The organism is Halomonas sp. HL-93 (genome assembly GCF_900086985.1).
Classification (GTDB): domain Bacteria; phylum Pseudomonadota; class Gammaproteobacteria; order Pseudomonadales; family Halomonadaceae; genus Vreelandella.
On sequence record NZ_LT593974.1, the window covers coordinates 2,458,108 to 2,515,778 of the forward strand.

At 55.9% G+C, this 57,671-nt stretch carries 52 protein-coding genes (2 of these 52 only partly in view); 18 read left to right on the forward strand and 34 right to left on the reverse strand.

What is annotated here, in order from left to right:
* The 6 genes in view from GA0071314_RS11450 to GA0071314_RS11475 are tightly spaced (at most 54 nt apart) and all read right to left on the reverse strand, a layout consistent with a single transcriptional unit that may run on beyond the window.
* A protein-coding gene (locus GA0071314_RS11450; protein ID WP_074396764.1) for a YhdP family phospholipid transporter crosses the window boundary here: on the reverse strand, nt 1-1,444 show its beginning. The gene continues 2,432 nt to the left of window position 1, outside the view; only the first 1,444 of its 3,876 coding nucleotides appear in the window; it begins with the start codon at nt 1,442-1,444; the stop codon falls past the left edge of the window.
* Nucleotides 1,445-1,447: 3 nt separating this feature from the next.
* Nucleotides 1,448-2,911, reverse strand: a complete 1,464-nt coding sequence (gene rng / locus GA0071314_RS11455; protein ID WP_074396765.1) for a ribonuclease G — start codon at nt 2,909-2,911, stop codon at nt 1,448-1,450.
* A gap of 18 nt (nt 2,912-2,929) precedes the next feature.
* Nucleotides 2,930-3,529 carry a Maf family protein gene (locus GA0071314_RS11460; RefSeq protein WP_074396766.1) on the reverse strand — a complete coding sequence of 200 codons (600 nt, stop codon included), beginning with the start codon at nt 3,527-3,529 and terminating at the stop codon, nt 2,930-2,932.
* Between the two features lie 54 nt (nt 3,530-3,583).
* Nucleotides 3,584-4,072, reverse strand: coding sequence for a rod shape-determining protein MreD (gene mreD, locus GA0071314_RS11465; RefSeq protein ID WP_074396767.1), 489 nt, complete (start codon nt 4,070-4,072; stop codon nt 3,584-3,586).
* Nucleotides 4,072-5,016 (reverse strand): rod shape-determining protein MreC, encoded by a 945-nt coding sequence (gene mreC / locus GA0071314_RS11470; RefSeq protein WP_074396768.1) that lies wholly within the window; start codon nt 5,014-5,016, stop codon nt 4,072-4,074. Before mreC ends, mreD begins: the two co-directional genes overlap by 1 nt.
* A 24-nt stretch (nt 5,017-5,040) precedes the next feature.
* Nucleotides 5,041-6,078 (reverse strand): rod shape-determining protein, encoded by a 1,038-nt coding sequence (locus tag GA0071314_RS11475; RefSeq protein ID WP_074396769.1) that lies wholly within the window; start codon nt 6,076-6,078, stop codon nt 5,041-5,043.
* A 229-nt stretch (nt 6,079-6,307) separates the two neighbouring features.
* Between GA0071314_RS11475 and gatC the strand changes: the two genes are divergently transcribed.
* From gatC to gatB, 3 genes are all read left to right on the forward strand, one after another.
* Nucleotides 6,308-6,595, forward strand: a complete 288-nt coding sequence (gene gatC / locus GA0071314_RS11480; protein WP_074396770.1) for an Asp-tRNA(Asn)/Glu-tRNA(Gln) amidotransferase subunit GatC — start codon at nt 6,308-6,310, stop codon at nt 6,593-6,595.
* Between the two features lie 67 nt (nt 6,596-6,662).
* Nucleotides 6,663-8,123 carry an Asp-tRNA(Asn)/Glu-tRNA(Gln) amidotransferase subunit GatA gene (gatA, locus tag GA0071314_RS11485; RefSeq protein WP_074396771.1) on the forward strand — a complete coding sequence of 487 codons (1,461 nt, stop codon included), beginning with the start codon at nt 6,663-6,665 and terminating at the stop codon, nt 8,121-8,123.
* Entirely contained in the window at nt 8,123-9,577 is a 1,455-nt protein-coding gene (gene gatB / locus GA0071314_RS11490) for an Asp-tRNA(Asn)/Glu-tRNA(Gln) amidotransferase subunit GatB (RefSeq protein ID WP_074396772.1), read from the forward strand. Before gatA ends, gatB begins: the two co-directional genes overlap by 1 nt.
* Nucleotides 9,578-9,627: 50 nt before the next feature.
* Here gatB and sixA read toward each other — a convergent pair whose 3' ends face one another.
* From sixA to GA0071314_RS11510, 4 genes are all read right to left on the reverse strand, one after another.
* A complete protein-coding gene (gene sixA, locus GA0071314_RS11495; protein ID WP_074396773.1) occupies nt 9,628-10,122 on the reverse strand; it encodes a phosphohistidine phosphatase SixA in 495 nt (164 codons plus the stop codon).
* Nucleotides 10,115-11,182 (reverse strand): NAD(P)H-dependent glycerol-3-phosphate dehydrogenase, encoded by a 1,068-nt coding sequence (locus GA0071314_RS11500; RefSeq protein ID WP_074396774.1) that lies wholly within the window; start codon nt 11,180-11,182, stop codon nt 10,115-10,117. The genes sixA and GA0071314_RS11500 overlap by 8 nt, the downstream gene beginning before the upstream one ends.
* Nucleotides 11,183-11,286: 104 nt before the next feature.
* On the reverse strand, nt 11,287-13,191 hold the full coding sequence (gene htpG, locus GA0071314_RS11505; protein ID WP_074396775.1) for a molecular chaperone HtpG: 1,905 nt from the start codon (nt 13,189-13,191) through the stop codon (nt 11,287-11,289).
* 99 nt (nt 13,192-13,290) lie between these two features.
* On the reverse strand, nt 13,291-13,638 hold the full coding sequence (locus GA0071314_RS11510; RefSeq protein ID WP_074396776.1) for a YkvA family protein: 348 nt from the start codon (nt 13,636-13,638) through the stop codon (nt 13,291-13,293).
* Nucleotides 13,639-13,735: 97 nt separating this feature from the next.
* On the opposite strand from GA0071314_RS11510, the gene GA0071314_RS11515 reads away from it, so the two are divergent.
* On the forward strand, nt 13,736-15,670 hold the full coding sequence (locus GA0071314_RS11515; RefSeq protein WP_074396777.1) for a transglycosylase SLT domain-containing protein: 1,935 nt from the start codon (nt 13,736-13,738) through the stop codon (nt 15,668-15,670).
* A gap of 57 nt (nt 15,671-15,727) precedes the next feature.
* Here GA0071314_RS11515 and GA0071314_RS11520 read toward each other — a convergent pair whose 3' ends face one another.
* On the reverse strand, nt 15,728-16,384 hold the full coding sequence (locus GA0071314_RS11520; protein ID WP_074396778.1) for a LysE family translocator: 657 nt from the start codon (nt 16,382-16,384) through the stop codon (nt 15,728-15,730).
* Between the two features lie 133 nt (nt 16,385-16,517).
* On the opposite strand from GA0071314_RS11520, the gene GA0071314_RS11525 reads away from it, so the two are divergent.
* Nucleotides 16,518-16,721 (forward strand): cold-shock protein, encoded by a 204-nt coding sequence (locus tag GA0071314_RS11525; protein WP_027335354.1) that lies wholly within the window; start codon nt 16,518-16,520, stop codon nt 16,719-16,721.
* Between the two features lie 71 nt (nt 16,722-16,792).
* Here GA0071314_RS11525 and GA0071314_RS11530 read toward each other — a convergent pair whose 3' ends face one another.
* From GA0071314_RS11530 to GA0071314_RS11545, 4 genes are all read right to left on the reverse strand, one after another.
* Nucleotides 16,793-17,509 (reverse strand): hypothetical protein, encoded by a 717-nt coding sequence (locus GA0071314_RS11530; protein WP_074396779.1) that lies wholly within the window; start codon nt 17,507-17,509, stop codon nt 16,793-16,795.
* Between the two features lie 70 nt (nt 17,510-17,579).
* Nucleotides 17,580-18,539, reverse strand: a complete 960-nt coding sequence (gene yegS / locus GA0071314_RS11535; protein WP_074396780.1) for a lipid kinase YegS — start codon at nt 18,537-18,539, stop codon at nt 17,580-17,582.
* 35 nt (nt 18,540-18,574) lie between these two features.
* Nucleotides 18,575-21,205, reverse strand: coding sequence for an aminopeptidase N (gene pepN, locus GA0071314_RS11540; protein WP_074396781.1), 2,631 nt, complete (start codon nt 21,203-21,205; stop codon nt 18,575-18,577).
* Between the two features lie 65 nt (nt 21,206-21,270).
* Nucleotides 21,271-21,756 (reverse strand): YajQ family cyclic di-GMP-binding protein, encoded by a 486-nt coding sequence (locus GA0071314_RS11545; protein WP_074396782.1) that lies wholly within the window; start codon nt 21,754-21,756, stop codon nt 21,271-21,273.
* A 202-nt stretch (nt 21,757-21,958) separates the two neighbouring features.
* Here GA0071314_RS11545 and cobO point away from each other — a divergent pair, with 202 nt between their 5' ends.
* Nucleotides 21,959-22,558: a cob(I)yrinic acid a,c-diamide adenosyltransferase gene (gene cobO / locus GA0071314_RS11550; protein WP_074396783.1), complete on the forward strand. Its 600-nt coding sequence runs from the start codon at nt 21,959-21,961 to the stop codon at nt 22,556-22,558.
* A gap of 82 nt (nt 22,559-22,640) precedes the next feature.
* On the opposite strand, the gene GA0071314_RS11555 is transcribed toward cobO, so the two are convergent.
* The 11 genes from GA0071314_RS11555 to GA0071314_RS11605 form a co-directional block, all read right to left on the reverse strand.
* On the reverse strand, nt 22,641-23,936 hold the full coding sequence (locus tag GA0071314_RS11555; RefSeq protein WP_074396784.1) for an adenylosuccinate synthase: 1,296 nt from the start codon (nt 23,934-23,936) through the stop codon (nt 22,641-22,643).
* Nucleotides 23,936-25,129 carry an ATP phosphoribosyltransferase regulatory subunit gene (locus GA0071314_RS11560; protein ID WP_074396785.1) on the reverse strand — a complete coding sequence of 398 codons (1,194 nt, stop codon included), beginning with the start codon at nt 25,127-25,129 and terminating at the stop codon, nt 23,936-23,938. The genes GA0071314_RS11555 and GA0071314_RS11560 overlap by 1 nt, the downstream gene beginning before the upstream one ends.
* A gap of 143 nt (nt 25,130-25,272) precedes the next feature.
* Complete coding sequence (gene hflC, locus GA0071314_RS11565) at nt 25,273-26,157, reverse strand: protease modulator HflC (RefSeq protein ID WP_074396786.1); 885 nt, start codon at nt 26,155-26,157, stop codon at nt 25,273-25,275.
* The gene (hflK, locus tag GA0071314_RS11570; RefSeq protein ID WP_074396787.1) at nt 26,158-27,411 is read right to left on the reverse strand and encodes an FtsH protease activity modulator HflK; all 1,254 of its coding nucleotides are present in this window, start codon (nt 27,409-27,411) and stop codon (nt 26,158-26,160) included.
* 137 nt (nt 27,412-27,548) lie between these two features.
* Entirely contained in the window at nt 27,549-28,859 is a 1,311-nt protein-coding gene (gene hflX, locus GA0071314_RS11575; RefSeq protein WP_074396788.1) for a ribosome rescue GTPase HflX, read from the reverse strand.
* A gap of 37 nt (nt 28,860-28,896) precedes the next feature.
* Nucleotides 28,897-29,145 carry an RNA chaperone Hfq gene (gene hfq, locus GA0071314_RS11580; RefSeq protein ID WP_074396789.1) on the reverse strand — a complete coding sequence of 83 codons (249 nt, stop codon included), beginning with the start codon at nt 29,143-29,145 and terminating at the stop codon, nt 28,897-28,899.
* 136 nt (nt 29,146-29,281) lie between these two features.
* Nucleotides 29,282-30,220, reverse strand: coding sequence for a tRNA (adenosine(37)-N6)-dimethylallyltransferase MiaA (miaA, locus tag GA0071314_RS11585; protein ID WP_074396790.1), 939 nt, complete (start codon nt 30,218-30,220; stop codon nt 29,282-29,284).
* Nucleotides 30,221-30,282: 62 nt separating this feature from the next.
* Nucleotides 30,283-32,169, reverse strand: coding sequence for a DNA mismatch repair endonuclease MutL (mutL, locus tag GA0071314_RS11590; protein WP_074396791.1), 1,887 nt, complete (start codon nt 32,167-32,169; stop codon nt 30,283-30,285).
* Nucleotides 32,170-32,199: 30 nt separating this feature from the next.
* Nucleotides 32,200-33,675, reverse strand: a complete 1,476-nt coding sequence (locus GA0071314_RS11595; protein WP_082934326.1) for an N-acetylmuramoyl-L-alanine amidase — start codon at nt 33,673-33,675, stop codon at nt 32,200-32,202.
* Nucleotides 33,676-33,698: 23 nt separating this feature from the next.
* Nucleotides 33,699-34,196, reverse strand: coding sequence for a tRNA (adenosine(37)-N6)-threonylcarbamoyltransferase complex ATPase subunit type 1 TsaE (gene tsaE / locus GA0071314_RS11600; RefSeq protein ID WP_074396792.1), 498 nt, complete (start codon nt 34,194-34,196; stop codon nt 33,699-33,701).
* Nucleotides 34,197-34,207: 11 nt separating this feature from the next.
* Complete coding sequence (locus GA0071314_RS11605; protein WP_074396793.1) at nt 34,208-35,701, reverse strand: bifunctional ADP-dependent NAD(P)H-hydrate dehydratase/NAD(P)H-hydrate epimerase; 1,494 nt, start codon at nt 35,699-35,701, stop codon at nt 34,208-34,210.
* 127 nt (nt 35,702-35,828) lie between these two features.
* Between GA0071314_RS11605 and queG the strand changes: the two genes are divergently transcribed.
* Nucleotides 35,829-36,920, forward strand: a complete 1,092-nt coding sequence (queG, locus tag GA0071314_RS11610) for a tRNA epoxyqueuosine(34) reductase QueG (RefSeq protein WP_074396794.1) — start codon at nt 35,829-35,831, stop codon at nt 36,918-36,920.
* Nucleotides 36,921-36,933: 13 nt separating this feature from the next.
* Here the strand turns inward: queG and orn are convergent, their stop codons facing one another.
* Complete coding sequence (gene orn, locus GA0071314_RS11615; RefSeq protein ID WP_074396795.1) at nt 36,934-37,515, reverse strand: oligoribonuclease; 582 nt, start codon at nt 37,513-37,515, stop codon at nt 36,934-36,936.
* A gap of 88 nt (nt 37,516-37,603) precedes the next feature.
* Between orn and rsgA the strand changes: the two genes are divergently transcribed.
* The 3 genes from rsgA to asd are packed head-to-tail and all read left to right on the forward strand — an operon-like array spanning nt 37,604 to nt 40,327.
* Nucleotides 37,604-38,644 (forward strand): small ribosomal subunit biogenesis GTPase RsgA, encoded by a 1,041-nt coding sequence (gene rsgA, locus GA0071314_RS11620; RefSeq protein WP_074396796.1) that lies wholly within the window; start codon nt 37,604-37,606, stop codon nt 38,642-38,644.
* Nucleotides 38,641-39,483 carry a sulfurtransferase gene (locus tag GA0071314_RS11625; protein ID WP_074396797.1) on the forward strand — a complete coding sequence of 281 codons (843 nt, stop codon included), beginning with the start codon at nt 38,641-38,643 and terminating at the stop codon, nt 39,481-39,483. The genes rsgA and GA0071314_RS11625 overlap by 4 nt, the downstream gene beginning before the upstream one ends.
* Nucleotides 39,484-39,493: 10 nt before the next feature.
* On the forward strand, nt 39,494-40,327 hold the full coding sequence (asd, locus tag GA0071314_RS11630) for an archaetidylserine decarboxylase (RefSeq protein WP_074396798.1): 834 nt from the start codon (nt 39,494-39,496) through the stop codon (nt 40,325-40,327).
* Nucleotides 40,328-40,330: 3 nt separating this feature from the next.
* On the opposite strand, the gene epmA is transcribed toward asd, so the two are convergent.
* Nucleotides 40,331-41,311: an EF-P lysine aminoacylase EpmA gene (epmA, locus tag GA0071314_RS11635; protein WP_074396799.1), complete on the reverse strand. Its 981-nt coding sequence runs from the start codon at nt 41,309-41,311 to the stop codon at nt 40,331-40,333.
* Nucleotides 41,312-41,382: 71 nt separating this feature from the next.
* Entirely contained in the window at nt 41,383-41,949 is a 567-nt protein-coding gene (gene efp / locus GA0071314_RS11640; protein WP_027335332.1) for an elongation factor P, read from the reverse strand.
* Nucleotides 41,950-42,056: 107 nt separating this feature from the next.
* Between efp and epmB the strand changes: the two genes are divergently transcribed.
* Nucleotides 42,057-43,076, forward strand: coding sequence for an EF-P beta-lysylation protein EpmB (gene epmB / locus GA0071314_RS11645; RefSeq protein WP_074398515.1), 1,020 nt, complete (start codon nt 42,057-42,059; stop codon nt 43,074-43,076).
* A 310-nt stretch (nt 43,077-43,386) separates the two neighbouring features.
* On the opposite strand, the gene GA0071314_RS11655 is transcribed toward epmB, so the two are convergent.
* The 3 genes from GA0071314_RS11655 to GA0071314_RS11665 form a co-directional block, all read right to left on the reverse strand.
* Nucleotides 43,387-44,514, reverse strand: coding sequence for a hypothetical protein (locus tag GA0071314_RS11655; RefSeq protein ID WP_231896446.1), 1,128 nt, complete (start codon nt 44,512-44,514; stop codon nt 43,387-43,389).
* A gap of 31 nt (nt 44,515-44,545) precedes the next feature.
* Entirely contained in the window at nt 44,546-46,252 is a 1,707-nt protein-coding gene (gene leuA / locus GA0071314_RS11660; RefSeq protein WP_074396800.1) for a 2-isopropylmalate synthase, read from the reverse strand.
* A 320-nt stretch (nt 46,253-46,572) separates the two neighbouring features.
* Complete coding sequence (locus GA0071314_RS11665) at nt 46,573-47,442, reverse strand: ion transporter (protein WP_074396801.1); 870 nt, start codon at nt 47,440-47,442, stop codon at nt 46,573-46,575.
* A 167-nt stretch (nt 47,443-47,609) separates the two neighbouring features.
* Here GA0071314_RS11665 and GA0071314_RS11670 point away from each other — a divergent pair, with 167 nt between their 5' ends.
* Genes GA0071314_RS11670 through GA0071314_RS11700 form a run of 7 tightly spaced genes read left to right on the forward strand, consistent with a single transcriptional unit; the run spans nt 47,610 to nt 54,323 of the window.
* On the forward strand, nt 47,610-50,447 hold the full coding sequence (locus tag GA0071314_RS11670) for a monovalent cation/H+ antiporter subunit A (protein ID WP_074396802.1): 2,838 nt from the start codon (nt 47,610-47,612) through the stop codon (nt 50,445-50,447).
* Complete coding sequence (locus GA0071314_RS11675; RefSeq protein WP_074396803.1) at nt 50,447-50,779, forward strand: Na+/H+ antiporter subunit C; 333 nt, start codon at nt 50,447-50,449, stop codon at nt 50,777-50,779. Before GA0071314_RS11670 ends, GA0071314_RS11675 begins: the two co-directional genes overlap by 1 nt.
* Nucleotides 50,776-52,287, forward strand: a complete 1,512-nt coding sequence (locus tag GA0071314_RS11680; protein ID WP_074396804.1) for a monovalent cation/H+ antiporter subunit D — start codon at nt 50,776-50,778, stop codon at nt 52,285-52,287. The genes GA0071314_RS11675 and GA0071314_RS11680 overlap by 4 nt, the downstream gene beginning before the upstream one ends.
* Nucleotides 52,284-52,781 carry a Na+/H+ antiporter subunit E gene (locus GA0071314_RS11685; RefSeq protein WP_074396805.1) on the forward strand — a complete coding sequence of 166 codons (498 nt, stop codon included), beginning with the start codon at nt 52,284-52,286 and terminating at the stop codon, nt 52,779-52,781. Before GA0071314_RS11680 ends, GA0071314_RS11685 begins: the two co-directional genes overlap by 4 nt.
* The gene (locus GA0071314_RS11690) at nt 52,775-53,044 is read left to right on the forward strand and encodes a K+/H+ antiporter subunit F (protein ID WP_074396806.1); all 270 of its coding nucleotides are present in this window, start codon (nt 52,775-52,777) and stop codon (nt 53,042-53,044) included. The genes GA0071314_RS11685 and GA0071314_RS11690 overlap by 7 nt, the downstream gene beginning before the upstream one ends.
* Nucleotides 53,045-53,081: 37 nt before the next feature.
* Nucleotides 53,082-53,468: a Na+/H+ antiporter subunit G gene (locus tag GA0071314_RS11695; RefSeq protein WP_074396807.1), complete on the forward strand. Its 387-nt coding sequence runs from the start codon at nt 53,082-53,084 to the stop codon at nt 53,466-53,468.
* A gap of 21 nt (nt 53,469-53,489) precedes the next feature.
* Nucleotides 53,490-54,323 carry a DUF6694 family lipoprotein gene (locus GA0071314_RS11700; protein WP_231896447.1) on the forward strand — a complete coding sequence of 278 codons (834 nt, stop codon included), beginning with the start codon at nt 53,490-53,492 and terminating at the stop codon, nt 54,321-54,323.
* A 26-nt stretch (nt 54,324-54,349) separates the two neighbouring features.
* On the opposite strand, the gene serB is transcribed toward GA0071314_RS11700, so the two are convergent.
* Nucleotides 54,350-55,555, reverse strand: a complete 1,206-nt coding sequence (serB, locus tag GA0071314_RS11705) for a phosphoserine phosphatase SerB (RefSeq protein WP_074396808.1) — start codon at nt 55,553-55,555, stop codon at nt 54,350-54,352.
* Nucleotides 55,556-55,558: 3 nt separating this feature from the next.
* Nucleotides 55,559-57,671, reverse strand: the 3' portion of a protein-coding gene (parC, locus tag GA0071314_RS11710) for a DNA topoisomerase IV subunit A (RefSeq protein ID WP_074396809.1). 134 nt of this gene lie beyond the right edge of the window; the window shows 2,113 of its 2,247 coding nt (coding positions 135-2,247); the start codon falls outside the window, past its right edge; its stop codon occupies nt 55,559-55,561.

Here is a 57,671-nt window from a genome sequence, read left to right on the forward strand (position 1 = left end):
CTAATGCCCGAGGGCCATCGTAAACCCACTCGACCTGTCCGGTGGCATGCTGCAATTGCATGGGGGCATCAAATAATTCAGGAAAGTAAAGCGTGCTTTCACGCTGGTTAGCAAACTGTACCCGCCCCCTGAAATCACGCGCCTGCACCCAGGCGTCCAACGGACCACCTCCCGGGGCCTGCTCCCAAGGCAATGCTTCGAGGTTACTGATAGCCGCATCAATGCCCCACTCTCCTTCACGCTGACCAAGGCTCAGACCTTCTACTTGCCCCCGCGGGGCGAGCGTTTGCAACACGCGAGTGACTGACTCGGGCAACAAGATGTAGTCTCGCCAAGCGGCAAGCGACGCCAGCTCAAAGGCGCTAGTACGCAACTGCCAATCGTCCGGCTGGTGGGTCAAATACCAATGCCGGGGGAGCGCAGGACCTTCACTGACGCCCGTCGGCTCCGCCCACTCAACGTTTACTGCATTGCCTGTTAACCAGGCTTCTCCTCCATCACCGTCACGCTGCCACTGCCCTAGGGCTTCTACATCTTTCAACATGGCTCGCTGTACATCATGGCGTAGCGTTAACTGCGGTATATCTACCCCCACCCGGGCCTGATCTAATTGCCCCTTGTACCACTGCCCCCAAAGCTTCGCATCGCCCCCCGCCTGGGTTATTTGCGGTATATACCCGGGGCGTAGCACATCCGCCAGCAGCGCCAGATGGTCGAGTTGAATTTCCACATTCAGTGCAGCGGAAAAGTCTCGATAGCCTTCCTCACCTGGCTCAACTTCCGCCTGCATGTGCGCCATGGGCAACGGTCTGGAGGGCGTATCTTGCGTCTGATCAATGATATTAATACTGCCTTCAAGCAGAGTGCGTTGGTCGTCTCCCCCCAGCAGCAGCGTTGGCGCATGTAAGTCGACGGTATTGCGCTCACCGTGTAGTACGACACGGGTGTCTTCTACGCTCAACCGCTGGCGGAGAAGAATCCCTGTCCAGCGGTCCAGCGCGGCTAAATTGATGGCTGGCCGATCTTCCATTACAGGCAGTTTGGCCGGTGCTGGCCACCGCCATTCTTCACCAAACAGTCGGTAAAGATGAAACTCAGTACCACGGATATCGGCGTCGTTGAAAATAGGCGTGAGCGCTTTGAGCGATGCCCAGACATCGAGTCGTAATTTGGCGTGGTCCAGCTTGAAAAGCGGGTAGCCATTGGGAGTTTGCGCGCTGACATCGCCCACCATGAGTTGGATATCATTGCGCTCAAAGGCTAGCGTCAGCCGTTCGATGTTGACCGGCACGCCTACCCTGGCTTCTAGCAATGCCTCAATACGCGGCGTCAGCGCATCCGCCTGGCTCATCGCCAAACGCAGCAGCAGCAGCACAATTGCCAGTGCCCCTAGCCACCACGCTGTCAACCTCAATGCAGTACGCACCACCGGGTGAATCGTCATGGATTACATCAACACAATGTCATACTGCTCTTGAGAGTAGTGCTGCTCCACTTGAAAGCGTATCGTCTTATTAATGAAGGTTTCCAAATCGGCCACGGCGGCCGACTCTTCATCTAATAAGCGGTCAACGACCGACTGGGAAGCCAACACCATATACGTTTCGGCACTGTAGGCCCGTTCTTCGCGCAGAATCTCACGGAAGATTTCATAGCACACCGTTTCAGGCGTTTTGAGCGTTCCCCGACCGCTACAGGTAGGACACGCCTCACATAGCGTTTGCTCAAGGCTTTCCCGTGTACGCTTACGGGTGAGTTGCACCAAGCCAAGCTCTGTGACCCCGGTACATTTCGTCTTGGCGTGATCGCGCTCCAGGGCCTTTTCAAGTACACGCAATACTTGCCGCTGGTGCTCGACATCTTCCATATCGATAAAGTCGATAATAATGATGCCGCCTAGATTACGCAGCCGCAGTTGTCGCGCTATGGCCGTTGCCGCTTCCAGGTTGGTCTTAAATATAGTTTCTTCCAGGTTGCGATGCCCGACATAGCCCCCGGTGTTGACGTCGATGGTGGTCATCGCCTCCGTGGGGTCAATCACCAAGTAACCACCCGACTTCAACTGTACTTTTCGTCCCAGCGCCTTTTGTATTTCATCTTCGACGCTGTACAGGTCAAATATAGGCCTTTCGCCGGGATAATACTCGATGCGATCCACCGCGTCGGGCATAAACTCCTCTGCAAACTCCACCAACTTGACGAAATTCTCACGGGAATCGATGCGGATTTTTTCGATATCATCGCGCATCACATCCCTTAACGTTCGCATAAATAACGGCAAATCGTCGTAAATGACCGTCGAGGGGGCCGCGGTAATTTTTCGCTCACTAACTTTGCGCCATAGCCGCAGCAAAAAATGCATATCACCGATGAGTTCCTCATCGCCGACACCTTCAGCCGCGGTGCGGACGATAAAACCGCCGACAACGTCTAAGGTTTGTTCGCCAATGCTGCTATCCAGTAATGCTTTCAGCCGCTCGCGCTCACGCTCATCTTCGATTCGCTGTGAAACGCCATGGTGAGGGGAATCGGGCATATAGACGAGATAGCGCGACGGAACTGAGAGATGAGTCGTCAGCCGGGCGCCCTTACTGCCAATGGGGTCTTTGGTGACCTGCACGACCAGCGCCTGACCTTCGTGAAGCAGTTGCCCGATCGTTTGCTGCTCTTCGACCGGCGTGCCGGGCGGCATCACTTCGTGGGCGTGGATAAAGGCAGCACGCTCGAGGCCAATATCAACAAAGGCAGCCTGCATTCCAGGCAGCACACGGACAATTTTGCCTTTGTAGATATTGCCGACAATGCCACGCCGACGAGAGCGCTCGATTAACGCCTCTTGAAGAACGCCATTTTCGACCAGGGCTACGCGGGTCTCCATCGGCGTTAAATTAATCAGAACCTCACCGCTCATGCAAAAATCCTTGTGGGTTTACGCGGGTAAATATCCATCCCATAACGGTACCCCCTGTCGACGCAGCAAGCACGCTGTTTCAAATAATGGCAGCCCCACCACTGCCGAATAGCTGCCTTCAATTCCTGCCACAAACACCGCTGCCATGCCTTGGATGGCATAGCCGCCCGCTTTGCCCTGAGGCTCAGAGGTACGCCAGTAAGCGGCTATCTCAGCGTCACTGATGTTACGCAGTGTCACACGCGTCTCCACACAGCACGTCAAAACGCCCTCTGGCCCTATCACTGCAACACCGGTCAACACCTCGTGTTGTCGTCCTGAAAGCCGCCGCAACATAGCCGCGGCGTGCTGTTCATCCGCGGGTTTGCCTAAAATCTGCCCATCAATGACTACTGCCGTGTCTGAGCCTAATGTAGGCAGAGATGTCATGGGCGTTGCGGCTTGCGCTTTGGCCTCTGCCAAACGCCTCACATAGCGCTCAGCAGGCTCATTCGTTAATGGGGTTTCATCAATATCGCAGGACTGTATCTGTACCGATACGCCTATCGATGCGAGCAAAGACCGCCGCCGCGGCGACGCTGACGCTAGGCATAAAACCGGCGCTGACTCCAACGACATACATGCTCCAACTTGATCACTCAAAAGCACCCTTACAGCTCATCTTGAGACGTATCAAGAACTGGCAAAACGACGCTGTAACGCAGCAAACATGGTCGCAAGCCAAGGCCATAAAACCGCGCTAACCAACGACGAGGTTAAAAATGCCAAATGAATGGAAAAATCACCTACCAGGCTGCGCACCCACTGATTAATCAACTGCACCAACCCCAATAGCACCAGTACTAGCAGCGCTTGTTGGAGCAATGAATAGGCTCGGAACCTGGCATAAACCAACGCGCACAGAAACGCTAACAATGAAAACATGATGGCATGCTGACCTAAGGGCGTTCCCTCGATAAGATCCAGCAGAATGCCCAGCACGAAGCCGTGAAAAACGCCTACTTGATCCGGCTCGCGCATACACCAGTAAATCAGCATCAGTCCCAGCCACTCAGGGCGAAATATCTGCCAGCCGTCGGCCAACGGCATCACCTGCAGACACAGTGCCAACAGCAAGGTCAACCAAATAACCACCAAGGGTGTCACCGGGATGCGGGGCATTAGGGCACCTCCTGAGATAACGATGTATCGTCGGGATTAACTACCTGGTGTGCACTACGTAACGCCTCGACCGAGACCCTTAGGGTGTCGTCCCACTGTTGCTCATCAGGAGACACCTGCGGCGGCGGTGAAAGTAACAGGAAATGACGCGAGCGTTTTAACTGCGCCATGGGCTCCGCTGTCACTTTGGCAAACGGTTGGCCAGGGTCATGTTCCACCTCGGTGACACGGGCAACAGGGTAACCAGGCGGGAATCGCCCAGCCAAGCCTGATGTGGTCAGCACGTCCCCTTCACGAATATCTGCTGTGTTCGGGACATGTAATACGTTCACCCGGCCATAGCGGCCCGCTCCCTGGACGATGAAGCGCAACCCGTTACGATTGACCTGCACTGGCAAGGCATGACTGGCATCAGCCAGCAAAAGCACGCGACTGGAATACGTCGAAACGGCCGTCACCTGACCGACAAGCCCCGTCGCATCAATCACCGGCTGACCCACATAAGCCCCATGACGGTGACCGCGGTCTACCACCATTTGATGGCTGAAGGGATCGTTATCAAGCGACAGCAGCTCGGCGGTCATGTAGGGGATATCACGCTGCTTAGCGGCATCCAGCAAACGTCGCAGTTCGGCGTTTTCCTTGGTGAGATTGGCCATCTGCTGACCGCGATGCGATAGCGTCAAGATTTGTTCACGCAGGCGCCGATTTTCATCGACAAGCGCTTGCTGGTCGGAAAACGCCAGCGACCCCCAATCCAAAAAACGGCTCGGCACTCCGACCACCCATTGGATGGGAGCCACCACCATAGACATCTGGGCGCGCACGTTTTCCATGCGCGTGAAACGCTGGTCGACAAACATCAGCGCACTAGCAATCAGCACGCAAAAAAACAGCCGATATCCCGGTAACGGACCGTGCGAAAACAGCGGCTTGATAGGCAAATCCCCCGCAATTAACCGCTGCGATTAGTCGCTCGACAGCAACTCAAAGGTATGCTGATCGATCATTTCAAGGGCCTTACCTCCGCCTCGAGCCACGCAGGTCAGCGGATCTTCCGCCACAATGACGGGTAGCCCGGTTTCTTCGGCAATCAGCTTGTCAATATCGCGTAGTAGCGCTCCACCACCGGTCAACACCAGCCCACGCTCCGCAATATCAGAAGCCAGCTCGGGAGGCGATTGCTCCAGGGCATTCTTAACCGCCGATACGATAGCACCCAGCGTTTCTTGGAGCGCTTCCAGGATTTCGTGGGAATTGAGTGTGAAGCTACGCGGAATGCCCTCTGCCAAATTACGACCACGCACATCAATCTCGCGCAGTTCGCCGCCGGGGTAAGCGCAACCAATTTCTTCCTTGATGCGCTCGGCGGTGGCTTCGCCAATCAAGCTGCCGTAATGGCGGCGAACATAGGCGATAATCGCCTCGTCGAAACGGTCACCACCGACCCGAATGGATTCGGAGTAGACAATACCGTTTAGCGAAATAATCGCGATTTCGGTTGTCCCACCGCCGATATCTACCACCATAGAGCCTTGTGCTTCCTCCACGGGCAGTCCGGCACCAATCGCGGCCGCCATCGGCTCTTCAATCAGATCCACCCGGCGCGCGCCTGCGCCTTCTGCAGATTCACGAATCGCTCTGCGTTCTACCTGCGTCGCCATATACGGGATGCAGACAAGCACGCGCGGGCTAGGCGTGATAAACGTGCTTTGGTGCACTTTACGGATAAAGTGCTGAAGCATTTGTTCGGTGACGGTAAAGTCGGCAATGACGCCATCTTTCATCGGGCGAATAGCGGTAATGTTACCCGGCGTACGCCCCAACATGCGTTTAGCGTCGGCGCCTACCGCGGCGACGGTGCGCATATTACCGGATTGACGGATAGCAACGACGGACGGCTCATCAAGCACGATGCCACGACCGCGTACGTAAATCAGTGTGTTGGCCGTACCCAAATCGATCGATAGATCGCTGGAAAACAGCCCCCTCAGACGTTTGAACATGGATGTTGTTACCTAGTGCAGACTGGGAACCCTGTGCGGATGCAAACGGTATCACCGCAACCCCCTGGCAGCAAGCACGAGTCTCGCTAAACACTGCCCGTGCGTGCCAAGATGTGGTACCTTTTGCGGTTATTTTCCACGTCTGCAACACAAGACGTTATTTCGATGACTGTCTGTATACCGCGTTACACGGTATATGTTCCATCACCTTCGCGAGGAATTTCCGATCATGGCGCTTGAAGACTCCCATGTGCGCCGGGCCGCCCACTTAGCCCGACTCGCCGTTAGCGATGACCAAGCCAGCGGCTTCGTAGAGGACCTGAGCAGAATTTTGGACATGGTCGACCAACTACAAGGCGTCGATACCGAAGGCGTCGCGCCGCTGGCCCACCCGCTCGATGCCACCCAGCGCCTGCGTGCCGACGAAGTCACCGAATCCAATCAGCGTGACACTTTCCAGCGCTGCGCGCCAGCGGTGGAAAATGGCCTTTATTTGGTGCCCCGCGTGGTTGAGTAATTTATCGCCTGAGCATTAGCGGGCTTTTTTTACCTTTATTTTTCGCTTCGAACGGAGCCCTCAGGTCATGCACGACAAGACACTGACGCAACTCGCCAACTCGTTAGACAGCGGTGAGCTGTCTAGCCGCGAGCTAACCGAGCACTACCTGCAACGCATCCAGCAATACGGCACCACGCTGAACAGCTTTATTACCGTGACTGCCGATCAAGCCCTTGAGCAAGCCGATGCCGCCGACCAGGCGCGTGCCAAGGGAGCGGCGAGCTTGTTAACAGGCCTGCCGTTGGCACTGAAAGATATTTTTTGCACCCAGGGGGTTAAAACCAGCTGCGGCTCCAAGATGCTGGATAACTTTAATGCGCCTTACGATGCGACAGTGGTGGAAAAGCTCAAGGCGGCGGGCACTGTCACGCTCGGCAAGACCAACATGGATGAGTTTGCCATGGGCTCATCCAATGAAAACAGCTACTACGGGCCGGTTAAGAACCCCTGGGATCTCACTGCTGTGCCCGGCGGAAGCTCGGGGGGCAGCGCGGCCGCCGTCGCCGCGGGGCTAACCCCGGCAGCCCTGGGCACCGATACCGGCGGTTCGATCCGTCAACCGGCCGCGTTTTGCGGCATTACCGGCCTCAAGCCCACCTATGGCCGCGTTTCGCGCTATGGAATGATCGCCTACGCCTCAAGCCTTGATCAGGCGGGCCCCATGGCGCGCAGCGCCGAAGACTGCGCGCACCTGCTTAACGTCATGGCCGGTCACGACGTGCGCGACTCCACCAGTGTGGCCCGTGGCGTGCCCGACTACGCGGAAACGCTCAACGCGCCACTTTCCGGGCTAAAAATCGGCCTGCCCAAGGAGTACTTCGGCGATGGCCTGGCCCCCGAGGTCGAAAAAGCCGTCCGTGAAGCGGTCAACGTCTACGAGTCATTGGGCGCCACAGTGCGCGAGGTCAGCCTGCCGCACACCCACTACGCTATTCCCGCCTATTACGTAATCGCTCCTGCCGAAGCGTCCTCCAACCTGTCGCGTTTCGACGGCGTACGCTTCGGCCACCGCTGCGAGAACCCAAGCGACCTGATCGATCTTTACAAGCGTTCGCGGGCCGAAGGATTCGGCGAGGAAGTCCAGCGCCGCATCCTGATCGGTACCCATACGCTGTCAGAAGGCTTCTTTGATGCTTACTACACCAAAGCGCAGAAAGTTCGCCGCCTGATTCGCCAGGACTTCCTGGACGCCTTTGAAGACGTCGATGTACTGATGGGCCCCGCCTCGCCGACGCCGGCCTTCGACCTGGGGGCCAAGAAGGACCCGGTGTCGATGTACCTGCAGGACATCTATACCATCGCGGTGAACCTGGCGGGCATTCCCGGCATCAGCGTACCGGCCGGCTTCGCCGGGGGCCGCCCGATCGGCCTACAAATTCTCGGCACCCACTTCGCCGAGGCCCAACTGTTGAATGTCGCCCACCAGTTCCAGCAAGCCACTGATTGGCACACACAACGTCCTGCTTTTGTCGAGGAGAGCGCCTAATGCAATGGGAAACCGTGATTGGGCTTGAAGTCCACGTTCAGCTCGCCACCCACTCGAAGATTTTTTCCGGCGCCTCAACGGCGTTTGGCGCTGAGCCAAACAGCCAGGCTTGCGCGGTCGACCTCGGTCTACCCGGCGTGCTGCCAGTGCTCAACGAGCAGGCGGTGGCCATGGCGGTGCAGTTTGGTCTGGCGGTGCACGCCGACATCGCTGAAGTATCGGTGTTCGATCGCAAAAACTACTTTTATCCGGATTTGCCCAAGGGCTATCAAACCAGCCAGATGTACCACCCCATCGTCGGTCCCGGCGAGGTGGAGATCACCCTGGACGACGACACCACCAAACGGATTCGCATCCACCATGCGCATCTGGAAGAAGACGCGGGTAAATCGCTGCACGAAGATTTCCACGGCATGACCGGGATTGACTTGAACCGTGCCGGGACACCACTGCTGGAGATCGTTTCCGAGCCGGATATGCGCAGTGCCAAAGAAGCGGCCGCTTACCTGAAAGCGATCCATTCAATTGTTACCTATCTGGGCATTTCCGACGGCAACATGGCCGAAGGCTCGATGCGCTGCGACGTTAACGTCTCGGTACGCCCCAAGGGCCAGGAAGCCTTTGGCACCCGGGCCGAGATCAAAAACGTCAACTCCTTCCGCTTTGTGGAGCGCGCCATTGCCTTTGAAGTTGAGCGTCAGATTGAGCTGATTGAAGACGGCGGCAAGGTGATTCAGGAAACGCGCCTATTCGACCCTGAGCGCGACGAGACGCGCAGCATGCGCACCAAGGAAGAAGCCAACGACTACCGTTACTTCCCCTGCCCTGATTTGCTGCCGGTGGTACTCGACCAGGCCTACCTGGACCATTTGCGCGGCCAACTGCCCGAGCTGCCCGCTGACAAGCGCGAGCGTTTCCAACACGCGCTGGGCTTATCGGCCTACGATGCGGCGGTGCTTTCCGCCAGCCGCGACATGGCAGAATATTTCGAGGAAGTCCATCGCGTGTGTGGCGACGCCAAACAGGCAGCCAACTGGGTGCAGGGCGAGCTATCCGGTGCGCTCAACCGCGAAAGCTTAAACATCACCGACAGCCCGGTCTCGGCCGCACAGCTAGGAGGACTAGTGAAGCGCGTGCTCGACGACACCATCAACGGCAAAGCCGCCAAGCAGGTCTTCCAGGCACTGTGGCACGGTGAGGGCGACAGCGCCGATGCGGTTATCGAGGCCAAGGGCCTGAAGCAGGTGACTGACAGCGGCGCTATCGAAGCGATGATCGACCAGGTGATCGCCGATAACCCCGCCCAGGTCGCGCAGTATCGCGACGCTGAGCCCGAGAAGCGCGGCAAGATGATCGGCTACTTTGTGGGCCAGGTGATGAAGGCTTCGCGAGGCACGGCCAACCCGCAGCAGGTGAACGGCTTGCTAAAGGAAAAGCTCGACGCGCTACTTTAGGTCCAGGTTTTTCATCATAAAAAAACGGCCGCGCTTGCGGCCGTTTTTTGTTACCTCAGCTGACCGGGATGCACAAAGCGTTTCAAGTGGGCACAACCTGACGCCCATACTGGTGCGGTCAACTCGGCAACCCCCGCGGTGGGAAAACCGATACCGCGAGCCGTGTGACCTTCCACCAACATTGCGGCAAGCTCTCCCACCAGCGGCATATGGCTGACCAGAATCAGTTGCTTATCGGTTTGCGTAAGCAGCCACTCAATGACCGCTTCAGGTGCATCGTCCGGGGTAATTAGCGGCAGGGTTTCAACCGGCACCGACAAGGCCTCGCCCAGCCGCGTGGCTGTCTGTTGAGCACGACGATAGGGGCTAGCCAGCAGCCTCGGCGATGACCCAGCCTGCGCCGCTACATACGCCGCCAGCCACTCCGCCATTTTTTCCACTTCACGCTCGCCTTGCAGTGTCAGCCTCCGCTGCTCATCAGGGCGCCCGGGCCCCGCTTCGCCGTGGCGCATGACCCAAAGGCGATATGTAGATGAATTACTCATGCCAACGCCCTGTTTCACGGTGGGCCTGCTTAACGTCTTCACGCGGCAAGATGAACTCAACGTCGCTGCTTTGCTCGCCCATCATTAATGTCTTCGCCATGTCCTGGGCGGGCACGCCATCAAACAGCACGTGATAAAGTCCTTCGGCCAGCGGCATATAGACGCCAATCTCGGCCGCTTTGGTGCAAACGAGTTTGACAGTATTAACACCTTCCGCGACCTGCCCAAGGGCGTCGACGGCTTCATCCAACGAGCGCCCCTCACCAATGGCGTAACCCACGCGATAGTTACGCGACAGATCCGACGAGCAGGTGACAATTAAATCCCCCACCCCGGCAAGACCTAAAAACGTCATGGGGTTAGCTCCCTGGGCAACGGCAAAGCGGCTCATTTCCGCCAACGCCCGGGTCATCAGCATGCTGCGGGTGTTTTCACCCATGCCCAGCGCGGCCGCCATACCCGCGGCAATGGCGTAGATATTTTTCAGCGCTCCACCGAGCTCTACCCCGTGGCGGTCGTTGCTTGCGTAAACGCGGAAATAGCGACAGCCCAACGCTTGCTGAACCCGTGTGCGGGTCAACGCATCCGCACTGGCAATCACCGTGGCGGTCAACTGTTTATCGGCAATTTCCGATGCCAGATTGGGGCCGGCTATTACCCCGATATGCGTAAACCCAGTTTCCTGCTCAAGCACTTGGCTCATCAATAAAAAGCCTTTCTGCTCAATACCTTTCGTCGTACTGACCAGAATCTGCTCGGGTTTCAACCAAGGCTTGGCGGCCTGAACAACGCTGCGAAAGGCCTTTGAAGGAATGGCAATCAATACCAGCTCAGCGTCGTGCAATACCGTTTCAAGATCGGTAGAGGCCTGCACAGCGGGGTTAATGGGATAATTCGGCAGGTAGCGACCGTTACGGCGCTCCCGATTAATTTGCTCCACCAGCGTCTCGTCACGCATCCATTGGCGCACCTGAGCGCCATTATCGGCAGCGATGCTGGCCAGGGCGGTACCAAAACTACCCCCGCCCAGTACGGCGACATGAATCTGCTGCTCAGCCATTGGAATTCCTGGATAGTTGATTAGCGAAACGTTAAGGGTACGACAAAAACAAACGGCCCGCTTGGGACATACCCAAGGGGCCGTTATACCTTAGCGAGCGTATGTTATGCCGCCAATACGCCGTTGAGACGCTTCACATAGGCGGCGGGGTCATCCAGATGACCGCCTTCGGCGATAATCGCCTGATCCAGCAGGATGTGGGCCAAGTCAGCAAATAAGCTATCGTCAGCGTTTTCCAGCCGCGCCACCAGCGAGTGGCTAGGGTTGAGCTCCAGAATCGGCTTCACTTCAGGAAGTGGCTGCCCTGCCGCCTCCATGATACGGCGCATTTGATAACCCATTTCGTGCTCCGGAAGCACCACGCAGGCGGGCGAGTCGGTGAGACGATGGGTGACTTTTACGTCCTGCACGCCTTCGCCAAGAGCTTCCTTGACTCGCTTGACCAGCGACTCCTTGGCCTTGGCGGTTTCTTCCTGCTCTTTTTTCTCGGCTTCATCTTCCACATCGCCAAGGTCGAGCTCGCCTTTAGCCACGTCCGCGAACGATTTACCGTCGAACTCGGTCAGGTGGCTCATCAACCACTCGTCAATGCGGTCAGAAAGCAGCAGCACCTCGATGCCCTTTTTACGGAAGATTTCCAAGTGCGGGCTGTGCTTGGCGGCATTAAAGCTGTCGGCCACCACGTAGTAGATTTTCTGTTGGCCTTCTTTCATACGACCGACATAGTCGGCAAGCGATTGCTCCTGGGCGGCGGTGTCGGTATGCGTTGAGGCAAAGCGCAGTAGGCCAGCGATTTTCTCACGGTTGGCGAAGTCCTCACCTGGCCCCTCTTTAAGCACGCTACCAAAGGTGTTCCAGAAGGTCTGATACTGCTCGCCGTCTTTGGCAAGCTTCTTGAGCATATCCAACGCCCGCTTGGTCAATGCGCCTTTGATCTTGTCGACCTTGGGATCCTGCTGCAGAATCTCGCGGGAAACGTTGAGCGAAAGATCGCGGGTATCCAGCACCCCTTTGATAAAACGCAGGTAAAGCGGCAGGAACTGCTCAGCGTCATCCATGATAAACACACGCTGGACATAAAGCTTCACGCCTCGTGCACCGTCGCGCTCAAACAGATCGAACGGTGCACGACCGGGCACATACAACAGGCTAGTGTATTCAAGCTTGCCTTCTACTTTGTTGTGGCTCCAGGTGAGCGGATCGCTGAAGTCGTGGGCCACATGCTTGTAGAACGCCTTGTATTCGTCATCCGAAATATCGCTCTTGGGGCGTACCCACAGCGCTGTGGCTTCGTTAACGGTCTCCCAGGTAGTGACTTCGCTGCCTTCGATGGGATTGCCGTCATCGTCCTTAGCCGTTTCGGTTTTGGGCATACGCACCGGCACTTCGATATGATCCGAGTACTTGCGCACCAGGTTTTGCAAACGGAAGTCGTCAGCAAATTCCTTGGCGTCGTCTTTCAGGTGAAGCGTAATCTCGGTGCCATGCTGCTCAAGCTCGATATCGGCGACGGTAAACTCGCCCTCACCCTTCGAGCGCCATTCAACACCGGCGCTGGTCTCGTCGCCTGCTTTGCGCGTGCGGACCGTGACGTCGTCGGCGACGATAAAGCTAGAGTAGAAGCCCACCCCGAACTGACCGATCAACTTGGCGTCTTTTTGCTGCTCACCGGATAGCTGTTTGAGGAACTCAGAGGTACCACTGCGTGCGATAGTCCCCAGATTGGAAATGACATCGTCACGGTTCATGCCAATTCCGTTGTCGCGCAGCGTCACCGTGCCCGCTTCGGCATCGTGTTCGATTTCGACCCGCAGTTCGCTATCGCCTTCATAAAGGCCATCGTTATCCAAGGCTGCATAGCGCAGCTTGTCGCAGGCATCGGCGGCATTGGATATCAATTCGCGCAGGAAAATTTCACGGTTGGAGTACAGCGAGTGAATCATCAGATTCAACAGCTGCTTAACTTCCGTTTGAAAGCCAAGAGTTTCTTCGTGGTTCGTATTGGACATGCGCTCAGCCCTCGTTGATCTCGTTGCGTAAAGCGCCTTGCCAGAGCGACAAGGCATAAAATCAGGTGTGAACGAGATATGGGGCTGAGGGATGATTTTTCAAGCGGTAGGAGGCGATGAAGGCGCGGACTCACTTTCGGGGTATTTCCAGGCACGATAGCCGGCAAGCCGCTGGTCAATACGGTTAAGCAACCAACCGACGATCACAACGTCGTCAACCACGCCAATCAAGACAAGAAAATCGGGAATCAAATCAAACGGCAGTACCAGATAAAAAAGCGCCGCCGCCATCAACCCAAAAGCGGACCAAGGCACCGGACGAAAACGCCCCTTGATAACATCGCGGGTCATGGGCAGAAACAATTTCAGGGCACGTACAATGCGTTTGATTGCCCAGGCACGGGATTTAAGTCGACGCATCAACCACCACGTGGATAATGGAGCCATCAGTATTGAATCCTCTCAGGCGTTCGGTTGTCAGAACCTTTCGCGTTAGGATAGTTCATTATACCCAGGTGACCGAACGCCTTATTGAGGATGCATCATGCCCCGCACCGCCCGCGTATTATCAATCGCTTTTATCGCCTGCTTGCCGACGATATCTTGGGCTGCTAGCGACAGTGCGTTACGCGACGCACTTGAGGCCGCACGTGACAAACAATGGAATCGCATTAACATGTCCGCCATTGAGGATCATCCGTTAAGCGGCTATGTCACCTATCATCGGCTACGCGACCAGCTACCCGAGCTATCGCCGGAGACGGTCAATCGCTATATCGACACGCACAGCGATTCACCACTCAGCGACTGGATGCGAGGTCAAGCTATCGACCAATACGGGGAAGCCAAACAATACAGCGATGTGCGTGCGGTGAGCAATGGCGAGCCCACCGGGGCCGCCCGGCAATGTCACTACCACACGGCACATCTTGATAGCGCTCCTCAACAAACAGCGGAAGCTGGCTTACGCCTGTGGCACACGGGTCAATCCCAGCCCAACGCCTGTGACCCATTGTTTAAACGCTTGAGGGCTAATGGCACTATCGATGACGAAGCGATCTGGGAACGCCAGATGCTCGCCTGGCAGGCGGGTAACAGCCGCCTGGCTGACTATCTGGGCAATCAGCTAAGCGGCGCTTGGCAAACCGCCATTGATACTTATGAAACAATAGATAGCGATCCACAGAAACTGCGTGAAGCCCCCACCTGCTTAGGGCCAGAATGCGCTGCTACAGCCAGCTTTTACCAAGCGGCTATGCAGCGTCTCATCCATGAGGACACCTCACAGGCCCTCTCCGTATGGCGCTCTCTGGCTGAGCGATTAAGCCTCCTGCCTAGCGATCAGCGTCTTATCGAAGAAGAACTGGCGTATTATGCGCTGGTGCATGAGGTGCCCAATTCAATGGCGTGGGTCGATAGCGTTTTGCCACACCTGGAAAGCGAGCGCGCCTTTGGGCTGAGGGTTCGCCGTGCCCTCCAGGCACAGCAGTGGGAAGGGGTGCGCCACTGGATCACCCAAATGCCGGCCGAGCAGCAAAAGGATGCCCGATGGCAGTACTGGCTCGCCCGCGCCAGCGAACAGCTAGGCGATCAGACCGCTGCAGAAAGCCATTTCCAGCAAGCCGCTTCACAGCGTAGCTTTTACGGTTTTGCCGCTGCAGAGCGCTTGGGGCAGCCGCTGGCTCTGAATAACGAACGCTTCTATTTTGATGACGCGTCACGGGAACGTATCGCACAACAGCCTGCGGTGCAGCGCACTCAAGCATTAATGCGCATTGGCGAAGATGGATTGGCTAATAGCGAATGGCTGCATGTCGTTCAGCAGGCGTCCACTGAAGAAGCCCGGGCGTTAGCCGATTTTGCCGCCGAACAAGGCTGGCATGCTCGACTGGTTCAAACCACTATTGCAGCAGGCTTATGGGACGCCCTGGAGTGGCGCTTCCCCCAGGCCTATCATGACGAATTCATCCACTGGGGACGTCTCAGCGGGGTTGACCCCTATTTACTAATGGCCATTACCCGTCGTGAAAGTGCCTATAACCCCAATGCGCTGTCTCCTGCCGGTGCCCGCGGGCTAATGCAACTGATGCCAGGTACTGCCTCTCAGGTAAGCCGCCAAATTGGGCTTGAAGACCCTGGCGCCTATGGCGTGCTAGATCCAGAGCTTAATATTCGCTTAGGCAGCACTTATTTGCGCGACAAATTGCAGCGCTACCAGGGCAACCGATTAGCCGCTACCGCCGCCTACAACGCAGGCCCTGGGCGAGTGGATCGCTGGCTAGGGGACTACAGCATTGAGGCTTTTGACCTTTTTGTTGAGCGTATTCCCTACCGTGAAACGCGGGACTATGTGCAGGCCGTGCTGAGCTATCGCGCCATTTTTGAGAGCCTTGCAAACGGCTCAAGTGATGGCGTATCGCTGCTTAGAGATGGCGAAAAGCAGGTGCGTTACAACCGTGCGTTGGTGCTGCGAGATTGATACATACAGCACTCTATTTTTAGGATTTATTCGGTGCCCTGAGCCTCTATGTACGCACTAGACTGGCCGCTGCGAGAGCGCAAGCCGAATTCCCAGCACCACTAATACAGCACCGGTCATGGCATTTAGCGTCTGAGCAAACCGCGCGCTGGCCAGCCATTTTCCGGCGCTGCCAACCATTAGCACTACGCTTATTTGCCAGAGGTTGGCAATTACGAAATGTACGCCCGCCAACCATAACGATTTGACCAGCGCGGGGTCGCTTGGGGCAATGAACTGCGGCAAAAACGCCATATAAAACACCACTGTTTTGGGGTTAAGTACATTAGACAGAAACCCCTCTTTAAGCGGTTGCCAAAGCGGCACAGCGTCGCTCTTGGTCATCATCCCTTTCACCGGCAGTGTTTGACCACGCCTAGCGGCCAGTAAGCTGCCAACCCCCAGCCAAATCAAATAACCCGCCCCAACCAACTTCAATGCATGAAACGCCCAGGCCGATTGCAGCAAAATCAGCGAAATCCCCATTGCTGAGATGGTGGCATGCACAAACAGCCCGCTGCAGATGGCCATACTGGTAGCCACCCCATCACGAAAGCCACCCCGAGCTGTGTTGCGTATTACCAATAGCGTATCGACGCCCGGGGTAATCGACAGCAGGGTAATGGCAATCACAAACGGCACGAACTGCCCGTCAATAAGACTAAAAGGAGTCATAACAACGCACTCATACAGTGAAAATGATTCGTCATATTGATACTGGACGACAGCTTTTTTTACATCTAAAGTGATTTTTGCGGGCACGCAATAGCGTCCCGTTTGATTATTAAGCTCGTTAAGGAAATGGATAATGGCAACTGGCACTGTCAAGTGGTTCAACGATACCAAAGGTTACGGCTTCATCTCTCCTGATGACGGCGGTGACGATTTGTTTGCCCACTTCTCCGAAATTCAAGCTGAAGGTTTTAAGAGCCTGCAAGATGGTCAAAAAGTCAGCTTTGAGGTGACACAGGGTAAAAAAGGCCTTCAGGCTTCCAACATTCGCTTAGCCTAATGGCGCTAATGCATAAGGCCCGCATTGATGCGGGCCTTTTTTGTTCCCTTCGCGCTCTCTTCTCAGATGACTTACTCCTCCTGATCAAGGCTTTCAGGACGCTCCTGTTCAATTGATTCGAATTGGTCATTCAGGCGTTCCTCGGCCTCTTCAAAACGACGTTCAGTATCTTCAATCAGCTCCTCAACGTCGCTGCTACTGGTTTCCTCTTCATTACGCGCCGATTCAGGCAGGCTACTTTCAAACTCCCAGCGCTCGTCCGCTTCTTCTTCACTGAGTGCCTCTCCAGCTACCGGCTCTTGCTGCTCTACTTCTTGAAACTGCTCTTCAAGGCGCTGCTGAGCCTCTTCAAAGCGGCGTTCGGTTTCGGCAATCATATCGTCAACATCAGAGCGGGTCGCCTCGCCCGGCATTGCACCACCTTCGTCTAACACCTCTTCAGGATCAGCGGCCAAAGTATCTTCATCGGCTTCAACGTCTTCGGTTTGTGTCGTGGCGGCTTCTTCCTCGGCCTGCTCACCTTCTAAAGCCTCTGCTCTCTCCAATTCCTCTTCCGCTTGGCGCGATTCAACTGCGTCACTATCTTCTGCACTGCCGTCGGTATCGGAAGCCGCCGCTTCGTCTTCCTCTTCGCTAGCGGCTTCAGCATTAGTGGCCTCTGACTCTACGTCATTTGTGGACGAAGCGGATTCCTCCTGGTTGCCGTTCGACGTTTCGTCGCTATCGCCACAGCCACTGATCACCAGCATGATAGCTGCTAGCACGGGTAGCCAAACGCGGTTAGCCATTAATTTTGTCTCCTCAATGTGTACTCCTCATCGCCTCTATACAATCGGTCAATGATAGGGATTATCGGTTTCAGACCTCTACGACCGACGTCAGTAGCGGACAATTATCGGGCAGTATCACCCGTACCGCCAACGGCACGACTTCGGCGCGAAAGCGTCTATAGTGGCGCGCTTCACCGTCGAGCGTGAGCGGCCAGGGCGGATCTTCGGGTAACGTCGAGACGCTCAACTCATTTACCGACAAATAGCGTACAAAGCGTCCCTCCCTCGGAAAATCCTGCAGTTCGCTGACTAAATCGGGCAACGCCGTCGCGGTGAGGAAGTCTTTCACCACAAGAACATCCAGCAGCCCATCATCTAATTTAGCCTTTGGGGCTAATACCTGACCTCCCCCTGACTGTCGGCCGTTGCCAATCGCCAGCAATAGCAGCGATGCCGATTCTTCTTGGTCGCGCCAGTGTAGCGTGCCACGATAGCAACGATGCCGCCATGCCTTGACGGCTCCCATTAAGGAATAGGCCCCCCCACCTAGCATGCGCTTGAGCATTTTAGGGGTCGACGAGGTAATTTCAGCGCCAAAGCCACCGGTCATCATATTGACGTAATAGCTAGTCTCCGACGTAGTGTCGCCCTCGGCACACAGCTTGACGACATCAATAGGGTAATCGGACAGCGACCACGCCGCTGAGAGTGCTTCTTTCGGCTCCAACGGCAAGCCGACCGAGGTGGCAAAGTCATTTGCACTACCCAGAGGCACAACACCCAACACGGGCCGTTGCGCCTTATCTAGGCGCATCAGCCCGTTTATTACCTCATTGACGGTACCATCCCCGCCGCAGGCAACGACATGGGTCATCCCCATGTCGACTGCCACTTCGGCGAAATGTGCTGCGTCACCTGCTTCCCATGTTACCCGAACACTGATCGGCATCCCTGCCTTTCGCTGCTCAGCCACTGCTTCACGTAGCGCCGTATTACCGGCAGATTTACCATTAACAATGAGTAAAAAACGCTGCTGTGTTGTTGTCACTGAGATTTCCTTTCGTTATCTCTCCATCGGGTTCGTCATGCCAGCGCCTTTTCCACCACCTCGTACACATTACTCGAGAGGGGTTCACGTTGGATGCGTTCAAGCTGTGACCGCATCAAGCCCTGTCGTGTTTCATCGAATCGCTGCCAACGAGTCAACGGGGTGATCAAACGCGACGCTATTTCAGGGTTCAGGCGGTTCAGCTCAATCACCACATCGGCCAACAGCGCATACCCTTGTCCATCCAAACGGTGGAAATTGACCCGGTTTTGGGCAAAGGCACCAATTAGGGCCCGCACGCGGTTGGGGTTTTTCAGCGAGAAGGCAGGGTGCGCCATCAAGTACTTCACCCGGTCGAGTACATCCGACTGAGGACGCGAAACCTGAATGGTAAACCATTGGTCCATCACTAATGGGTCGTGAGCCCACTTCTCACCGAAGGTTTTGAGCGCCGGCGACGATAGATCGTCGCGATCGCTGTGAACCAGCAGCGTCAAGGCGTGACGCACATCGGTCATGTTGTGGTTTGCCGCAAACTGACCCTCACATAGCGCCACGCCCTGCTCGTCTTCAATCGACATTAGGTAGCTGAGCGCTACGTTCTTCAGGCTACGCTGGGCAATTTGCTCAGGCGTGGGGGCGTAGGGCTCACTCGAAATATTAGCCTCAAAGGTGGCCTTGAATTCATCGCGCAGCGCCATCGCCAGTGATTGCCGGACGAATTCTCGCGCCGCATGAATAGCATCAACGTCGACAATCGGCTGCTGCTCAGCGATGTATGCCTCAGAAGGCAGCGTGAGCATTTCAGCAAGTACCGCCTTGTCCGCCGGTGCATTGGCTAATAATGAGCGAAAGGCCTCAATAACCCGGCTGTCCATCACCTTTTCCACGCCGTTACGATGCGCGGCAATCAAATCGTCAAGTGCCAGCATGGCCAGCCGCTGCCCGGCATCCCAGCGATTAAATCCGTCGCTATCATGGGTCAACAGAAAAGCAAGGTCTTCACGCGAATACGGGAAATACAACTTCACTGGCGCGGAGAAGTTACGCAGTAGCGAAGGCACCGGCGCTTCTGCAACATCGGTAAACACGAAGGTCTGCTCGTCATCGCGGAGATGTATTACCGTCTCTTTACCGAGCTTTTCTCCCTCCAAAGAGAGCGTCAACTCTTGGCCAGACTTAGTGCCTACCAAGCCCATGGCAACGGGAATGTGCAACGGCGATTTGTCCACTTGACCAGGTGTCGCGGGAGTTCGTTGGCGTAGCGTCAAATGGTATTCACCGTGGGTGTAATCATACTCACCGTGAGCATCAATCTCCGGCGTACCCGCCTGGGAGTACCAACGCATAAACTGACTGAGATCAAGCCCCGAGGCCTTCTCCATGCAACTGACAAAATCTTCAATGGTGACGGCTTGCCCGTCAAAGCGTTCGAAGTAACGATCAGCTCCCTGCCGGAAAGCTTCCCAGCCGACCAGGTTGCGCAACATCCGGACGATTTCAGCGCCCTTTTCATAAATCGTCAGGGTATAGAAATTAGTGATTTCAATGTAATGATCGGGACGAACCGGGTGGGCCGTCGGGCCTGCATCCTCGGCAAACTGTGCCGTACGGAAAAACGACACATCTTGAATCCGCTTCACCGGGGCTGAGTTGGTCTCGGCGGAAAAACATTGATCACGAAACACCGTAAAGCCCTCTTTCAAAGAGAGCTGAAACCAGTCGCGGCAAGTCACGCGGTTGCCCGACCAGTTATGGAAATACTCGTGGGCAACGATGCCTTCGACAGTCTGAAAGGCCGCGTCGGTAGCGGTATCGGGATGGGCCAAAACGGCCGCCGAGTTAAAAATATTGAGGCCTTTATTTTCCATCGCCCCCATATTGAAGTCGTTAACCGCCACGATCATGAACAGATCCAGGTCATATTCGCGCCCGTAAGCCTGCTCATCCCATGCCATGGCCCGCTTGAGCGAGCCCATGGCATGGTCGGTTTTGGCTAGATTCTCTTCTTCCACCCAAAGCTGAAGCGTCACTTCGCGACCGGACTGGGTGGTGAAGCGATCTTCTACCTTCTGTAAATCCCCGGCGACCAAAGCAAACAGGTAACAGGGTTTAGGATGAGGATCTTCCCAGGTTGCAAAGTGGCGGCCATCTTGGAGATCGCCTTGTTCAACCGGGTTGCCGTTGGCAAGCAGAATGGGTTCGCGCTGGCGATCGCCGATAACGGTCACTTTAAAGGTCGACATCACATCCGGGCGATCAGGATAAAAGGTGATGCGACGAAACCCCTCGGCTTCGCACTGGGTGCAAAACATGCCATTGGACTGATAGAGGCCTTCCAAAGCGGTATTGTCCTTAGGCGAGAGTTCCACATCGCTTTCCAGCGTGAAGCGCGCTGGCACCCGATCAATCCGCAGCCCCGCTTCGGTTAACTGATAATCGCTACTGGCCAGCGGGGTACCGTCAATTGACAACGCCTGAAGGGTAAGCTGCTCGCCATCCAGTTGGAGTGGCGTGGCAGCATCGACGCTAGCCTGGCGCTCAATCTGTAATCGTGCTTTAACTCGAGTTGCGGCGGGGTCAAGATCAAACGTCAGCTCGGTATGGGTCACCCGGTAGGCGGGAGGCTGGTAATCGCTTAAATAAACCGGCTGCGGATCAGACATGATGCGAAACTCCTTTATGGTCGGTGCTGTTATTGTCGGCGCAAAGAGGCGGTTAAGGCGTCGGGTCAATCGCGGAAATTATCGAATTGCAGGGGCAGGTCGGGCCCTTCTTCACTGCGCAATAACGCCATAACGCTTTGTAAGTCGTCACGCTTTTTACCCGTGACACGCACTTTTTCGCCTTGAATCTGCGCTTGAACTTTTAGCTTACTGGCCTTGATACGCTTCACGACGTCCTTCGCCTCGCTTTGATCCAACCCTTGCTTGAGCGCCACTTCCTGGCGGGCTTTAACACCGGATAGAACGGGCTCTTGGGCATCCATGCAGCGTGCATCAATACCTCGAGCAATTAAGCGGTTACGCAGCACATCCAGCATCTGTTTGAGTTGAAAATCGACCTCGGCTTCGAGTTGCACAGTGTCTTTCTCAAGCGTGAAAGACGCATCTACCCCTTTGAAATCAAAGCGTGATTGGACTTCGCGGTTGGCTTGGTCGACGGCGTTCGATGCTTCGTGCTGATCAAACTCGGACACAATATCAAATGAAGGCATAGGCAAATTCCTGACAAGACATGACCCACTATTCTAGAGCAGCCAGCCCCCTACCGGCCAATTCTGTTCGCTGAAAAAGCCAAAATATTGAATCAACACCAACTTATCGTTAAATAAACGAGACTGCGCCTTGATGTTAAAGCGCAATTGAATCGCTTAGGCTGGCGAACTGGAACGCCATATTCGACACCGAGGAAATCGCATGACTGACCGCAATACACGCCACAAAGCCTCAATGGAAAAACTCAAGGCGCGTGTCGATGAGAAAGTGGCAGAGGCTACCGAGCAGCGCGGCTTACTGCTAATTAACACCGGCAATGGCAAGGGTAAAACGACCGCTGCCTGGGGCACTGTGACCCGCGCCCTTGGCTATGGCTACAAAGTTGGCGTTGTACAATTTATCAAAGGATTGTGGGAATGCGGCGAACGCAACCGCTTGGAGGAAGACCCCAACCTAAGCGTTGCTATCATGGCCACCGGTTTCACTTGGGAGACACAAAACCGTGAAGCAGACACCGAGGCATGCCACGCCGTTTGGCAAGACGCAGAGAAAATGCTCGCCGACCCAGACACCTACCTAGTGGTGCTCGATGAGATCACTTACATGCTTAAGTTTGGCTATCTAGATATCGCCACGGTCAAGCAAGCACTGGATAATCGGCCGCGTGAACAAACCGTCATTATCACCGGGCGCAACGCTCACCGTGAACTTGTCGCCATGGCGGACACGGTGACCGAGATGCAGGAGGTACGCCATGCCTTTAACAACGGCATTCAAGCGCGTCGGGGCATCGACTTTTAACCGCTACTAGAAAATAAAAAAGGGGCGACCCTGTCGCCCCTTTGTTCGCCTTACCACAACACCTGTGCTGTCGATACCTTGCTTACCCGTCGAACGGATTACGCAGCACGATAGTTTCGACACGGTCAGGGCCGGTGGAAATAATGTCGATGCTGGTGCCGACTTGTTCCTCCAGGAAACTAATGTAGGCGCGCGCATTGGCAGGCAGGTCTTCGACTTTTTTAACACCCAGCGTCGACTCTTTCCAGCCCGGCAAATCCTCATAAAGCGGTTCGATGGCTTCGTAGCCTTCTGAATCGACAGGGGTATCAAGTACGTCGCCGTCCTTGCTGCGATAGCCCACACAGACGCGAATGTTTTCCAGGCCGTCGAGGACATCAAGCTTGGTCAGACAGATACCCGACACTGAGTTAATTTGCACCGCATGGCGCAGCGCTACAGCATCGAACCAGCCACAACGGCGCGGGCGGCCGGTAGTCGCACCGAACTCATGGCCTTTTTCCGCCAGATGGCGCCCATGGTCGTCAAATAGCTCGGTGGGAAACGGGCCTGAGCCTACACGGGTGGTGTAAGCTTTGGTGATCCCTAACACATAATCGAGATATAAAGGCCCGACACCGGAACCCGTCGCCGTTCCGCCAGCAGTGGTATTTGAGCTGGTCACGAACGGGTAGGTGCCATGGTCGATATCCAACAAAGAGCCTTGGGCCCCCTCAAAGAGGATATTTTCCCCGGCTTTGCGCAGGTCATGCACCATGCTCACTGTGTCGCGAACCATCGGGCGCAGCTCGTCTGCCATCTGCATGGCGGTATCGAGCACTTCCTGGAAGTCAACGGCTGGCTCGCCGTGGTAATTAACCAGGACGAAATTGTGGTAGTCGAGCACTTCGCCCAGCTTAGAGGCAAAGCGTTCGCGGTGAAGCATATCGCCTAACCGTAAGCCACGGCGGGCAACTTTATCTTCATAGGCGGGGCCAATGCCCCGGCCTGTCGTGCCAATTTTGGCAATTCCGCGAGCTTTTTCACGCGCTTGGTCCAGGCGAACGTGATACGGCAAAATCAACGGGCAGGCGGGCGATAAACGTAGCCGTTCTCGCACCGGCACGCCCTTTTCCTCAAGCTCACGAATCTCTTTGATCAGCGCTTCCGGTGAAAGCACGACGCCATTGCCGATGATACAGGTCTTATCAGGCCGCAACACGCCAGAAGGAATGAGGTGAAGCACGGTTTTTTCACCGTCAATGACCAGCGTATGACCGGCGTTATGGCCGCCCTGAAAACGCACCACCGCCGCTGCTGATTCGGTCAGCAAGTCAACAATTTTGCCCTTGCCTTCATCGCCCCACTGGGTTCCCAGGACTACGACATTCTTACCCATTATGCACTCGTCTCTTGTGTCAGGGCCGTTGGCTGCCAACGACCGTCGATAAACTCAAGACGGCGGTCACAATCGTGTTCCGCCGGTCCCGTGCGCTGCCCTGGCAGCGCCTGAATTACCCGCTCGCCCTGCGCACGCAGTGCGACGATGGCAGCATCAAGCGACGCGGCCTGCTCGGCGGGCGCCCAAATGGCACCTCTTTCCGATGTAGCAATGTCCAGAGAAGCCAATTGCTTCAAGTCCATCGAAAAGCCGGTAGCTGGACGCGCACGACCAAAGGCGCGCCCGGTATCATCATAGCGCCCGCCTTTCGTCAGCGCATGACCATAACCTGGCACATAAGCCGCGAACATCATCCCCGTGTGGTATTGATAGCCGCGTAACTCTGCCAGATCAAAATACAGCGATACGTCAAACTGTGCCAACACACCTTGATAGAGGGCGTCGAGTTGGTCCAATGCCGCCACCACTGATGCGGGCGCACCGGCCAAGCGCTCTCGGGCGTGAAGCAAAATCTCAGCATCACCATGCAAATCACCAAGGGCTAGCAGCATCTCGGCGATCGCGGGATCGTTTACGCTGGCACTAACTTGCTCGGCCAATAGCCCCGGAGACTTAAGCGCCAAGGCGTCAAATAGCAGCGCTTCTTGCTCAGCATTTAAGTCAGCGGCTTCCACTAGGCTTCGGTAAATGCCGATATGCCCTAGCGCCAAATGGGTTTCTTTCGCACCCGCTGCCTGCAGGCTCGACAATGCCAGATGGATAATCTCTTTATCGGCATCCAGTCCGGCATGACCAAACAGCTCAACACCCACCTGGACCGGGCTCCGTCCACCCTGGTGCTGGTCGGCTTTAGCGCGCAGGACGTTGGTGCAATAGCACAGTCGCACCGGCCCCTTGCGCTTGAGCGAATGGGCATCCATGCGTGCTACCTGTGGCGTAACATCCGCTGATACGCCCATCATCCGCCCCGTCAACTGATCGGTCAACTTGAAGGTTTGAAGGTCAAGATCGGTTCCCGTTCCGGTAAGCAGAGAGTCCAGAAACTCTGCCGGGGGCGGCATGACTTGGTCATAGCCCCAGCAGTGGTATAGATCCAGCAACGTGCGGCGTAGCTCTTCCATACGGCTTGCCTGAGGCGGCAGCACTTCGTCCATGCCGTCGGGCAATAGCCAGCGGTCAGCGATGGTCATGTGAACAATCCTGCGAGACGACAATAATGAAGGCCCAATGACGTAGGGCCACAAAAAAACCGGGCGACGCCCGGTTAATAAAGTCTATCACGTTTTGTGACGGGTTGAACCCCGCCGATAGCGACGGGGCCAGCGTTAAACGACTATCCGTCTTCGTCGGGCATGGCACTGCGCAAGTAGCGGAAGAAGTCGCTATCTGGCTCTAGCACCAACAGGTTGTCATCACCCGAGAAGCTCTCGCGATAGGCGTTCAGGCTACGCCAGAAGGTGAAGAACTCTTGATCCTGGCTGTATGCTTCCGAGAAGATGCCAGCCGCTTCGGCGTCACCCTCACCACGCAGTGTTTCTGAACGCTCATTGGCCTGAGCAAGCAGAACCTGGCGGCGGCGGTCCGCATTAGCACGAATACGCTCGGCCTCTTCTTGACCCTGAGCACGCCATTCGCGGGCTTCACGCTCACGCTCTGAGCGCATCCGCTCAAATACGGCTGCCGAGACATCTTCGGGTAAGTCAATGCGCTTGATACGAATATCGCGAATCGCGACGCCAAGCTCATCGCGCATCAAGTCATCCAATTCTTCGGTGGGACCGTCCATCAAGTCATCACGCTGCTCTGCGATGATTTGCTGAAGATTCAGCCGACCAAACTCATTACGCAGACTTTCGTCAACGCGGGGCTGAATCAGACGAGTCGCCATCATTTCATCACCCGATGTCGCTTCGTAGTAGCGCGTCGGGTTGATGACTTGCCATTTCACATAGGAATCGACAATTACCGCTTTCTGCTCAAGGGTCAGATAACGGCTGGTATCGGTATCCAGCGTCAGCAGGCGTGTATCGAAGGTACGCACAGTCTGCGCAATCGGTATTTTAGCGTGCAGGCCTGGCTGGATATTTTCCTCGACAACTTCACCGAAGCGAAGTTTAACCGCACGCTCGGTTTCGTCGACGACGTACAGCGTATTGCTGGCAAGCCACGCGACGGCGGCGATGCCGCCAACGACTAGCAGGGATCGATTATTAATCATTTACCGGCCCTCCCTGCGGATGGAGCTACTACTTGATGAGGAACTACTGCCTGAACTGGTGTTACGCAGACGCTCCAACACTTGAGGGTCAACACCATCACTGCTGCTGCCTTCCGACGAACGGCCGGAGCTGCCCTGACCACGGTTTAACTGCTCAAGGGGTAAATACATCATCGGCGCGTTGTCACTCACATCCAGCAGCACCTTGGGCGTTTCGCCAAACACATCTTCAATGGCATCGATGTACATCCGCTCACGCATAATATCGGGCGAATTCTCGTACTCGGCAAGCAGCGAATTAAAGCGGTTTGCCTGACCCTGGGCTTCAGCCACTACCGACTCACGGTAACCTTGACCTTGCTCGACCACACGCTGCGCCTGACCCTGGGCTTCAGGAATAATCGCGTTAGCGTATGCCATGCCTTGGTTAATCGTGCGCTGGCGATCTTCACGAGCACGAATAACGTCATCAAAGGCATCAATAACGGGCTCAGGAGCCGTTGTCGATTCGATGTTGATCGTTTGCAGCTGAATACCGGCGCCGTAGTTATCCAGATAGGACTGCAGGCGGCTAGTCACCGAGCTACCCAAAATCTCACGGCCCGAGGTCAGGATATCGATCATGTCGGTACCCCCCACCACATGACGCAGCGCCGAATCGAGCGCGTTATCAATCGACAATTCCGGGTCGCGAACGTTAAGTACGAAATCACGCGGGCTGGCAACTCGATACTGAGCAGAAATTTCCACTTCGACGATGTTTTCGTCGCGGGTTAGCATCGATTGCGTTTGCGTCAGCGAGCGAACGCGCGTGACGTTTACCATCCGCACTTCATCGATTAAAGGCGGATGCCACTGCAGGCCTGGATTCACAATGTCTTGATATTCGCCAAAGCGTAATACGACACCACGCTCGGATTGGTCCACCAAGTAAAAGCCCATCGCGGCCCAAATAGCCAACGCGACGATAGTCAATAAGGCTGGGAGTGCCAGGACATTACGGGGCTTACCGCCTCCGCCACCTTTCTTACCACCACCTGATTTTTTGCCACCGCCAAATACGCCGCTAAGTTTTTCCTGAAACTTTTTCAGCGCTTCATCGAGGTCTGGAGGGCCTTGGTTATTGCCTCCTTTGTTACCGTTATTGTCGTCGTTATTGCCACCACGGTTTCCACCGCCGTCGCTGCCACCACGTCGGCCACCACCACTCCAGGGGTCATGCTGGTTGCCACCACCAGGCTCATTCCAGGCCATACTTCGTCTCCACTGAGGTATTCACTCACGCTCATGCCCCGACGTTAACACGGGGCCACAGCGCGTTTTAGTATTATTACGATACGGAGCTTATTCGGTCACTGTCCAAACTCTCAGGCCAGCCATTTTAACGAGGCTCACCACTCTTTCGTTTCGCGCAACTCTAAGGGTAAGTAGGTATTGGCGCGCTCGCCTAATTGCGCCATCAACTGGTTAAAATCACGGCGTGGCAAGCGCACATCCAGCACCGAACGCCCTTGGTCGTCAAACGCTTCCTCCCGCACGGCATTCAGTTCGTGAAGGCCAGCGCGCAATTTGCCTTGCTCAGGGGCAAGCGTTAACGAGAAACCAATGACATCGCTTGCCAAGCGCTCAGTGAGTGCTTCGTGAAGCAGGTCAAGGCCTTTGCCTTGCTGCGCCGAAAGCCATACGACCTCAGGAAGCCCCTGCCCGTCGCGCTCGATGCGCGGGGCGCTATCCAGCTTGTCGATTTTATTCATGACTTTCAGAACCGGTACGTCATCGGCACCAATTTCTTCTAGCACTCGCTCGACTTGCTCGACGTTGAGGTCACGATCAGGGTCGGCGGCGTCGATGACATGCACCAGAAGCGTCGCTTCAGCGGCTTCCTGAAGCGTCGCCTGAAATGCTTCAACCAGTTTGTGCGGCAGGTGCCGGATAAAACCAACGGTGTCGGCCATTACGACAGGCCCTACGTCCTCAATTTCCAAGCGCCGGAGCGTTGGGTCAAGCGTTGCAAACAGCTGGTCGGCAGCATACACGTCTGACTGCGTTAACGCATTGAAGAGCGTTGACTTCCCCGCGTTGGTATAACCTACCAACGAGACACTATGGATTTCGGCCCGAGCGCGGGCGCGACGGTTCTGCTCACGCTGACTGCGCACTTTATCAAGACGTTTGTGAATCGATTTAATACGACCACGTAGCAGTCGACGATCAGTTTCCAGCTGCGTTTCACCCGGGCCACGCAGGCCAATACCGCCTTTTTGGCGCTCTAGGTGGGTCCACCCGCGTATCAGGCGAGTGGATACATATTCAAGCTGGGCAAGCTCAACTTGTAGCTTACCTTCGTGGGTGCGTGCTCGCTGTGCAAAGATATCAAGAATCAAGCCCGTGCGATCTAATACGCGGCACTTGAGTTCACGTTCCAGATTACGTTGTTGCGAGGGACTTAAACCGTGGTTAAAGATAACCAGCTCAGCCTGGTGAGCTGCGAGCATTGCCCGCAGCTCTTCCAACTTGCCTGACCCAATAAAGGTGCGAGAATCAGGACGCTGTCGGCTAGCCGTGAGCAATGTCGCAGGCTCTGCACCAGCAGAGCGTACGAGTTCTAAAAACTCACCCGGGTCTTCACGCGCTTGTTCATCTTGAAAATCAACGTGAACAAGGATTGCCGTTTCACCGGCTTCGGGGCGTTCAAAAAACAATCAATACCTCGTGGACTGTTTTGCGGATCCCACCGAGTTACTCATCGACGTCCGGAGCGGCCGGATCTTGTACAGGTAAACGCACATTTCGCGATGGCACTACGGTCGAAATCGCATGTTTATAAACCATCTGACTGACGGTATTGCGCAACAAGATGACAAACTGGTCAAACGATTCGATCTGGCCCTGCAATTTAATGCCGTTCACCAGAAAAATAGAGACCGGAATGCGCTCCTTGCGCAAAATGTTCAGGTACGGGTCTTGAAGGGACTGCCCTTTGGACATGTTGCTCTCCCTAAAACTGTCGTTGGGGTTGATTATGGATGGCGTGCCCAACTGGTGCTACGCCGACATCTTGTTGCCCGAAAGGCCAGCTCACTCGGCCACTCGAAAACATCACTTACGAAACATCTATCTTACGCTAAGCACCGCTTTCGCGCACGAGTTTCAGCACCTTATCCAAGGGGTTGGCCTGCAGGGGGTCTATCCATTGCAGTGACGGCCAACGCCTTAGCCAGGTAATTTGACGCTTAGCCAGCTGTCGTGTGGCAATAATGCCGCGCTCAACCAGTGTATCGCCATCATAGCGACCGTCCAGATATTCCCAAACCTGTCGGTAGCCAACGCTTTTCATCGCTGGCAAATCGCCATGCAGGTCATTGCGTTGTTTGAGGGCGGCGACCTCATCTATCAAGCCCTCTTGCAACATTAATTCAAACCGCTGCGCAATTCGCTGGTGTAATACCGCACGTTCAGCGGGCAACAGCGCTATCGACAGCACACGCCATGGAAAGGTTTCAGGCCGCTGCTCAGCCCAAAGCTCGCTCATGGGTCGGCCGCTCGCGTAATACACTTCCAAAGCACGCATGAGCCGTTGCGGATCGTTGGGATGAATACGCTGAGCAGCAAGAGGATCAACGTCTGAGAGTGTTCGGTGCAGCGCTGAAAGCCCTTCTGCCTGCCACTGCGCCTCCAACCCTTGGCGGATAGACGCATCCGCCGAGGGTAGATTGGCGACGCCTTCAACCAAGTGTTTGTAGTAAAGCATGGTACCGCCTACCAGCAGCGGCACTTGACCCTCCGCGCTGATTTGTCGCATCTCATTGAGCGCGTCGCGGCGAAAATCCGCCGCCGAATATGGCTCAGCCGGGTCGCGTATATCGATTAATCGGTGAGGCGCACGGGCAAGCTCGTCGGCACTTGGCTTGGCGCTGCCGATGTCCATCCCCCGGTACACCATCGCCGAATCGACACTGATCAGTTGGTGGCCCAGCCGCTCATGCAGCGCCATTGCCATATCGGTTTTACCGGCTGCGGTCGGCCCCATTAAAAAAATCGCCCAAGGGCGTGTATCAGCCATGCGCTGGTAGAACTCCGCTAACTATCAAAATCTAACCATCAACAAACACACCGATATAATCGCTACTGACCACGCATAAACAGCCGGCCCAGTGCCTTTAGATCCATTTGCGTCCAGGTAGGACGCCCATGATTACACTGGTCGCTTCGTTCAGTACGCTCCATATCGCGCAGTAGCGCGTTCATTTCATCTACCGTCAGTCGTCGGTTGGCTCTCACACTACCATGACAAGCCATGGTGGAAAGCAGCTCGTGAATCCGCGCTTCGACTTGGTGCGAACGCCCAAAGCGTGCCAACTCTTCAAGCATTTCACGCACCAAAGCCTCAGGATCCGCCTGGGCAAGCAAGGCCGGGAGTTGCCGTACCAACAGGGTTTCAGGGCCGGCCACATCCAGCTCCACCCCAAGCTTGGCAATCGCCTCGCGTTCGCTTTCCACGGTGGCCACTTCAGCACGACTGGCCGCCAGCGACACGGGCACAAGTAGCGGTTGTGTGTCGACTCCCTGGGCCGCCGCAAGCTGATTTTTCATCCGCTCATAGACAATCCGCTCGTGGGCAGCGTGCATGTCTACCAGCACTAAGCCATGAATGTTCTGCGCCAGGATATAAATCCCATGAAGCTGCCCCAAAGCAAAACCTAACGGTGGAGCGCTGGTGGGGTCATTGTGCGGCATACTCAGTGGTGGCGCTTCGCGCACTTCCCCGTCCTCAAGAGGCGTGCTTTCTTGGGCGGCTGCCTGAGGTGTTAACAACGTCTCTTCGTGATTGGGGTGCAGCGCTTGGTAGCCCTGCATAAAGCGGCGCACCCGCTCACCGCCGGGATGTCGATCGGCCGGAGGGGAAAGCGCCATCCCCTGCTGCTGCCAGCGCGCCGAATCGTCGGGCGCCGTCTCAGCCACTGCGGGGTCCGAGGCCGAGGCGGCATGGGAGTCTTCCGTACTAGGTCGCGCATCGGCCAAACAGTGGTGCAAACTGGAGTAAAGAAAGTCATGCACCATGCGGCCATCGCGGAAACGCACCTCGTGTTTTGTGGGGTGAACATTAACATCCACCACATCAGGATCAAGCGTTAAGTAAAGTACGAAAACAGGATGGCGGCCATTAAAAAGCACGTCGCGGTACGCTTGGCGAACGGCATGAGCAACCAGCCGGTCGCGTACAACACGGCCATTAACAAAAAAGTACTGCTGGTCCGCCTGAGAGCGTGAATGAGTCGGCAAGCCTACCCAACCACTTAAACGCAGCCCGCCCGCCTCGCGCTCGATATAGCGCGCGTGCTCAATAAAGTTTTTGCCAAGTAACGAGGCAATCCGCCGTTCACTAGCCGAAGGCGTTTGCCCTGGCGGCAACTGATGCACCACTTTTTGGTTATGCCGTAGGGTCCAGGCGATGTCGTAACGCGATAAAGCCTGGCGACGAAACGCTTCCTCAACGTGAGCAAATTCCGTTTTTTCGGTGCGCAGAAATTTACGCCGCGCCGGGGTATTAAAAAACAGATCACGGACCGACACACTGGTGCCCCGCGGATGTGGCGCTGGCGTCACCCGGGCTTCCATCCCGCGCCCTTCCGCTACTACACGCCATCCTTGGCGCGGATCGTCCAGCGCGTTAGACACCAGTTCCAGGCGCGAGACCGAGCTAATCGACGCCAGCGCCTCACCGCGAAACCCCAGCGAGCTGACCCCTTCCAGATCTTCCAGGCTATCGATTTTGCTAGTGGCGTGCCGGGCAAGCGCCAGCGGCAAATCCTGCTCGCTGATACCTACGCCATCATCGCGAACTTTGATAAGCCTGGCACCGCCTGCCTCAATATCCACCTCGATGCGCTGGCTACCTGCATCAATGGCGTTTTCAATCAGTTCCTTGGTCACGGAGGCCGGACGCTCAACCACTTCTCCAGCAGCAATTTGGTTGGCCAACCGGGGATCCAATACGTGTATACGCGGCATAGCGGGCGTCGTTTCAGACAATTCGGCACCTCATGAACTGGGAATACGCAGCACTTGCCCCACCCGGAGGGCGTCACCGTTGAGGTCGTTGGCCTGCTTTAGCTGGTTCACCGGCACGCCATGGCGTACCGCTATCGCCGAGAGCGTATCACCGGACTGAATCCGATACTCATCGCCACTCGGGCTGCGTTGATTATCCCGCTGCCATGCCAACAGACTAGCCGGCGGGGGGTAACGCTCAAAATGGTTTTGCAGACCGCCCATAATCGCTTCGGAGACGCCTTGCTGATGTATAGGGTCGCGTAACCGCCGCTCTTCGTCAGGGTTGGATATAAAGCCAACCTCAACCAATAGCGAGGGGATATCAGGCGACTTGAGCACCATAAACCCCGCCTGTTCGACCCGCGATTTATGCAGTCGATTCACCCGGCCTAGCTGATCAAGCACCTGCCCGCCAATCGACAGCGAGTCGTTGAGCGTCGCCGTCATGGTCAAATCCAGCAGCACACCACGCAATACCTCATCTTTATCGCGCAGTGACAGGTTGCCATCCACCCCGCCAACCAAGTCGGAGCGGTTTTCGCTATCGGCCAGCCACTGCGCCGTTTCTGAGGTGGCACCACGCTGAGAAAGCGCATACACCGAACTGCCCTGGGGGCGTGGGCTGTTAAATGCATCGGCGTGAATGGATACAAAAAAATCAGCTTTTTGGTCGCGGGCAAGCTGTGTTCTCTGGCGCAAGCCGAGATAATAATCGCCATCACGAACCAGCACGGCTTTAAAACCATCGACCGCATTGATGGTGTCCGCCAGCCGCTGGCTAATGTCCAGCACCACGTCTTTTTCGCGGGTACCTGACGGGCCAATCGCCCCTGGGTCTTCACCCCCGTGGCCCGCATCCACCGCGATGATAATATCGCGCTTAGGATGTGGTTTGGCTTCTTCGGATGCCGACGACGAGTCCGCCTCTTCGTCCGATGAAGCCGTTTGTTGAGGATCGTCGACCTGACTCTGGGCGCTAGCACGTTGCGCTTGAATTTCCTGCTCGCGAATCATCGCCTCGATAGGATCGATGGGGTTTTCCACCGCGCTTTCGCCGGGGTATTCCAGATCAACCACCAGCCGGTGTCCGTACTGATCGTTCGGCGCCAAGGTGAAATGACGCGGCTCAACCTCCCGATTGAGCTCAAGCACCACCCGCAACCCATTACCTTCACGGCTACCGGTGCGCACGTCGCTAATCGCGCTGTCGTCAAGTGACAGGCTATCGGCATCGGTGTCCATCTGAGTGTCGTCCAGGTCGATGACCAGCCGGTCAGGATCATCTAAAGAAAATACGTTGGCCGGTGCTGCTTCCGATAAATCAAACACCAAGCGCGCATGATCCGGGGCCGCCCAGAGCCGCATTCCTTCCACGGTTGCCGCCTGGAGAGAAGTCCCCACCCCTGCGGCGATGACCGCTATGGCGCTGAGCACCACCCGGCGCAGTGAAATCGCTTTGCTCATCCTTGCACTTAACACCATCACGCTCACGACCATTGAAATACACCGCCCTGTTGGGAATAGCCCGACATGCGATCGCTTAACGCAGTCAGCACAGTGACGCCGAAGTCACTCCCGGCGCTTAGCTGGGCCCTACGGCCGGGCTCAACCACCGCTAATTGAAGGCGAATATCCGGCGCCGGCAGCCAACCGGCGCCACGGCTAGGCCATTCGATCAAGCACAGCGCATCATCAGCCAACACGTCTCGGCCACCAATAAATTCAAGCTCTTCAGGGTCAGATAACCGGTACAGATCCAAATGATAAAGCCTGCGGCCGTCGAGCTCGTAGGGCTCAACCAGCGTGTAAGTAGGGCTTTTTACCGCCCCTTGATAGCCATAGGCACGCAATACGCCACGCGTAAGCGTCGTTTTACCTGCACCCAAGTCGCCTTCCAGATAAATACGCCCGCGTCCTTGCAATACGTTACCCAGGATTTCGCCAAACGCTACCTGAGCCTCTTCATTATCCAGTTGCACCTGCATGTAGGCTGCCTTCACGGGTTAATTAATTCTCGCGCATAGGATGCCAGATCACTCGCCAGCAAGCCACGCTCACCGCACGCAGCCGCCGCCCGATCCGCCGCCAAGGCGTGCACCAAAGTACCCAACCAGGCACTGGTTTCGATATCACCGCGTTGGGCGATCAGCGCACCCAGCATACCGCTTAGCGCATCGCCCATACCGCCGCTGGCCATGCCCGGATTACCGTAGGGACACACCATCAAACCGCCCGGGCCAGCCACCAAGCTGCCTGCACCTTTCAAGATAACCACGCCGCCTCTGGCGCGCTGAAGGGCCTGAGCCGCCGCTGGCCGGTCCGCCTGCACATCCTCCACCGAGCAGCCCAATAAGCGGGCCGCCTCACCAGGATGGGGCGTGAGTACCCAATCGTCGCGGCGCAAATCCGGCCAGTGACGAGCCAGCAAGGTCAGCCCATCGGCATCCACTACCAGCGGCACGGTGGCGTGCAAAGCACTCTGCAGGATGGCCTGCCCCCAAGCAGCCTGACCAAGCCCGGGACCAACAACCACGGCATCCGCCTGCTTTGGAAGCTCACTGGCCTCAGCGCCGCCGCGAACCGCATGAGCCATCACTTCCGGACAACGCACTAAGCTTGCAGTAATATGCTCGGCAACGGTTGCCAGGCTGACTTTCCCCGCACCTAAACGCGCTGCCGCTTGAGACGCCAGCAGCGCGGCGCCGCCAAAGCCGGGGGCGCCGCCCATAACTAACACATGCCCCATGCGGCCTTTATGGCTGGTACGCAAACGCGGAGTGAAAGCCTCACTGAGCAAGGCGTCATCCAGGCGCCACGCGTAGGGTGGAATATCGAAAAACGCCTGGGCTTTCACGCTCAGCGGACGAAAGTCGATTTCGCCTGTATAGGCCGGCGCCTCGCCTGTATGCAGGCCAATTTTATCGCCAATAAAGGTGACGGTGCATGCCGCTTCTACCGCTATGCCAAGCACCGCGCCGGTATCGGCGGCCAACCCCGACGGAATATCAATTGACAGTACCGGCTGAGGCGCGGCGTTGATCAGCTCAATCGCCCGTTGGTAGCGCCCTGTTACCGCGCCACTTAGACCCGTTCCCAATAGCGCATCAACAATGACTTCTCCGGACAATACGACCCCGGGGTGCCACTCTTCACAGCTCACACCAGCCTGACTGGCCAGTTGGGCAGCACGAAAGGCATCATCCTGTAGTTCGTCCAGCGGCTTTAAAGCAATGCGCTGAACTTTAAGTCCCGACTGCATCGCCAGCGCCGCCAACACATGACCATCACCACCGTTATTGCCGCTTCCGCACAGCACTGTAACACTACGCGCCTGAGGCCAGCGGGAGCGAAAGCTATGCCAGGCACTGGAGGCCGCGCGTTGCATTAAGGCAAAACCATCAATTCCCCCGGCAATCGTACGCCTATCCAACTCGCGCACTTGAGCCGCTTTATAAAGAGGGCGTAACGTAGAGGTTATTAAGCGAGACACGATCTCTCCTTTCGCATGTTGTGATGGCCAGCAATGCGTTAGCATAGCGCGGCTGACGCCTAACCGTTGAGTATCAACGCCCAATTTTCTCTGGCTTTTCTTTTTTTGCGACGAAGCGGCGCGCCCCATGCTTTCAGACAATACCCTTGCCGAACTTGCTGAGCTCATCAAAACCTGGGGGCGTGAGCTCGGCTTCCAGCAGGTCGGCATTACCGACACTCGACTGGACACCCATGAAACACACCTCAACGCCTGGCTGGACAAAGGTTACCACGGCGAAATGGGTTTCATGGCCAAGCACGGCACCAAACGTACCCGCCCGGACGAGCTAGAGCCCGGCACACAGCGGGTCATCAGCGTACGCATGGATTACCTCCCCGCCGAGGTGGAAAGCACCAAGGTACTTGGTCAACCTAATCGTGGCTATGTATCGCGCTACGCCCTCGGGCGGGACTACCACAAACTGATGCGCAAACGCTTGGCGCAGCTGGCCAAACAGATCGAACAAGAGGTCGGGGCATTCGGCTACCGGGCATTTGTCGATTCCGCCCCGGTGATGGAACGGGCGCTTGCCCAGAAAGCGGGCCTTGGCTGGTTCGGCAAAAACGCCATGCTGCTCAACCCCAAAGCAGGCTCGCTGTTTTTCCTGGGCGAGCTTTACACTGACCTACCACTACCCGTCGATACGCCGTTTGAAGAGGAACACTGTGGTAGTTGCAGTGCCTGCCGCACCGCCTGCCCCACTGGCGCCATTGTCGATGACAAGGTGATCGACTCACGCAAGTGTATTTCGTACCTGACCATTGAACTGCACGGCGCCATTCCAGTGGAATATCGCCGCGCCATGGGTAACCGCATTTATGGTTGCGACGACTGCCAGCTTGTATGCCCCTTCACCCGCTTTACCCGTGTGACTCAAGAGGAAGACTTCGCGCCGCGCCATGACCTTGACCGCGCCTCGCTTGTCCGCCTGTTTAGTTGGTGTGAAGAAGAATTCCTCGCCAAAACCGCTGGCAGCCCCATCCGACGCATCGGCTACGAGCGATGGTTGCGTAATATTGCTGTAGGCCTAGGCAACGCGCCCTGGAGCGACGCGGTGGAAGCCGCCCTATGGGCACGACGCGCCTACCCCAGCGCCCTGGTTCGTGAACACGTTGCCTGGGCACTGGAAGAGCAGCGCCTTAAGCGCGCCACGCGCATTGCCACTGAAGCGTCTTAGGCGCTGCAGGTATCTATTCCTCTTCGTCACTCTGCGGCTCGAGGAGTAAAAACGTACTGCGATAATGAGAAAGCTCGGCAATTGACTCTTTAATATCGTCCATCGCCAAGTGCACGTTCTGCTTTTTAAATCCAGCCAGTGCGCCAGGGTTCCAGCGTTTGGCCAGCTCTTTGACGGTGGATACATCCAAGTTGCGGTAGTGGAAAAATGCCCACAGTGCTGGCATTTCACGCTCCAGGAAACGCCGGTCCTGATGAATGCTGTTGCCGCACATGGGCGAGGAGCCCGGGGTAACGTACTGACGCAAAAAATCGAGCGTTTGCTGCTCTGCTTCAGCCGTTTCCACCGCACTGGCTTTAACGCGTGCTACCAGACCTGACTCACCGTGTGTCTTTTGATTCCAGTCATCCATGCCAGCCAGCAGGCTATCGGACTGTTTCACGGCGATCACCGGCCCTTCAGCCACAACATTCAAGTGGGCATCAGTGACCAGGGTAGCGACTTCGATAATACGTTCCTTGTTGGGGTCAAGCCCGGTCATTTCCAGATCGATCCAGACCAGTAGGTCGTCACGCGGTGCGGCATGTTCGCTCATAGTGCTCTCCAACGGTGGTGGGGATATCAAGTTACCCAGCGGCAGTTAACAGGTACAATGAACCCATTGTACCGAGCATCGGGTGGTCATGAGCAAACGTAAATTAAGCCGTCAGCAACGTTGGCGGGTCGAGAAGGTTCAGGCAGAACGTGCCCAGCGCGCTGAAAAGCGCGATACGCAAGATGCCGAGAAGCTCGCCGCTGGCGAATACGGCGCCGAACAACCGGGTCGTGTGATGGCGCATTTTGGGCGCACCCTCGAGGTGCGCAATGCCGATGGCACGCCCGTGCGCTGCCACCTGCGCGCCAATATGGATGGCTTGGTGACCGGTGACCGGGTGATCTGGCGGGCAGGTCAAGACTGCTCAGGGGTGGTGGTGGCCCGCGACGAGCGCCATAGCGTGCTCAAGCGCCCAGACGCGCGTGGTTTGCTCAAACCAGTGGCGGCAAATATTGATCAGCTACTCATCGTTTTTGCTGTCGAGCCCGCGCCGCACCCCAACTTGATCGACCGTTATCTAGTCGCCGCCGAAGCCACTGGCATCGCGCCGGTACTAGTGCTTAACAAAACGGACTTGTTGCCGGACGACGGCGGTGAACTCGGCCAGTTGCTTGAGCGCTACCGCTCGCTGGGCTACCCGGTTGTGCGGACTACCACAGCAAGCGACGACGGCCTTAATGCGCTTCGCCAACAGCTAGAGGGGCGTACATCGGTATTTGTCGGCCAAAGCGGCGTGGGCAAATCATCGCTTATTGATTTACTTTTGCCCGATGAAACCCTGCGTATCGGCGCGCTGTCGGAAGATTCACGCAAAGGCACGCACACCACGACGACAGCACGGCTGTACACCATGCGCACTGACGAAGTTACCGATGGTGAGCTGATCGACTCGCCCGGCATTCGTGAGTTTGGGCTGATTCACCTTGATGAACAGACGGTTACCAACGGCTTTATTGAATTCCGGCCGTTTATCGGTCACTGCCGTTTTCGTGATTGCCGCCACCGGGCTGAGCCGGGCTGTGCTTTACTCGAAGCCGTAGAGGCAGGCAAGATTCATCCAGAACGATTTGCCAGCTATCGGCGTATTCTTGATAGCCTGGACGCTGAACCTATAAGGAGTCGCCCATGAGCACCGAGAGCCACTCGTCTGAAACCAACGTGCTACCGCTGATTATTGAACCTGAGCAGCTTCAGGAGTGCCTGGATGACCCACAACTGCTCATCATCGATGTGCCAGTAAACGCCGACAGCTACCGCCAGGGCCATGTCCCCGGTGCTATTTTCCTTGATTTTCGCCATCTCATGCGAGGCGAGGGGGCAGTGCCAAGCGATGTACCCAGTACCGAGGCACTGTCGCGGTTATTCAGCGCGCTCGGCCTCACCCGCGATACCCATGTGGTTGCCTACGACGACGAAGGCGGCGGCTGGGCGGCGCGCCTGCTGTGGACACTGGAGCTTATCGGGCATACCCGCTACTCCTATTTGAACGGCGGCATACACGCTTGGCGCGATGAAGGGCTTGAAGAAACCACCGAGCCCACGGCGCCTATACCAAGCGATTACCAAGCAGAGATACTTAACCCCCAGGCACTGATTACCTGCGACGAGATCAAGCAAAAGCTCGACGACAAGCAGTTTGCCGTTTGGGACGCGCGCTCAAAAGCCGAGTACGACGGCGAGAAAGGTAACAACAAGCATTTGGGTCATATCCCAGGCGCGGTGAATATGGATTGGCTGAACGCCATGGACCGCAACCGGGCGCTGCGTATCCGCGATTACGCCGAACTGGTTACCGAACTGGGTGCGCTCGGCTTGACCCCGGAGATGGAAATCGCCACCCACTGCCAAAGCCACCACCGCAGTAGCTTTACCTGGCTGGTCGGCAAGGCACTGGGCTTTAATATGCGCGGCTATGCGGGATCCTGGGGTGAATGGGGCAACCGCGACGACACACCGATTGAGAAGTGAAAATATTACTGTGACCTTTTCCCAAAAAGCCTTTTCGCTACTCCAATACCCGCTGCCCCACCACGCCATCTCGCGACTAACCGGCAAGTTTGCGCAGTGCGATAACCCCTGGGTGAAAAACACCCTGATTAACGCCTTCATAAAGCGCTTTAACGTGGATATGAGCCAGGCATTGGAGCCGGATCCGGCGGCCTACGCCACCTTCAACGACTTCTTCACTCGCGCGCTGAAAGACGATGCCCGCCCGCTGGAAGAGGGTATCATTAGCCCCGCCGATGGCACGCTTTCTCAGTATGGACGCCTTCAGGCCGGGCAACTGGTGCAAGCCAAGGGGCACACCTACTCCGCGCAAACGCTACTCGGAGGCGATACTGCCCTGGCGGAGGAATTTCTCGGCGGCAGCTTTGCAACGGTGTATCTCTCGCCAAGGGATTACCACCGTGTGCATATGCCGATCACCGGCACGCTACGGGAAATGATTTACGTACCGGGTCGGCTGTTCTCGGTTAACCAGGCCACAGCCAACTATGTGCCCGGGCTATTCGCCCGTAACGAGCGCTTGGTGTGCATCTTTGATACCGAACAAGGTCCGATGGCCATGGTACTGGTCGGCGCGATGATCGTCGCGGCGATTGAAACGGTTTGGTCGGGTCAAGTCACTCCACTTGCTGGACATCCTCAGCGAATGCAGTTTGGTCAACCGATCACGCTTGCCAAAGGCGCTGAAATGGGCCGCTTCAAACTCGGCTCCACCGTGGTGATGTGCTTCGCCAAGTCCGTTAACTTCAATGATCTTCCAACCAATACGATGGTGCAGATGGGCCAACGCCTAGGCGATGGGTAGCCGCTAACAATTAGGCGTTGAGAACGCGAGCACGTCTTCCAGGCGTGCTTTGCCTAGCGCCAGTTGGATCAAGCGGTCAATGCCCAACGCCACACCGGCCCCAGTGGGCATGCCGTGCTCAAGAGCCGCCAGCAGGCGCTCATCCACATCCACTTCCGGCAATCCCAGTCGGCGGCGCTCAGCGTTATCTTCGCTAAAGCGGGCACGCTGCTCATCCGCATCGGTCAGTTCATCGTAACCATTGGCTAATTCAATGCCATTTAGATAGAGCTCAAAACGCGACGCGACCCACTCACCGTCAGCATCCTGATGACGGCGGGCCAGCGATGCCTGACTGGCCGGGTAATCAACCACCACACTCAGTTCGTTGCGGCCTAACTGCGGCTCAATCACCAGGCTCATCAGCAAATCGAGGCAGGTATCGCGTCCCTCATTGGCCATCGCACTGGGCGGCATCTGACCGCGCTCAGCCGCCAGCCTGCGCAGGGTATCAAGCGGGCTAGTGAACGGGTCGACCGCTAAATGGGTATGAAACAGCTTACGGTAGCGATAATGTGCCACCGGCCCTTGAAAACGTGGCAGAATATTGGCGACCAGCGTCGTGGTTTCGTCGATCAAATCGGCCAGGGAAAATCCTGGGCGGTACCATTCCAGCATGGTGAATTCGATATTGTGCCGGGCGCCGACTTCGCCATCTCGGAAGCTTTTTGCCAGTTGAAAAATGGGCCCGCTACCCGCCGCCAGCAGCCGCTTCATATGAAATTCCGGCGAGGTTTGCAGCCACAGCCTGCGTTGGCCACGATCAGTACGCGCCAGCGTCGAAAGCGATACTAGGTGCACATCGGTACTGCCCCCCTGACCCAACACCGGCGTTTCTACCTCAAGCACACCCCGCTCGGCAAAAAACTTGCGCACTTTGGCCAGCAGCCTTGACCGCTCACGCAATGTTTCGATATCTGCCGTAGGCCGCCAGCTAGCACTCATTGCCGCCTCCCTAACGTAATAAAGCCACGCATGATGCGTGGCTATTGATGCAGATTCTTACGGCAGCGTGATCAAGCACGCGAGACGTATTCACCGCTGCGCGTATCAACCTTCAGAACTTCCCCCTGATTGATAAACAGCGGTACGCGCACCACCGCACCAGAAGACAGCGTCGCCGGCTTGGAGCCACCTTGGGCAGTATCACCTTTCAAACCGGGATCGGTTTCGACCACTTCCAGCTCGATAAAGTTAGGCGGGGCCACATGAATAGCGTTATCGTTCCACAAGGTAACGGTATAGGGTACCTGTTCTTTCAACCACTTTTCCGTATCGCCCAGCGCTTTCTTCTCGACCGCATACTGCTCGAATGAACCGTCTGTTTTCATGAAGTACCACATTTCGCTGTCGTTATAGAGATACTCCATCTCCAGCTCCATGACGTCGGCACCCTCTAACGAATCACCCGATTTGAAGGTGCGTTCCCCTACGCGGCCGGTCATCAGATTACGCAGCTTGACGCGGTTAAAGGCTTGGCCTTTGCCCGGCTTAACCAGCTCATTCTCTATGATTGAGCAAGGATCGCCGTCGAGCATTACTTTCAGACCGCCCTTGAATTCGTTGGTAGAATAGTTCGCCATATTGCCTCTCAATGATGCGTTTCAATAACATGAGGCGCCACGTGTCGTTTTGCCTCTAATGAACGTTGTGGAATAAGTGCGCGCATGATAACCCGATGGAGGGCTTTTTGCAGGAGAACATCATTATTGCTGACAAGGGCCCCACAAGCCAAACAGGGTCCTGGCAACAACAGCTCTCGCAAGCGATTCGCGACCCGGCGGCCCTTTGCCAGCGCCTGGGGCTGAGCGATACCTGGCTGCCGGGCGCTCGCACCGGCCACCAGCTGTTTGAGGTCTGCGTGCCCGACGCCTATTTATCGCGCATCAAGTCAGGCGACCCGCATGATCCACTGCTCCGTCAGGTGCTGCCGCTGGGCGATGAAGCCCTGACACCGCAGGGTTATGTGGCCGACCCCCTCGAAGAAGCTGATCATCAACCGGTCAAAGGCTTGATTCACAAGTACGCGGGCCGTGTGCTGTTAATCGCCAGCCCCACCTGCGCGATCAACTGCCGCTACTGTTTTCGCCGCCACTTTCCGTACAGCGACAATTCACCTTCCCGGGCACAGTGGCAACAAGCGCTGGATTACCTGCGCGCCGACACCACTATTCAAGAGGCAATTCTTTCTGGCGGTGACCCCCTCGCCGCTAATGATCGTCAGTTGGCGTGGCTGGTGGCGCAGCTTGAAAGCATCCCGCACCTTAAACGGCTGCGTATTCACACGCGACTACCGGTGGTCATCCCCGACCGCATTGATGACACGCTGGTCGAGTGGCTTTCCGCTACACGCCTGCAAAAAGTCGTGGTCCTGCATATCAATCACGCCAATGAGATTGACCAGGCGGTAGTCGATGCCTGCGCGCGGCTTAAACAAACAGGCGTCACACTACTCAACCAAAGCGTACTGCTGCGCGAGGTGAACGACAGTGCCGCCACCCTGGCCACCCTGTCTGAACGGCTATTTGAAGCGAGCATTCTGCCCTACTACTTACATGTGCTTGATCCGGTGCAAGGTGCTGCGCATTTTAATGTGCCGGATGAAGAAGCGCGCGAATTAGTCACCCAGCTTCGCGACTACTTGCCTGGATTTCTAATGCCACGGTTGGTCAGGGAAATTCCAGGTAAAGGGAGTAAAACGCCGCTGTGAAAAGTTAACTTAACCTCAACCCATCAATAGCGAAACAGGCACTTAGAAGGCAACGTCTCATTCCTTTCCATCGGAAGGGGATAGATGTCAAACCTTCTTTATCGGGCCAGCATACTTAGCCACCATCTCATCCGCCGTCAGCAGTAAAAACCCTTCGGCTTCCGCCTGAGCCACTAGAATCCGATCAAAAGGATCTGTGTGGATGGTGGGTAAATGAGCAACGTTGAGAGTATGCAATGAACTGATGGGAAGTTCTAAATAACCATTATCAACCAGCCCTCTTCGTAGCAAATGCGGGTCAACGTGAAAGTCAGAGCGTTGCAGCCCCGTTATTTCGTTTAACCGGGCGTTTGGCGAGTGAGCGGTCAGCGACCTTGAAACATAGCTTCAGCAGTGGCGCCACCAGCCACAACAGCGGCGTGAGTAGCCAGCGGTAAACAAATCGCGCAATGAAAAGAATTGGCAGCAGCACGACCAGCCAAATAACAAACTGACCAAGCCATGTTGGCCAACCGAGCCATTTGGACACGTTGACACCCAGGGCGCTCACTAAACTGGGATGGCGAACCACCACATAGGCAGTACCCGCTACCGCGGCCACTTTTGCCATACGCGGCAAGGCAGCAAAACGTCCGCCGGTGGCCAATGCGCCCTGACGCAAACCGGCGCGGGTGGCCTGCCCTTCAACGCTGCCCACTCGTGCAGCACGAGCAGCCTTGCCTGCCCTTAGCACTTTGACGGTGCTGGCCATGACCAGCAGATCAACACCGGCCCAACCAACATCGCTTGCACCTACCTCCTCGCCACGACGCCACTGGCTTTCAAGGTCGCGCAGGCCACTGGTAAAGAAATCCCCTACCCCCGTTACCACCCGCTCGCCCTGCAACCACTCCACGTTACCCTTATCACTCACCACAAACTGATTGAGCAGCGCGTGACCATTTTCATCCAGCAGTGCAATACCCACCTGGCCGCGGCGATGGGGGGTCAGCTCGCCCGACGCTGCTTCCGCTTCATCGCCCCACCAGCGGCTCACTTGACGATAACGCTCACCAAACCAGTGTTGGGCACTTAACGTGGCAATGTCATTATCGCGAAAGTAGCTGATGGGCAGCACGGCGTCTGCCCCGTAGCGGACCAATACGCGCTGAAATTCAGGCACGTGGCCAAAGTCGGTGAGCACCTCTCGGGCTACATCCCCATGACGGGTTAACGCAAGGTAGGCGCTCATCCATAGTGCCCGATCTGACGCGTAGCCAAGAAAGAGCACATTGATTTCCGATGATTCCTGTTCAAGCGTCGGCGCAAGTTCAGGCAACGCTTCCTGGGCTTCCAAGCGAACCAGTTTGGGCTCATAGGCCTCGTGAGAGGCGACGGCTGATGCAAGCCCTGCGATCACAATCGCGGTCAACACTATCATCTGCCAGGGCCGCATCATTACCTACCTCACTCAATGGGCATTCGACGGATCACACCAACGTCTCTGCCGTCACGTTCGCTGCGGGTTCCTGGTTGGAGTGGTGCCGATTGATGGCGCTCAATACGCCCTTCATCGATGCACTGGTGATGCTTTCATCATTGCCGACACCGAATACTGCTTTACCGTCGATGCGGACTTCAACGTAGGCAATCGCTTCGGCGTCGGCGCCTTGGCCACGTGAGTGCTCGTGGTAGTCAATGATTTCGACATCGTGACCAGCTGCCGCCAGCGCTTTAACAAACGCGGCTAACGGCCCGTTCCCCTCCCCACTGAGCGTTTGCCGTTCGCCGTTTTCCTCGACCACGGCGTCAAGCGTTACTTTAGGGCTATCAGGCTCCGACGACAAACGGTGGTTAACCAGCGCAAAGGGTGTGCGCTGCTCTAAGTACTCATCGGCAAAGGCCTGATAAATCATCTGCGAGGTGATCTCTTTACCGGTACGGTCGGCCACTTCCTGCACCACCTGGCTGAACTCGATGGAAAGACGACGCGGCAATTCGATACCATGCTCCTGCTCGAGAAGGTACGACACTCCCCCTTTGCCGGACTGGCTGTTAACCCGGATCACCGCTTCATAGCTGCGACCAACATCCAGCGGGTCGATGGGCAGATACGGCACGTCCCAAACCGCGTCGGGATTGGCGCGACGGTCGAGCATGCCTTTCTTGATCGCATCCTGATGAGAGCCCGAGAACGCAGTAAATACCAAATCACCCACATAAGGGTGGCGCGGATGTACCGGCAGTTGGTTGCAGTACTCCACTTCGCGCATGACCGGCGTGATATTGGAGAAATCGAGCTGCGGATGAACACCCTGGGTGTACATGTTCATCGCCAAGGTGACGATATCCACGTTACCGGTCCGTTCGCCGTTACCGAACAGCGTGCCTTCCACACGGTCAGCGCCGGCCATAAGCGTTAATTCCGCGGCGGCGACGCCAGTTCCCCGGTCGTTGTGGGGGTGCACGCTGACGATCAGGTGATCGCGATTTTTGACGTTGCGGCAGAACCATTCAATTTGATCGGCGTAGTTATTAGGCGTTGCCACTTCAACCGTTGCCGGCAGGTTGACGATCATCCGATTATCGGCACTTGGTTTGAAGGTCTCCATCACCGCTTCGACAATTTCAACGGCAAAGTCCATTTCTGTTGTGGTAAATAGCTCCGGCGAATACTGGAAAGTCCAGTTAGTGTCGGGAGCGGCGTCCATTTCAGCGCGAATCTGTGCGGTGGCGTCGGTCGCAATCTTCACGCATTCCGCTTTATCTACGTTGAATACCACACGCCGGAACATCGGGTCGGTGGCGTTGTAGACGTGCACAATGGCGTTCTTGGCGCCTTTGAGTGCTTCGAAGGTGCGCTCAATCAGGTGCGGACGCGCTTGGGTCAGCACTTGAATGGTCACGTCTTCAGGAATTTTATCTTGTTCGATCAGCGTACGGACAAAGTCAAAATCGGTTTGCGAAGCAGAAGGAAACCCCACTTCGATCTGTTTGAAGCCGACCTTCAGCAGCATGTCGAATAAGCGCTCTTTACGCTCTTGGTCCATCGGGTCAATCAGCGACTGATTGCCATCCCGCAGGTCAACGCTGCACCAGATCGGCGGCATTTCAATCCGCTTGCTGGGCCATTGGCGGTCGGGCAAGTCCACCGCAACGAACTGGCGGTATTTCTTGGCGGGATCAGACAACATCATGACGGCTCTCCTGGAAAATGGGGGCAAAGACTGTCGATTGGAATGACGGTGGGCGTGCCAACGAAAAACGCCCCATCGCCAATACAGGCAATGGGGCGCAAAAAAAGTCGATAACGGTGCGCGCACTAATGAAGAAAGTGCGGCAGCCAAATTGAATTGATTCAATAAATCCAGTGTATGTATCCATGTCTACCTCGCAACTAGTGTAACCCAACGACAATGCCAGCAGCACTGCCCGACCCTGATATTCAGAGACGGGCGATTAGTAGTCGTAGGTCTAGCGCAAAAGTATTCATGGATGTATTCATACCTATAGAAAATCAGTCTTGGTGAGTTTTGTCAACCTGCGAGTGCGCATTGCCAACCGCTTGCCTCGATATGGATGCCTCCATTCGATCTAACTGTTGGCGCATTTCACTGACCTCGTTACGCAAGATGTGTATCTCGTCGATTTCTTCCTCGTTGTTGAGTAAATCAAGCGCTGCACTCTCTTTCTGCATGACGTCCAACACAATGCCAATCATCATATTGAGGAAAATAAACGCCGTCAGAAAAATAAACGTCAGATAGTAAATCCAGCTCCATGCGTATACTTCCTGAGTTTCGTAAAGCACATCGGTCCAGTCTTCAAAGGTGGCGATACGAAAAAGTGTCAGCATCGAAATGGAGATATTGCCCCACAAAAAATCGTCCACTTCAGCGAACAGGAAGCTGCCTACCGCGGCATAGATGTAGAAGATAATAAACATCAACAGCACCACATAGCCCATGCGCGGAATGGACTTCACCAGGGCTGAAAGCAGCATTTGCAACTCAGGAATCATCGAGACGAGGCGCAGTACGCGGAAAATACGCAGCAGCCGCGCCAGCAGCACCATCTCGGAATCGTCCATGGGGATCAGGCTGGCAGTCACGATAACGAAATCAAAGACATTCCATCCCCGCTTAAAAAAGCGCACCAAGCTGCCTTCTGCGGCTAACCTGATGAGGAGTTCAATCAAGAAAAAAATCGTGATCGCAAAATCCAGGTACAGAAGCCCCTGTTCGAACCGAGAGGTCTCCTCTTCATAGGTTTTGGCACCTATCACCAATGCGGAGATGACGATTATCGCGATTACAAAGGCTTCAAAATATTTGTTCGAACGCAGGGTTTCGAAACGCTGTTGCCATGTATCGAAAGGTTGATTCATAGGGTAAATAGACTCGCTACGGTGGACGGCGACACTTTATACTAAAACTTCACAACGGCACTACAAGTGATATCCTCTTGTTTCATTTGTGGTATCCCATGCCTCAGCCGACGCCTTTACGATGACGGCTAGCGGGCTTTTTTTGATTATTGCGCTGGATGACTTCCATGACACTGCTGTGGATAGCCTTACTACCGTTACTAGGCGTCTTGGTGCCGGTCCTCAACGCTCAACGCAGCCGCTTTACCTGCTCGTGGGCAACCGCCTTGCTGCCGGCTATTGCCCTACTGCTCACCTTGATGCAGATACCCGCACTGCTCGACGGCGAGACACTTCGCTTTGCCATCGGCTGGCTGCCCGAGCTCAATCTTGAGCTAGCCCTGCGCTTGGACGGTCTGTCGCTACTATTCAACATTTTAATCATGGGCATTGGGCTGCTGATACTGCTGTACGCCCATTTTTATCTAGCAAGTGACGAACCTGTTGGTCGCTTCTATGCTTTTTTAATGCTCTTCATGGCCTCCATGGTGGGCATTTCAATGTCAGACAATCTGATTTTACTGTGGCTTTTTTGGGAGCTCACCAGCCTTTCTTCGTTTTTATTGATCGGCTTTTGGTCGTATCGCAGCGATGCACGCAAAGGCGCACGCATGGCGTTGACCGTCACCGGTGCAGGCGGTCTGGCACTGCTAGCAGGGCTACTGCTACTCGGCGATATGGCAGGTAGCTTCAGCATGGGTGACGTCTTGGCCAGCAGCGAGGTCATTGTCGCCGACTCGCGCTATCCGCTGATGCTCGGCTTGGTGCTGCTCGGTGCCTTCACCAAGTCAGCCCAGTTCCCTTTCCAGTTTTGGCTTCCACACGCCATGGCCGCTCCGACACCCGTCTCGGCCTACCTGCATTCCGCCACAATGGTGAAAGCAGGCATTTTCCTGATGGCAAGGCTGCATCCGGCGATTGCCGACAGTGAATTATGGACCGTGGTGGTATCGCTGGTCGGCACGATAACACTGCTTTACGGCGCTTGGTTTGCACTATTCAAAACTGACCTGAAAGGCATCCTAGCGTTTTCCACGGTCAGCCATCTGGGGCTCATTACGGTGCTGCTGGGTATCGGCAGCCCAATGGCCGTTCTGGCGGCCCTGTTTCATATTCTGAATCATGCCACCTTTAAAGCCGCGCTATTTATGAGCGCTGGCATTATCGACCACGAGACTGGGACGCGTGAATTAAAACAGCTTGGCGGGCTCAGAAAGGCCATGCCGGTCACCGCGCTGCTGACCACCTTGGCTGCCGCAGCGATGGCAGGCGTTCCGCTGTTCAATGGCTTCCTCTCCAAGGAGATGTTCTTTACCGAAACGTTGGAAACGCCCGTTCTGGGTGGTTTAAGCTGGCTATTGCCTACGCTTGCCACACTGGGCGGTATCCTCTCTGTGGCTTACTCGCTACGCCTCGTTCATGCGGTTTTCTTCAAACCCGCCCGCGAGGCACCGCCTAAATCTCCCCATGAGCCACCGCATCTGATGCGTTTACCCGTGGAGATTCTGGTGGTGCTGTGCGTCGTTGTAGGTCTGCTTCCCGCCCTGATGGCAACTAACCTGCTTGATCTGGCTGCGCAAGCGGTACTGCAACGCCCGCTGGATTTTAAGCTGGCGATTTGGCATGGCGTCAACTTACCTTTGCTGATGAGCATTGCCGCCTTGGTGCTCGGCACCGCCCTTTACTGGCGTCACAACGATATGCGTTTGTTCACCAGACAATTCGCCAGTGTTGATGCAAGGCGCGTGTTTGAGCGCTTCGTGGTAACGATTGGCTACCGTGCAGAACAATTACTGGCCTTTTTTGAGGGCAACTCATTACAGCGCTACATGACGCTTTTGTTGTTCGCTGCTTTTTTAATGGGACTAATAGGTCTAGTACGGGTCACCGACCTAACGGGTGCCGCAGGTAACCAGCCAGTCGACGGCGTGGTAATTCTTGGTGCGGTGATGCTTATTTTCGGCGGCATCGCGACCGCGGCCACCCATCGCTACCGCTTGATTTCATTGCTCATGCTGTCAGTTGTAGGGCTATTTGTTGCTCTCACTTTTGCGCGTTTTTCCGCGCCGGACCTGGCCCTGACCCAGCTATCCGTAGAAGTGGTCACCATGATATTGCTGATGCTAGCGCTGTTTTTCCTGCCGCAAAAAACACCCCAGGAATCAAGCCCACTGCGCAACGTGCGCGACATGTTACTGGCGGGTTCTTTGGGTTTGGTGATTGCCAGCCTCAATTACGCGGTGATGACCCGAGAAACGCTGTCGATCTCCAACTTTTTTGTCGAAAACAGTAAACCCGGCGGCGGTGGCTACAACGTGGTTAACGTTATTCTTGTCGACTTCCGCGGCTTCGATACGCTAGGTGAAATCACGGTACTGGCCATTGCGGGGCTTGCCATCTTTAAGCTACTTAACCGCTTACGTCTGTTTATCCCGCATAGCGACGGCGAAGGACGCGTATGGTCGCCGGATCGCTACCCCGCTATTTTGACGTCTATTTCCATGACGCTATTGCCCCTTGCCCTGCTGGTATCGGCGTTTATCTTTCTGCGCGGCCATAACCAACCAGGTGGCGGCTTTATTGCCGGTTTGATTACTGCTGTCGCGTTGATTCTATTGTATATGGCCCGGGGCGTGGAGTGGGCACAAGAGCGTCTCAACTTCCCCTTCCAGCCGGTGGCCGTTGTAGGGGTCGCGGTGGCGACGCTAACCGGGCTTGGTAGTTGGCTGTTTGGCTACCCGTTCCTGACCTCGTCTTTTGGCTACTTCACTCTACCCGTTGTCGGTGAGTTTGAGTTGGCGACAGCGCTGCTCTTCGATCTGGGTGTTTATCTCGCAGTGGTTGGCGCCACGCTAATGATCCTCGCCAACTTGGGCAAAGTGACCACTGCCCACCGCCCGGTACCCGAACAGCCCGAAAAAGACGCTGAAACGCCTCCCGCCCCCTCCAGCAAGGAGCCTCGCTAATGGAATTGCTTTATGCGATCACGACCGGTGTACTGACCGCATCCGGGCTTTATCTGACGCTGCGTGGGCGCACCTTCCCAGTGGTGGTAGGCCTTACGCTACTCTCCTACGCGGTCAATTTATTTCTATTTTCGATGGGCGGGCTGACCACTGATGGCGCTGCACTGGTCGATGAAGGTGATGGCTTCGCTGATCCACTTCCTCAAGCCTTGGTACTAACGGCCATTGTAATCGGATTTGCGATGACGGCCTTTGTGGTCATTCTGGCGATGCGCGCACGGAGTGAAGTGGGTAACGACCACGTGGACGGCAAAAAGGATGACCGCGAATGATCCAGCATTTGATTGTTTTACCTGTGGTTCTGCCGTTAATCGCGGGCATTTTATTACTCTACCAACGTCAGGGGATGGTCCGTTATAAGCGCATCGTCAGCGTAGTAGCAACGCTGGGGCTTCTGTTGGTGGCCATTGGACTGGTCACTCAAGCCGCCAGCGGGGAAATCACCTATTACGCCTTGGGCGATTGGCAGCCGCCATTTGGTATAGCGCTTGTGCTTGACCGTTTATCAGCGCTTATGTTGATAGTCACCGCCCTGCTTGCAGTGGGCGCGGTGGTCTTTGCCTGCGGCGGTGATGACGAAAAGGGCAGCAACTTTCACGGCCTCTTCCAGTGGCAGTTGATGGGCATCAACGGTGCTTTTCTCACCGGCGACCTGTTTAACCTATTTGTGTTTTTCGAAGTGCTACTGCTGGCCTCGTATGCCTTACTGCTTCACGGCGGGGGCAAAGCACGCATTCAGTCCAGCGTCCATTACGTGGTGTTAAACCTAGCAGGTTCATCGCTTTTCCTGATTGGCGTGGGCATTCTTTATGGGGCGACGGGGACGCTGAACATGGCCGACATGGCTTCTCGCATGGCCGAGCTACCCGCCGAACGCGAAGGCCTAGTGATAGCCGGTGCCTTGATGCTGTTAGTGGTATTTGGCCTAAAAGCCGCCATTTTACCGCTGTATTTTTGGCTACCCCGCGCCTACGCCGCAGCCCCAGCCCCGGTGGCTGCCTTATTTGCGGTGATGACCAAGGTCGGCATCTATTCTATTTTGCGCGTCTATAGCCTCATTTTTGGCGACCAAGCAGGGGGGTTGGAAGCCATTGAGCAGTCCTGGGTGTGGTGGCTTTCGCTTGCCACGCTGGCTGCCGCCGGGGTTGGCGTGATGGCCGCCCGTGACCTTCGCCTTTTGATAGCCTACCTGGTATTGGTTTCCGTGGGCACGCTGCTCGCAGGTGTGGGCATGCGTAGCCCCGCTGCCACATCAGCACTGCTCTACTACTTGATTCACACCACGCTGATTACCGGTGGGCTGTTCCTGTTGGCTGAAATGATTGGATTGCAGCGAGGCAAACCGGGTACGCGACTAGTTAAGGGGCGGCCAATGGTACAAGGCGCGGCACTGGCACTGGCTTTCTTTTTCGGGGCAATTGCGGTCGCTGGATTACCGCCTCTCTCTGGCGCTTTCGGAAAAGCGCTAATGCTTAATGCCGCGGAAGACAGCCAACGGCTTTGGCTGTGGCCATTATTACTGCTGGCAAGCTTGGCATCACTCATTGCGCTCTCCCGCGCAGGCTCAACTCTGTTTTGGCGCAGCCATCGGGGTAATCTCAGCGGCAGCTCGCTGCCTCGTTACCAGTGGTTTGGCATGGCGTGGTTGTTAAGTTCCTCGCTACTAATGGTCGTGTTTGCGGGCCCCGTAAGCGACTATACCCAGGCCACCGCTGAGCAATTGGCCAACCCAAGTTTGGTGATTGACACATTAATCAATGATGCTGGAGGCACCCAATGATTCGACCACGCGCTTGGTTGCCGACCCCGGTTTTTTCACTGCTGTTACTGGTCGTATGGCTATTATTAGTGCGCAGTGTTGCCGCGGGTCATATCGTATTGGGTGGGACATTGGCCATTATTATCCCCTTGCTAACCCATCGCTTTTGGGATGCTCGCCCGCGCATCAAAAAGCCACTATTGCTACTGCGCTTTGTGCTGCGCGTACTGGGCGATATCATTACCGCCAACTTTGAAGTGGCTTACCTGATCGCCAACCCATGGCGTAAGCTAAATCCCCACTTTGTGGAATACCCCCTCATGTTAGAGGAGCGTTTTACCATTACGCTGCTTGCCAACACCATTAGCCTGACGCCGGGCACGGTATCCGCCAACCTGCGTATGGACGGTAAATCACTGCTCATTCACGCCCTCGATACAGACGATGAAGAGGCGCTGATTGAGCAGATCCGGGAGCGCTACGAACGCCCGCTAAAGGAGATTTACGAATGCTGAGCATCGCACTGTTCATCACCCTAACCCTGGTGGTCATGGCGCTGCTGTTAAATCTTTATCGGCTTACTGTTGGCCCCGATTTACCGGACCGCGTGTTGGCACTGGACACCATGTACGTTAACTCGATTGCGCTGATTGTGTTGCTCGGGCTGTGGCTGAATAGCAAGACCTATTTCGAGTCGGCACTGTTGATCGCCATGTTGGGATTTATCAGCACAGTAGCCGTATGCAAGTACATATTACGCGGGGATATTATCGAATGAACCCTGTCACCCTCTTCGTTGCTATGCAGGTGCGCTTATGTCGCTATGGGTAGAGGCACTTATTTCATTACTATTGATCGCAGGCGGCCTCTTTGTCTTTATCGGCTCACTGGGGATGGCTCACCTACGCGATTTCTATATGCGCTTGCATGGCCCCACCAAGGCCACAACCCTGGGTATTGGCTGTATGTTAATAGCTTCAATGGCCTATTTCTGGAGCGTTGAAGGCAGACCCGACATTCAGGAAATGCTGATCACCTTGTTTTTATTTATTACTGCCCCGGTCAGTGCCCATTTGCTCGCCAAAACGGGCCTTCACATGCGCCTGAAGCACATTGATATAACCCAGGGTAAGCCAGTCGAACTTCGCTCCGAGGAAGTAGGTAAAAAACCGGTTCCTCACCCCGATAAAGGGCATGGTTAATTACATCGTAAAGGAAATTGTATGTGGAGCCTGTTCAGGCTATCGACATTGTCACTGTCGATGATAATGCTCGCGGGTTGTTCAGAGCCTAAGATTGATACCAGCTCGATGCCCGCTGCCGTTGTATCGGTTGAAAAAGTACGCGAATCGCTGCCCACCTATAAACGCGACGAGTTTGATCAAGCGCTGACCATCATGGCGATGTCATCGTTTAGTGGTATCGATATACTCAACCCAAGACCGATGAACGCCGCAGAAATTGCTGAGTCGGCTAACGCCTATATGCATGGGCTAACGGGTGATGAGGCGATCGAAAAAGCCAATGAAATGTTACGTAACCGTCGCGCGCGCGAGCGTAATCAGGCGCTCGCTATTCTCTCAAGACTTGAAGAAAAGCAGGCTAACGCAAAGCATGACCGACAGCAGCGAGAGCGCATTACCATCGATAGCGCCGACTTTTATATGAGCACAAGTCCCTACGGGGCGTTAGAACCTATCATTGAGCTTGAAGTCACCAACGGCTCTGATGAACGTATCGTAGAGCTATCGCTTAGAGGCGTAGTCACCAGTCCTAATCATGAGGCACCCTGGGTCGATGAGTCTTTTTACTATGTGATTCCCGATGGTTTGGAACCCGGCGAAAGCGCCAAGTGGAGCCTGGCGCCCAATCGATTCGGCCCTTGGGGTAACCAGGACATTCCCGACAATGCAGAATTAGCCATCACCATTGAGAGCGTGCATGGCGATGACGGTAACGCCCTGTGGGATTCGGCGCCGCTAAGCGAACGGCAGCGCGAAAGGCTAGACGAGCTGCGCGATGAATATGGCGCTATTGCGGAGCATTCCCTCGAATAAAAGAGGCCCCGAAGGGCCTCAACGTTTTAGTCGATCAAATCGGTTTGGCGGTAGCCGATAAGGTACAGCACCGCATCAATGCCGAGGGTTGAGATGGCCTGCTGGGCCTGGGCACGCACCATAGGTTTAGCGCGAAAGGCAATACCCAGGCCAGCTTTAGCAAGCATTTTAAGGTCATTAGCGCCATCGCCCACGGCAATGGTCTGCTCCAGCGTCAAACCTTCGCGCAGCGCTATTTGTTCAAGCAACTCGGCCTTACGCTCGGCATCGACAATGGGCTCGAGCACCTCACCGGTGACAATCCCCTGCTCGATGACCAACTCGTTGGCGTGGATTTCGTCAAAGCCAAGCTTGTCCTGTAGGTATTGGGCAAAGTAGGTGAAACCACCAGAAAGAATGACCGTGCGATAACCAAAACGCTTTAAATTGACCATCAGGCGCTCAAGGCCATCCATTAACGGCAATTCGGCCGCTATGTCGGCCAATACAGCTTCATCAAGCCCTGCCAGTTTGCTCATCCGCTCGCGGAAGCTGTCCTGGAAATCCAGTTCGCCGCGCATGGCCCGCTCAGTGACATCCGCCACCTCATCACCCACGCCATGACGGCGTGCAAGCTCATCAATCACCTCGGTTTGGATCAGCGTCGAATCCATATCGAAACACACCAAACGGCGGTGACGTCGCCAGATCGAGTCTTCTTGGATGGCAATATCCACGCCATGCAGGGCTCCCAGCGACAGTGCTTTCTCCCGCAGCGCCACCACATCGGCATCATCGCCGCGCAGCCAGCATTCGACACAAGCCCCGTTGGCGGGCGCGTCTCCTTCTAGCGGCTCTCGGCCCGAAAGGCGGTGAATCAACTCAACGGTTAGGCCAAATTCAGCGGTTAACGCCCCCACTTCCGCCAATATGCCCGCCGGAAGGCGTGGTGCCAATAGGGTCAGAATTAGCCGTGGCTGGCTTTCTTGTTCGCTCCAGCGCTGATAATCATCAGCGCTCACGGCAATCGCTTGTACATCCAACCCAAGCGTATCCCCTGCATCGCTTAAGGTGGCTTCAAGTGCGCTATCGCGATCCAGCCCCACCAGCGCTTCCAGAGATAGCATGCCAAAGGTCACGCTTTGATTGATATCCAGCAGCCTTGCGCCGCTATGAGCAAGAGCTTTGCCCAACCCGGCTAATTGGCCGGGGCGCGCCAGCCCTGTTGCGCGAATCAAATAACGTGTCGCCATGACCTATTCCCCTGCGCCTATCCAATCAACTTTTTGGAAACCTCGCGGTAACTTACTACCACGACGCCCTCGCTCGCCGCGATAATACGCCAAATCATCGGCTTTCAGGGTGAGTTTTCGCTTACCGGCATGCAGCTCCAAGGCGTCGCTGTCTGTTATCACGGCAATACTGCGCACAAACTCCTCGCGGCGTGCAGCGCGTGGCCCGGGGATATCCAACATCTTATTGCCTTTGCCTTTGGCCATTTCCGGCAGCTGGCCCAAGGGGAACACCAGTAGCCGGCCTTCATTCGAGACTGATGCCACCCATAGGTTATCTCCCTCGGGCACTTCGATAGGCGACATGACACTGCATCCTTTAGGCACGCTCAATACCGCTTTGCCTGCTTTATTTTTGCCGGTGAGCGCATCCAAACGGGCAATAAAGCCGTAACCACCATCACTGGCCAGCACAAAACGCCGCTCGGCAGGCGCCAGCATTAACCCCGCCATGCGAGCACCCGCAGAGACATTCGCCCGACCCGTCACTGGTTCACCCTGCCCCCGCGCACTGGGCAAATTGTGGGCGCTGAGCGTATAGGCGCGACCGGTATCATCCAGCAGCACTAGCGGCTGGTTGGTCTTGCCTCGGGCGGCCAACTGGAAACGATCACCTGCTTTGTAGGAAAGCCCTTCGGGGTCAATATCATGGCCTTTGGCTGATCTAATCCAGCCCTTTTCAGACAGCACCACGGTGATTGGGTCGGCCCCCAGCAGCTCGACCTCGGACAACGCTTTAGCATCGGCACGCGCCACCAGCGGCGAACGGCGCTCGTCACCATGCTCTTTACCCGCCGCGCGAATTTCTTTTTCGATCAACGTGGTAAGTTTGGCTTCGCTACCTAGTAGGCCCTCTAAATATTTGCGCTCTTTTTCCAGCTCATCCTGCTCACCGCGGATTTTCATTTCTTCGAGCTTGGCAAGATGACGCAGGCGAAGCTCTAGAATCGCTTCCGCTTGGCGGTCGGAGAGACTAAAGGTCGCGATCAGAGAAGCTTTGGGATCATCCTCTTCACGAATGATACGGATCACTTCGTCAAGGTCGAGATAGGCTATCAGCAGGCCTTCGAGAATATGCAGGCGGTCTTCTACCTTGCCCAGGCGGTGCTCCAAGCGGCGGCGCACCGTGCTGCGCCGAAACTGAAGCCACTCGCCCAGCATTTCGGGCAACGGCATCACCCGTGGGCGACCGTCCAGGCCAATCACGTTCATGTTCACCCGCACGTTCTTTTCCAGATCCGTGGTGGCAAACAGGTGGTCCATCAGCGACGCAACGTCGACGCGGTTTGATCGCGGTTCAATCACCAGCCGGGTAGGCTCTTCGTGGGTCGATTCATCGCGCAGATCGGCCACCATGGGCAGCTTTTTGGCCTGCATCTGCGCGGCAATCTGTTCTAGCACCTTGGCCCCACTGACCTGATAGGGCACCGCGGTGATCACGATATTGGCGTCTTCACGCTCGTAGCGGGCGCGCAGCTTGACCGACCCCCGCCCGGATTCATAAAGCTTACGCAGGTCTTCTTGGGGGGTAATAATCTCCGCATCGGTCGGGAAGTCCGGCGCGGGGATAAATTCCATCAGATCGACGGTGGTAGCCTTAGGATTACGCAGCAGGTGGCAGGTGGCATCGACCACCTCAGACACATTGTGTGGCGGTATATCGGTGGCCATCCCCACGGCGATGCCGGTGCCGCCGTTGAGCAACACATGGGGCAAACGCGCCGGCAGCACCAGCGGTTCCTGCATGGTGCCGTCGAAATTCGGCGCCCAGTCGACGGTGCCCTGACCGAGCTCGCTAAGCAGCACTTCGGCAAACTTGGAAAGCTTGGCCTCGGTGTAACGCATGGCAGCAAACGATTTGGGATCGTCAGGGCTACCCCAGTTGCCCTGGCCATCCACCAGCGGATAGCGATAGCTAAACGGCTGTGCCATCAGCACCATGGCTTCGTAGCACGCGCTATCGCCGTGAGGGTGGAATTTACCCAGCACGTCACCCACGGTACGCGCCGATTTTTTGTACTTGGCGTTAGCGTGGAGTGCCAATTCGCGCATGGCGTAAATAATCCGCCGCTGCACA

Excerpts from the sequence above, each read along its gene's own strand:
- hfq (WP_074396789.1), bottom strand. The coding sequence starts at position 29,145 with ATGTCCAAAGGGCAGTCCCTTCAAGACCCGTACCTGAACATTTTGCGC.
- rsgA (WP_074396796.1), top strand. The coding sequence starts at position 37,604 with ATGAGCAAACGTAAATTAAGCCGTCAGCAACGTTGGCGGGTCGAGAAG.
- GA0071314_RS11685 (WP_074396805.1), top strand. The coding sequence starts at position 52,284 with ATGATTCGACCACGCGCTTGGTTGCCGACCCCGGTTTTTTCACTGCTG.
- GA0071314_RS11655 (WP_231896446.1), bottom strand. The coding sequence starts at position 44,514 with ATGATGCGGCCCTGGCAGATGATAGTGTTGACCGCGATTGTGATCGCA.
- GA0071314_RS11475 (WP_074396769.1), bottom strand. The coding sequence starts at position 6,078 with ATGTTCAAACGTCTGAGGGGGCTGTTTTCCAGCGATCTATCGATCGAT.
- GA0071314_RS11530 (WP_074396779.1), bottom strand. The coding sequence starts at position 17,509 with ATGGCTAACCGCGTTTGGCTACCCGTGCTAGCAGCTATCATGCTGGTG.
- GA0071314_RS11625 (WP_074396797.1), top strand. The coding sequence starts at position 38,641 with ATGAGCACCGAGAGCCACTCGTCTGAAACCAACGTGCTACCGCTGATT.
- GA0071314_RS11700 (WP_231896447.1), top strand. The coding sequence starts at position 53,490 with ATGTGGAGCCTGTTCAGGCTATCGACATTGTCACTGTCGATGATAATG.
- GA0071314_RS11670 (WP_074396802.1), top strand. The coding sequence starts at position 47,610 with ATGACACTGCTGTGGATAGCCTTACTACCGTTACTAGGCGTCTTGGTG.
- gatC (WP_074396770.1), top strand. The coding sequence starts at position 6,308 with ATGGCGCTTGAAGACTCCCATGTGCGCCGGGCCGCCCACTTAGCCCGA.
- gatB (WP_074396772.1), top strand. The coding sequence starts at position 8,123 with ATGCAATGGGAAACCGTGATTGGGCTTGAAGTCCACGTTCAGCTCGCC.
- GA0071314_RS11665 (WP_074396801.1), bottom strand. The coding sequence starts at position 47,442 with ATGAATCAACCTTTCGATACATGGCAACAGCGTTTCGAAACCCTGCGT.
- orn (WP_074396795.1), bottom strand. The coding sequence starts at position 37,515 with ATGAGCGAACATGCCGCACCGCGTGACGACCTACTGGTCTGGATCGAT.
- GA0071314_RS11525 (WP_027335354.1), top strand. The coding sequence starts at position 16,518 with ATGGCAACTGGCACTGTCAAGTGGTTCAACGATACCAAAGGTTACGGC.
- queG (WP_074396794.1), top strand. The coding sequence starts at position 35,829 with ATGCTTTCAGACAATACCCTTGCCGAACTTGCTGAGCTCATCAAAACC.
- hflC (WP_074396786.1), bottom strand. The coding sequence starts at position 26,157 with ATGATTAATAATCGATCCCTGCTAGTCGTTGGCGGCATCGCCGCCGTC.
- gatA (WP_074396771.1), top strand. The coding sequence starts at position 6,663 with ATGCACGACAAGACACTGACGCAACTCGCCAACTCGTTAGACAGCGGT.
- GA0071314_RS11545 (WP_074396782.1), bottom strand. The coding sequence starts at position 21,756 with ATGCCTTCATTTGATATTGTGTCCGAGTTTGATCAGCACGAAGCATCG.
- hflK (WP_074396787.1), bottom strand. The coding sequence starts at position 27,411 with ATGGCCTGGAATGAGCCTGGTGGTGGCAACCAGCATGACCCCTGGAGT.
- GA0071314_RS11560 (WP_074396785.1), bottom strand. The coding sequence starts at position 25,129 with ATGACCATCGCTGACCGCTGGCTATTGCCCGACGGCATGGACGAAGTG.
- mreD (WP_074396767.1), bottom strand. The coding sequence starts at position 4,072 with ATGCCCCGCATCCCGGTGACACCCTTGGTGGTTATTTGGTTGACCTTG.
- GA0071314_RS11520 (WP_074396778.1), bottom strand. The coding sequence starts at position 16,384 with ATGACTCCTTTTAGTCTTATTGACGGGCAGTTCGTGCCGTTTGTGATT.
- GA0071314_RS11675 (WP_074396803.1), top strand. The coding sequence starts at position 50,447 with ATGGAATTGCTTTATGCGATCACGACCGGTGTACTGACCGCATCCGGG.
- GA0071314_RS11515 (WP_074396777.1), top strand. The coding sequence starts at position 13,736 with ATGCCCCGCACCGCCCGCGTATTATCAATCGCTTTTATCGCCTGCTTG.
- pepN (WP_074396781.1), bottom strand. The coding sequence starts at position 21,205 with ATGTCTGATCCGCAGCCGGTTTATTTAAGCGATTACCAGCCTCCCGCC.
- htpG (WP_074396775.1), bottom strand. The coding sequence starts at position 13,191 with ATGTCCAATACGAACCACGAAGAAACTCTTGGCTTTCAAACGGAAGTT.
- cobO (WP_074396783.1), top strand. The coding sequence starts at position 21,959 with ATGACTGACCGCAATACACGCCACAAAGCCTCAATGGAAAAACTCAAG.
- GA0071314_RS11460 (WP_074396766.1), bottom strand. The coding sequence starts at position 3,529 with ATGTCGTTGGAGTCAGCGCCGGTTTTATGCCTAGCGTCAGCGTCGCCG.
- GA0071314_RS11510 (WP_074396776.1), bottom strand. The coding sequence starts at position 13,638 with ATGGCTCCATTATCCACGTGGTGGTTGATGCGTCGACTTAAATCCCGT.
- miaA (WP_074396790.1), bottom strand. The coding sequence starts at position 30,220 with ATGGCTGATACACGCCCTTGGGCGATTTTTTTAATGGGGCCGACCGCA.
- epmA (WP_074396799.1), bottom strand. The coding sequence starts at position 41,311 with ATGAGTGCTAGCTGGCGGCCTACGGCAGATATCGAAACATTGCGTGAG.
- tsaE (WP_074396792.1), bottom strand. The coding sequence starts at position 34,196 with ATGCAGGTGCAACTGGATAATGAAGAGGCTCAGGTAGCGTTTGGCGAA.
- GA0071314_RS11500 (WP_074396774.1), bottom strand. The coding sequence starts at position 11,182 with ATGGCTGAGCAGCAGATTCATGTCGCCGTACTGGGCGGGGGTAGTTTT.
- efp (WP_027335332.1), bottom strand. The coding sequence starts at position 41,949 with ATGGCGAACTATTCTACCAACGAATTCAAGGGCGGTCTGAAAGTAATG.
- GA0071314_RS11595 (WP_082934326.1), bottom strand. The coding sequence starts at position 33,675 with ATGAGCAAAGCGATTTCACTGCGCCGGGTGGTGCTCAGCGCCATAGCG.
- GA0071314_RS11680 (WP_074396804.1), top strand. The coding sequence starts at position 50,776 with ATGATCCAGCATTTGATTGTTTTACCTGTGGTTCTGCCGTTAATCGCG.
- serB (WP_074396808.1), bottom strand. The coding sequence starts at position 55,555 with ATGGCGACACGTTATTTGATTCGCGCAACAGGGCTGGCGCGCCCCGGC.
- GA0071314_RS11690 (WP_074396806.1), top strand. The coding sequence starts at position 52,775 with ATGCTGAGCATCGCACTGTTCATCACCCTAACCCTGGTGGTCATGGCG.
- leuA (WP_074396800.1), bottom strand. The coding sequence starts at position 46,252 with ATGATGTTGTCTGATCCCGCCAAGAAATACCGCCAGTTCGTTGCGGTG.
- GA0071314_RS11695 (WP_074396807.1), top strand. The coding sequence starts at position 53,082 with ATGTCGCTATGGGTAGAGGCACTTATTTCATTACTATTGATCGCAGGC.
- mutL (WP_074396791.1), bottom strand. The coding sequence starts at position 32,169 with ATGCCGCGTATACACGTATTGGATCCCCGGTTGGCCAACCAAATTGCT.
- GA0071314_RS11555 (WP_074396784.1), bottom strand. The coding sequence starts at position 23,936 with ATGGGTAAGAATGTCGTAGTCCTGGGAACCCAGTGGGGCGATGAAGGC.
- sixA (WP_074396773.1), bottom strand. The coding sequence starts at position 10,122 with ATGAGTAATTCATCTACATATCGCCTTTGGGTCATGCGCCACGGCGAA.
- rng (WP_074396765.1), bottom strand. The coding sequence starts at position 2,911 with ATGAGCGGTGAGGTTCTGATTAATTTAACGCCGATGGAGACCCGCGTA.